The organism is Ruegeria sp. CDSA089 (genome assembly GCF_059612205.1).
The window spans coordinates 167,617-224,672 of record NZ_JBXWQD010000007.1; the positions used below are offsets into that span (position 1 = coordinate 167,617).

Below are 57,056 nucleotides of genomic sequence, written 5' to 3' on the forward strand. Positions count from 1 at the left end.
CGGATCCGGTTGTTCGAGCTGCGCTTATAAGGCGCGCCTGGCCATTCGTTGAACGGGATCAGGTTGATCTTGGCCGGGATGTTGTGGCGCTTGATATGGTCAATCAACCTATGCGCGTCGGCGTCGCTGTCATTGACGCCATCCAGCATCACGTATTCGAACGTGATCCGCTCCGAATTAGACGCCTTGGGATAGCTGGCCAGTGCGTGTAGCAGCTCTTCGATATTCCAGCGCTTGTTGATCGGCACCAGCACGTCGCGGGTCTCATCCGTAGTGGCGTGGAACGAGATCGCCAGCAGGCAGCCGATTTCTTCCGCCGTGCGGGCAATCTCGGGCACCACACCGCTGGTCGAAAGCGTAATCCGACGGCGGGACAGGGAAATTCCCTCTGGGTCCATGGCGATCTTCATCGCGTCGCGCACGTTGTCGAAATTGTAAAGCGGCTCGCCCATGCCCATCAAAACGATGTTCGACAGCAGGCGTGTTTCGTCTTTGGGCGCACCGGGGGTGGGCCATTCGTCCAGATCATCGCGAGCCATCATCACCTGACCCACGATCTCGGCCGCAGTCAGATTGCGCACCAGTTTCTGTGTGCCTGTATGGCAGAAAGAACAGGTCAGCGTGCAGCCCACTTGCGAGGAAATACACAGCGTGCCGCGATCGTCCTCGGGGATATAGACTACCTCAACCTCGTGCCCGCCGGCGATGCGGCACAGGTATTTTCGGGTGCCATCCTCGGACACCTGCCGTGTTACGACCTCGGGAATTTCGATCACAAAGCTCTCGGCCAGTTGGGCCCGATAGGCTTTGGCGAGGTTCGTCATCTGCGCAAAATCGCGAACACCCCATTGATAGATCCACTGCCAGATCTGCCCGGTGCGCATCTTGGCCTGTTTCTCGGGCGTGCCATGTGCGACCAGCGTCGTGCGCAATTGGTCGCGAGTCAGACCGACAAGGTTAACCTTTCCCTCGGGCAGTTTGCGAGGGAGGGTCAGGACGTCTTGAGTGATCGGCGCTTTGGGCGACATGGGGCTATCTCGGCAGATTCTGGCTTGGGATGCGCCTCTATATAGGACCTAGCGCAAAGATCAAAAGAAATCGTCGCGTTTAATTCGCGTAGCGCAGCAATTCGTCCACACGTGCCCGGCCCAACTCTACCCGACAGGCGGTAATGCCAATGCCGGTACCTGACCCACCGCCGAACGACGCGCCAACAGCCTCGCATTGGGCATCGCGGTAAGCCAGCCACGCGGTCTGCGCGCTGTCCAACGCGGGCACTGCCACAACACGTCCGGTAACATCATCCAGTTCTTTGGCCGATTGCATGGCAATGTTGTAACTTGCATCTATCGCCTGATCGACGCGGTCCTCCATCGCGCCCACGCATGCGCCAATCTCTATCTGAGAACCAGCATCCAGACATTCTAGAGTTGGATCAGCACTGGCAGCGGAAGACAGAAACAAAATCAAAAATGCAAAGCGCATCGGGCAGCCCCCTATTGGTTGCCCAATACTAGCACAGGCCCGGTTTTACCCCAAAGCGTCGAAGCCCCAGACACGACGACATGGCCGTGCCACGATGGGACCCGCATGCGTCAAATGCCCGGTGGCACGATATTGCAATCCGTTGCGTCCAGCGTTTGAACTGGATCATCCGGCCCGCATTGCTCGCCCGTGACCGGATATGTGTCGGCCTCTTTCTCGCAAGCACTCAGGATAAGGGCGACCATCATCAAGAGAGCGGTGAGTGATTTCGTTTGCATGTCGGGCTCCTTTCCTAGTTCAGAGCCTTATACATGCAGATATTTGCATTCATTTCTTTGACTGGAATCAAATTTCGAATACGAATGCCGCCTCCAGAACGCTGCACAATGCCCTGCCACAACGCAAAAACCCCGCCAGACTGGCGGGGCAGCGATCAGGCAAATGCCCAGTCTAGTTGGTGCAGCGCGTCTCGGCGTCTTCAATCGCAGCGGTGAACCCCAGCAGCGAGAACGTGTCCTTGGTCTGCGTCCCACGCTCCGAGCGCGCCGTCAGGACGGCCTCGGTCCCGCGCTTCATGGCTGCGACCACCTTCAGGTCTTCACCTTCGGTTGCGGGCCACGCCCATTCACCTTCGGTGATCAGCTCGAACTTGGTGCCGTCGATATCAAGATTGACAGTCGATCCCGGTGCAAATGGATAGCCGCCCGTGAACGTCACCTGCCCTTTGACCTCGGCGTTGGGGCGGTAGAACACGAACAGCAGAATGTCGCTGCGCCGTACCGACACGACCCGCCCACCGCGGGTGTTCACGGTTTCCTTGGGGGCGGAAACGCTCCAGCATTCAGTCGGGTCATCCTCGACGAAGACGCTCCAGTCCGTTTTGGCTGCAACCCTGTTCGTGCTCGTCGCCTGTTGTGCAGTTGCCGTTGTTGCCAATCCTGCTATGCACAGGCCCGCGATCACGCGGACAAGCTTTGATCCCATCGTCCAGCCTCCTAGCTCGACCCATTACCTCATACCCACCGGAAATGCGTGCGGACCCTGCCTGATCCGTCTGTACGTTGCGTCTTCCGATGATTGCCGACATACACACTGTAACGCAGGTTTCGCCACAGGCGAAAGAGCGATTGGCAGAATTTTGCGCATGTTAAGGAATGTTCTAATGACACAAGCCGTACCAATGACAGAACTGTGGCGCGGACCGCTGTTGGAAAGCCTACATCTTGGGCATGCGGTGATCTGCGACGATACCGGCCAGATCGTTAAAAGTTGGGGGAATCCGAACGCTGTGATCTATCCGCGATCCTCGGCCAAGATGATTCAGGGGCTGCCGCTGATCACTTCGGGTGCAGCGGCGAAGTACGGGCTGACCTCGGAACATCTTGCACTGGCCTGTGCCTCGCACAGCGGTGCACATATCCACACGGATCGCGTCTCGGCCTGGTTGGACCATCTGGGTCTGGCGGAACCCGATCTTCGCTGCGGCCCGCAAGAGCCACAGGACATGGCTGCGCGCGACGGGTTAATTTTAGCCGATGACACGCCATGTCAGATTCACAATAACTGTTCGGGCAAGCATTGCGGGTTTCTGACCGTTGCTCAGCATATGGGCGCCGGACCGGAATATCTGGAAATCGACCACCCCGTACAACAGGCCTGCCTGTCCGCGCTTGAGGAAACAACGGGCGAGACCAGTCCCGCCTACGGCATCGACGGCTGCTCGGCCCCGAACTTTGCGACCTCGCTGGTCGGGTTGGCGCGTTCGATGGCGTGGTTTGCCAGCGCCGCGGATCGGTCGGACCGGGCCAGCGACGCGGCGCAACAGCTGACGGCCGCAATGATGAAACACCCCGAGCTGGTCGCCGGTGAAACTCGCGCCTGCACCGAACTGATGCGCGCCATGGGTGGTCGCGTTGCCATCAAAACCGGTGCCGAGGCTGTGTTCATCGCAATCCTACCCGAAAAACGCATGGGCGTGGCATTGAAGATCACCGACGGCACCACCCGCGCCAGCGAATGCGCCATTGCCGCGATTCTGGTCAGCTTGGGCGTGCTGGAGGCCGACCACCCGGCCACCCGCGAATTTCTGAACGCCACGCAATACAGCCGTCGAGGGCTGGAATGCGGCGTGATCAAACCCGCGCCGGGGTTCCCCAGCTAAAGGCTACATCTCAATCTCGTGAATCTCGGCCACTTCGACCGAGCCGGACCCGTTGATAACCATCGGGCAACCCTTGGCTATCTCGGTCGCAGCATCCATGCTTTCGGCTTTGACAACTGTAAAGCCCGAGGCCGGATTGGCGCCGCCATTGTCAACAACACCGCTGCTGCTGACGGTGTAAGACTGGCCAACCGGGTTTCCGGGGATGTCCAGTGCCTCGCCCATTCCGCCGAACCAAGCGCCCCAGGCGGCCATGGTCGCTTCGATTTCAGCGGGGTCGGTCGGGGTATGACCACCGTGATAGACAAATAGAAACTGTGGCATTTATTTCCTCCCTTATGCCTTCGTGATGAAAAACTAGGCCAGCTGTGCGGCCAGCTTGTTCAGCGTCGACGTCCAGCCTTTGGTGTGGTTCGCTGCGATTTCGTCATCGCCCAACTCGCGGTGGTCGATGATCAACTTTGCACCCTCTTCTGCTGCCTCGACCACCAACATCACATGGCTTTCGGCTCCGCGCTGGTCCTGATCGTCATGCCAGCCCCATGTGAACCCAACCGATTTGGGCGGATCGACATGCGTCACATGACCCGAAACCTTAAACCGCTGCCCTTCGCCATTTTGCATCACCGAATACCACGGACCCGTGCGAGAGAAATCCAGGTTGTGCTCGGGCACATGCATCCCTTCGGGTCCCCACCATTGCAGAAGCTTGTCGGGGGTGCTGATCCACGCATACAGATCGTCCGGTGCAAGCGGGTAAGCGCGCTCCAGTTTCAAATCGGCCATGAGGTCTCCTTTTCGATTGCATCACCCAGACGGTTCAGGCTGCTTTCCCAGAATTGACGTTTCGAGATGGTCCACTCCGCAATCGCGCGCAGCCCCTCGGGGCGGATCGAATACATCCGCTGGCTGCCCTGCACGCGCTGATTTATCAGCCCCGCCTCGCGCAGCAGTTTCAAATGGCGCGAGATCGCGGCGCCGGACATGCCGCGTCCTTCGATCAGGTCTCCGGCAGGTAATTCTCCATCCTGCATAAGCTGCTCGACGATGGAAAATCGCGTTGCGTCAGACAACGCGGAAAATGTGGTCAGAAGGGTGTTCATGACCATTGTTTAACATTTTTGTTAAATAAAAGAAAGCCGCGCCGTGCTAACGGGCCGCAAACTCAGATCGTGCATAGCCTTGCAGGAACAACAAAGCCGTGAGATCTCCGTGGTTTACCCGCACCTCACACTGTTCCGCGACCGAAGGTTTCGCGTGCAGCGCCACCCCGGTTCCGGCCCGTCCCAGCATACCCAGATCATTCGCGCCATCGCCCACGGCGATCACATCCGATTCGGACAGACCCAACCGCACGGTAATCTGCTCCAGAGCATCCACCTTGGCCTGACGTCCCAGAATGGGGCGCCCGACATCGCCGGTCAGCTTACCGCCCTCGGCCAGCAGCGTGTTGGCGCGGTTCTCATCAAAGCCCAACTCGGCCCCGACCTTGGCTGTAAACGCCGTGAACCCGCCCGAGACCAATGCGGAATACCCGCCATTCGCCCGCATGGTCCCAACAAGTTCCTTGCCGCCGGGCATCAGGGTAATACGCTCGGCTAGCACCTTGTCGATCACGGCCTCATCCAAACCTTTCAGCAACCCGACACGCTCGGTCAGAGCGCCCTCGAAGCCCAGCTCACCGTTCATGGCCCGCGCGGTGATGTCCTTGACGCGCTCGCCTACGCCGGCCTCATCGGCCAGTTCGTCGATGCATTCCTGCTGGATCATGGTGCTGTCCATATCGGCCAGCAGCATCTTTTTGCGGCGACCGTTGGCGGGTTGAACCACCAGATCGACGCCCATGTTCTGCAAATCAGCCCAAACGTCCCACTGATTATCCGGCAAGCCCGACAGCGAAAACTCTGCGGCTTCATCCGGGCTCAACCACTGCACATCGCCACCGCCCCAGGCGTTACGCAGGGAGTCGACCAGAGTCTGTTCCAGCGCATTTTTGTCAGGGTTAGTCAAAAGGGTGGCAACGTACATCTTCAATCTCCGGAAAGCTCACCTGCGGGATATCGCAGGTGCAGCATTTTCGCCAGAGGACAGATGCGCCCTAGCCCAGAATACCCGGCAATCGCAGCCCATGCGCACGGGCGCAATCCTTCGCTGCCTCATACCCCGCATCCGCATGACGCCACACGCCCGAGGCCGGATCGTTCCACAACACCCGCTCTAGCCGCCGCGCGGCGTCCTCGGTCCCGTCAGCGCAGATCACCACACCCGCGTGCTGACTGAAGCCCATGCCAACGCCGCCTCCATGGTGCAGCGACACCCATGTCGCCCCGCTGGCCGTATTGATCAACGCATTCAGCAAAGGCCAGTCGCTGACGGCATCCGAGCCATCCAACATCGCCTCGGTCTCGCGGTTCGGGCTGGCAACAGAACCGCTGTCCAAGTGATCCCGCCCGATCACCACGGGGGCCTTTAGTTCACCATTAGCCACCATCTCATTGAAGGCGAGCCCAGCGCGATGCCGATCCCCAAGCCCGATCCAGCAGATGCGCGCGGGCAGACCCTGAAATGCGATGCGGTCCTGCGCCATATCGAGCCAGCGGTGCAGGTGCTCGTTTTCTGGGAACAGTTCCTTCATCTTGGCGTCGGTTTTGTAGATATCTTCGGGGTCGCCGGATAGGGCGCACCAGCGGAACGGGCCGATCCCTTTGCAGAACAGCGGGCGTATGTAAGCAGGTACAAAACCGGGGAAGGCAAAGGCGTTCTCCAGCCCTTCATCCTGCGCGACCTGCCGGATGTTGTTGCCGTAATCCAGTGTCGGCACGCCTGCATTCCAGAAATCAACCATGGCCGCGACATGCTGTTTCATAGACGCACGTGCGGCTTTTTCCACTGACTTAGGCTCTGTTTCGCGCTTTTCCCTCCACTGTGCCATGGACCAGCCGATAGGTAGGTATCCATTGATCGGGTCATGGGCGCTGGTCTGATCGGTGACGATATCGGGGCGCATGCCCCCCTCGGCCATGCGACGGTAGATCTCGGGGAAAACCTCGGCGGCATTGCCCAGCAGACCGACGGATTTCGCCTCACCAGCTTTGGTCCAGCGGTCGATCATCTCAAGCGCTTCGTCCAGCGTCTCGGCCTTTTCATCCAGGTATTTGGTGCGAAGGCGGAAGTCGATGCTGTCGGGGTTGCATTCCACCGCCAGACAGCAGGCCCCGGCAAAGACGGCCGCCAGAGGCTGCGCGCCGCCCATACCACCCAAGCCGCCGGTCAGAATCCACTTGCCGGTCAGGTCGCCGCCATAGTGCTGACGCCCGGCCTCGGCAAAGGTCTCATAGGTTCCCTGAACGATGCCCTGCGTGCCGATATAGATCCACGAGCCGGCCGTCATCTGGCCGTACATCATCAGGCCCTTCTTATCGAGTTCGTTGAAGTGATCCCAGTTGGCCCAATGTGGCACGATGTTTGAATTGGCGATCAGAACGCGCGGTGCATCCTTGTGGGTGCGGATGATGGCCACGGGCTTGCCGGACTGGACAATCAGAGTCTCATCCTCTTCCAGATCCTTCAAACCCTCAACAATAGTGTCGAAATCCTGCCATGTACGTGCGGCGCGCCCGATCCCGCCATAAACCACCAGCTCATGCGGGTTCTCGGCCACGTCCGGATGCAGGTTGTTCATCAGCATCCGTAAAGGCGCCTCGGTCACCCAGCTTTTGGCGTTCAGCTCGGGACCAGTGGGCGGATAGATATCACGTGTGTTTTTGCGTGGATCGCTCATGTCTGGGCTCCTTGATTGGTCAGTGCTCCCGATCGGGCGAGGTCATTGAGGCGGGTGAGCATGTCGGTGAGATAAGGCCGCAAGGCCACAGCCCGGTCCGCGCGCCACGTCCATGGCGGCGCTTCGTCCATGTAAGAGCGCTGCGCCAACTCCATCTGGATCGCGTGGATATTCTGATCTGGTTGCCCATAGTGGCGGGTTGTCCAACCACCGCGAAAGCGTCCGTTCAGCACCGCGGGCATCCTTTCGGCACCCTCAGCCACCCCTTGCACGGCCTGTTCGATGACGCGTGCGCAACTTTGACCGTCATTCGTGCCGGTGTTGAAAACGGGTAATTCCCCTTCGAACAGAAACGGAATTCGGGACCGGATAGAGTGGCAATCGAACAGGATCGCCACCCCATGACGCTCGCGTACGCGGTGCAGTTCTTGCAGCAGCGCGGCGTGATACGGCGCATGATAGGCGTGACGCCGGGATTCGATTTCATCCGCTGAGGGCTCTTGCCCATCGGCCCAGATCGGTTGGCCGTCGAAATCGGTCAGCGGAACCAGCGTCGTCGTGTTCTGACCGGGATAGAGCGAAACACCGCCCGGGTCGCGATTTGCGTCGATGACATAGCGATGGATATGGGACTGCACCACCGTCGCATCGGTAAATGCCCCGTCATAGAGTCTGTTTATGTGCCAATCTGTGTCCGCAATCCCCCGGCCAATGTCGTTTAACCGCGCTGCGATGTCATCGGGCACATGGGTTCCACCATGAGGCTGACCCAGCACAATCGGGCTGTCACCGGACCGGACAGAGACCACCTGCATCAGAACAACTCCGGCATGGGCAGTTTGACCGCATCCAACACGCACCCATCGGCAATCAGCACCTTCGCCTGTTCAAGCTCTGGCGCCAGATAGCGATCCTCGGACAGCGCCGGGATATCGGATCGCAGCCGGGCTACGGCCTGCTGCAACGGGGCGCTTGTTGTCAGGGGGGCGCGGAATTCCACGCCTTGGGCTGCACACAGCATCTCGACCCCAAGAATATAATTCAGGTTTTCGACCATCCGCGTCAGCCGTCGCGCGCCATGGGCCGCCATCGAGACGTGATCCTCCTGATTGGCCGAGGTCGGCGTGCTATCCGTCACGCAAGGGTTGGCCAGATGCTTGTTCTCGCTCATCAGCGCCGCCGTTGTCACTTCGGCGATCATCAGGCCCGAGTTCAGCCCCGGTTTGGGCGTCAGGAAGGGCGGTAGATCAAAGCTCAGCGCCGGGTCCACCATCAGGGCGATGCGTCGTTGCGCGATGGCTCCGATCTCGGACAGGGCTAATGCAATCATGTCGGCGGCAAAGCCCACGGGCTCGGCGTGAAAATTCCCGCCCGAGACAATCGCGTCCTCCAGAACCAGCGGGTTGTCGGTGGCGGCGTTGGCTTCGACTTCAAGCGTGGCCGCCGCTTGGCGCATCACATCCATGGCCGCGCCCGTGACTTGCGGCTGGCAACGGATGCAATAAGGGTCCTGAACCCGCGTATCGCCATCACGGTGACTTTCGCGAATTTCCGACCCGTCCAGAACCGCACGCATGGCGCTGGCCGCCTCAGTCTGGCCGCGATGGCCACGCAAAGTGTGGATTTCGGGGCGCAACGGCGCGGTCGAACCCATGATCGCGTCGGTCGACAGGGCAGACACCACCAAAGCGTTTTGCGCTGCACACCAGGCCTGAAACAGCCCTGTCAGCGCAAATGCTGTCGAGAACTGGGTCCCATTAATAAATGCCAGCCCCTCTTTCGGACCGAGTTGAATCGGCTCTAACCCGACTTTTTTGAGCGCATCAAGCCCCGGCAGGACCGTCCCGTCCACTTCGGCCTCACCTGCACCGATCAGCACGGCGGTCATATGGGCCAAAGGGGCCAGATCGCCCGATGCCCCGACCGATCCCTGCGCCGGGATGACAGGTGTCACACCACGTGCCAGCATTTGCTGGAGCAGCTCGATCAAGTCCCACCGCACGCCCGAGGCCCCACGGCCAAAGGACAACAGCTTGAGCGTCATCATCAACCGGGTCACGCGGCGCGAGATTGCGGGGCCAACCCCGCAGCAATGGCTGAGGATCAGGTTGCGTTGCAAGGTAGACGTATCCTGCGCCACGATTTTGTGGCTGGCCAGTTTGCCGAAGCCGGTATTGACGCCATAGACAGGGTCTGCGCCTTGCGCGGCGGCCTGCACGCGGTGGGCTGCGGCCTCGACCGCAGGCTTGCATGCGGGGTCCAACGTCACGGTGGCATCCTGCCAATACACGTGCGCCAAATCGGTCAGAGTGACCGCGCCGGGGGTCAGGGTCAGCTCGGTCATTCCGATCCTCCGAACAGGCGCGCGTGCAAGGGGTTGAAGCCAATGCGATAAGCCAGTTCCGCCGGATGAGAAACATCCCAGACCGCAAGATCAGCCCGCAGGTCCGGCGCAATTTGCCCGGTATCCGCCAGCCCCAAAGCGCGCGCAGCGTTTCGGGTTACACCGGCCAACGCCTCTTCCGGTGTCAAGCGGAACAGGGTGCAGGCCATGTTCATAGTCAGCAAAAGCGAGGCCAAAGGTGACGAGCCCGGATTGCAATCCGTCGCCAGCGCAATCGGAACATCTCGGTCACGCAGCAGTTGGACCGGAGGCTTCTGGGTCTCCCGCAAGGTATAGAACGCGCCGGGCAGAAGAACCGCAACCGTACCCGCTTCCGCCATGGCCAAGACGCCATCGCCATCCAGATATTCCACATGATCCGCCGACAGCGCCCCATAGGCTGCGGCCAATTTGGCGCCGCCCAGATTGGAGAGTTGCTCGGCGTGCAGTTTGACGGGCAAACCAAGTTCCCGCGCCACATCGAACACCCTGGCGATCTGGGTCGGGTTGAAAGCAATGCCCTCACAGAACCCGTCCACCGCGTCGACCAGACCTTCGGCATGGGCCTTGCGCAGGGCGGGAATGCAAACCTCAGTCAAGTAGGCGTCGGGATCAGCGCGGTAATCCGGCGGCGCGGCATGTGCGCCCAGAAAGCTGGTCTTGACCCGCACGGGCCGGGCCTGCCCGATCCGCCGTGCAACGCTTAGCATCTTAAGCTCGGTCGCGACATCCAAGCCATAGCCGGACTTGACCTCGATACAACTGACCCCCTCGGCCAGCAGTGCATCCACGCGCGTCAGGGCATCTGCCAGCAGCGCCTCTTGGCTGGCTGAACGCGTGGCGGTCACGGTGGACAGAATCCCTCCTCCGGCGCGGGCGATCTCCTCATAGCTGGCCCCGTTCAGGCGCATCTCGAACTCGGCGGCGCGGTTGCCACCGAACACCACATGCGTGTGCGCATCAATCAGGGCTGGCGTGATCAGCCGGTCGCCAAAATCCTGAATCGGCCAATCCGCATAATCCGAGGGCATATCCGCCCGAGCACCCACCCAGACGATCCGCCCCCCGTCGACAGCAATTGCTGCGTTCTGACACAGGCCATACGGCGCCGCGCCCGCGACCATGGTTGCCATATGCGCACTTAGAAGAACCGATTTTTTTGCCATGAGGATTCTTTTGGGCTCCCTTTCTTGTTGCTTTTTAAGTATACGTATAAAATATTAAAGTCTACACAAAATGGAATCCCAATGACTGTGCACGCCAAAAGCGCTCTGATCGGCTCTGACTGGGTCTCGGACCTGCGGGTCGAGGTGAAAGAAGGCCGGATCAGTCGGGTCGAAACCGGCGCGCGGCCTCAGCCGCAGGACGATCAGGTGGACGTTCTGTTGCCCGCTTTGGCCAACCTGCACAGCCACAGCTTTCAACGGGCCATGGCCGGAATGACCGAAACCCGCGCCGACGGGCGGGAAAGCTTTTGGACATGGCGCAACCTGATGTACCGCTTTCTGGATCGGTTGACGCCCGACCAGATCGAAGCCATCGCAGCTTTGGTTTTCATAGAGATGCAAGAGGCAGGCTATGCCTCGGTCGGTGAATTTCACTATGTTCACCACCAACCCGGCGGGCAGCCCTACGAGACCCGCTCGGAACTGAGCCAACGTATATTTGCCGCTGCGCAACAGACCGGAATAGGCCTAACCCATCTCCCGGTGCTTTACACCTATGGCGGCGTTCAGCAAGAGCCGCTTGCGGGCGGGCAGTTGCGGTTCGGTCAAAGCGTGGACGCCTATCTGCGCCTGGTCGAAGATTGCCGCAAAGGGGCGCCGCATCTCGACAGTCTTGTGGGCATTGCGCCCCATTCCCTGCGTGCGACCTCTGCGTCCGACTTGCAGACCCTGTTGCAAGCAGCACCGCAAGGCCCGGTACATATCCACATTGCCGAACAAACGCAGGAGGTGCGAGATGTGCAGACCGCATTGGGCGCGACGCCCGTGTCTTGGCTGTTGGACAATGCCGATGTGAATGACCGCTGGTGCCTGATCCATGCGACCCATATGACCGATGCGGAAACGCAGGCCATGGCGCGCTCGGGCGCTGTTGCCGGGCTCTGCCCGATCACCGAGGCCAATCTGGGTGATGGGATCTTCAACGGCGCGGTTTATATGCAGGCGGGCGGACGGCTTGGGGTCGGGTCGGATTCGAACGTCCGGATTTCCCTGTCCGAGGAATTGCGGATGCTGGAATATTCCCAACGTCTTCGCGACCGGGAACGCACGGTTCTGGTTCAGCAGGCCGGATCGGTGGGCCACGCACTTTATACCGGGGCAGCTGAAGGCGGCGCGCAGGCCCTATCGCGGGATGCAGGGCAGATTGCGGTGGGCAAGCTGGCTGATATGGTCGCCATCGACCGCACCCACCCGACCCTTTGCGCATTGACCGACGATCAGTTGTTGGACGGGTTGTGCTTTGCCGCCCATGACGGGGTCGTGACCGATCTGTGGTCTGCCGGGCGGCATATGGTGCGGCAAGGCCGCCACGTGAACCGCGACCAGATCATTTCTGCCTACAGGGTAGGAATTGCCGATCTTTTGTCCGCGGTCTAGAACGCATCCGAAAGCCGAGGGTACATGCCGCAATCAACCGAGACCACCAGCTACAAAGACATCAAGAAAACTGTTTTGGCACGCATCCGCTCGGGCGAATGGCAGCCCGACTCGTTGTTGCCCAACGAACAGGATTTGGCAGCTGAATTCTCCTGTACCCGCACAACCGTCAACCGCGCCTTGCGGGAACTGGCGGATGAAGGCTATCTGGAACGCCGCCGCAAGGCTGGCACCCGTGTACTCAGCGCGCCTCAGCGGCAGGCACGTTTCAGCATACCCATGGTCCGGGACGAGGTCGAAGCGACCGGTGGCACCTATCGCTACGCGCTGGTCTCAGCCGAGACGACCGTCGCCCCGGATTGGCTGACCGCGCGTCTTGCTTTGCGGCCCGACCAAAGCACCGTGCATGTGCGATGCATGCATTTTTCGGGCAATACCCCGTTTCAATACGAAGACCGATGGATTGTAGTGGACAGCGTGCCCCAAGTGGCGCAGGCGGATTTCTCGGCCATCGGCCCGAATGAGTGGCTGATCCAAACTGTACCTTTCACCAATGTGGAACTCAGCTTTCTGGCCAGCCGGGCGGACGCGACCGTCGCCCGTTTTCTGGACCTGCCCGAAGGTGAGCCCGTGTTTACCGGTGAACGCATCACATGGTTGGAGGGGCAACCCGTCACCTACGCCAAAATGTATTTCGGCGCCGGATACCGGATGACCACCCAGTTCTGAACGCGTCAGATTGGGCTTTACCACTGTGCCAATCCACGCCAGATTCCCCAGCGATTGATCCGCTAAAAAAGGGCCAAGGATATGGGCAACCCGCTTTACGACCGTTTGTTTGGCATTCACGCGGGCAAGGACACGCCGTTTCTGCATCTGCCGGATGGCGAGGTTATCACACATGCCGCATTCCTTGATATGGCGGCGCGGCTCGCAAACACGCTGGTTGGTTACGAGTTGGAACCGGGCGACCGGGTTGCCGTTCAGATCGAAAAATCGCCCGAGGCCTTGGCACTCTATGCCGCCTGCGCGCAGGTCGGGTTGGTCTTTTTGCCCCTGAACACCGCCTACACCGTCAACGAGCTGACCTATTTCTTCGAAAACAGCGGCGCATCGCTGGTTGTGTGCGACGACGCGAACCAAACCGCCCTGACACCACTGGCTAAGATGCACGAAGCTCGGCTCGAGACGCTGAACACCGATGGCTCGGGCAGTTTGATGCGGCGTGCCTTGGGGATGTTGCCCGCGTTCGAACCTGCGCACCGGACCGAGGACGATCTGGCCGCCTTCCTTTACACCTCCGGCACCACCGGGCGGTCGAAAGGCGCGATGCTGTCGCAGGCCAACCTGCTATCGAATGCGGAAACATTGGTGCAGGAGTGGCGGTTCACAGCCGATGACGTGCTGCTGCATGCCTTGCCCATTTTCCATACACATGGGCTGTTTGTGGCGACGAATGTGGTGCTGGCCTCGGGCGGGTCGATGATCTTTCTGCCGAAGTTCGATCTGGATGACATGCTGCGCCTGATGCCACAAGCGACCTCAATGATGGGGGTGCCGACCTTCTACACCCGCCTGTTGGGGGATGATCGGTTCACCGGTGATCTGGCTCAGCATATGCGACTGTTCATCTCGGGCTCGGCCCCCTTGCTGGCGGAAACCCATGAGCGGTTCGAAACACGCACCGGCCACCGCATCCTTGAACGATACGGCATGACCGAGACCAACATGAACACCTCAAACCCCTATGACGGCGAGCGTCGCGCGGGCACGGTTGGCTTCCCCCTGCCCGACGTCGAATTGAAAGTGACCGACCCCGACAGCGGCGAGACCCTGCCGCAGGGCGAGATCGGCATGATCGAAGTCCGCGGCCCGAACGTCTTCCAAGGCTATTGGCAAATGCCCGAGAAAACCGCCGCCGAGCTGCGCGAGGATGGGTTTTTCATCACCGGCGATCTGGGTCGAGTGGACGCCGATGGCTATGTCCATATCGTCGGACGCGGAAAGGATCTGATCATCTCGGGCGGGTTCAACATCTATCCCAAGGAACTTGAGATGCTGCTGGACGACCAGCCCGGCGTGTTGGAAAGCGCGGTGATCGGCGTACCGCATCCGGATTTCGGCGAAACCCCCGTGGGCCTGTTGGTGGCGGAACCCGGCGCGACCCCTGATCTGGACGCGATCATGGCCCGTGCGCAGGCCGAACTGGCGCGTTTCAAACATCCCCGCAAACTGATCGTTCTGGACGAGCTGCCGCGTAACACGATGGGCAAGGTGCAGAAAAACGCCCTGCGCGCGCGTTTCGCCGAGCTGTTTACCTAAGCGGCACGCGTCCAGTCGGGGTCAAAAGCCAGCACTTACGCCCCTCAAACACCGCCGTGGCCAATGGACGGCCATAACCTGCGCCCGCATCCAGATTGACACGGTTGCCGCAATGTTCGGCCTGATCGACAGGCGTGTGGCCATGGACAATCAGCCACGGATGCGGCGCGGCTTCGATCAGAAACTCGTTGCGGATCCAGATCAGGTCATTTTCGGATTGCTGCTCCAGCGGCAGACCCGGTCTGATACCCGCGTGAACGAACAGCAATTCGCCCTCTTGGTGATAGTTCGGCAGGGCATTGAGGAAATCCAGATGCTGCGGTGGAACAGCCTCGACCGCGCGTTGATGAACATAGATGATACGGTCATTGTCGGTGACATCCACACCGTAAGAGGCCAACGTCTCGCGCCCGCCCAAACGCGGATGCAACCAACTGAGCGTGACCGGCAGGTGGCTGTCGGCGACCTCGCAGTCCTGTACAAACCGCGCCATCATCCGGTCGTGATTGCCTCGCACCATGACCCAGTTGCGCCCCGCACGTTGACCTTCGATCAACAGGTCAATCACGCCCCGACTGTTCGGCCCGCGATCTACGTAATCCCCCAGAAACACGACCCGTGCGTCCGGGCCGCCATCCTGTTCGATCCGGCGCAGGGCGGTTTGCAACATCTCAAGCTGGCCGTGAATATCGCCAATGGCGTAAATGGCAGACGTCATGAAAAACCTCGGGTCGAAAATCACTTTGCTTGTGACGCGAAAACCGCCCCTGACAAAGAAAATACCCGCGCCTTAGGTGGCGCGGGTTGGGATAGTCTCAGAAATTCAACACTGCCTACTAGGCCACGTCAAATTCCAAAGGTTTGATCTGGGTAAACAGCCCCGTTTCGGCCAACTTTGCGCGGGCCTCGGCCGGGACAGGTTCATCCACATACAGCAGCGCGATCGCTTCGCCGCCCGCTTCGGACCGGCCAAGGGTAAAGTTCGCGATGTTCACGTCGTTCTCGCCCATGGTCTGACCCAGCGTACCGATGATGCCCGGCACGTCTTCGTTGGTGGTATAGAGCATATGCGCCCCGACCTCGGCATCAATATTGATGCCTTTGATCTGAATGAACCGCGGCTTGCCATCGCTGAATACAGTCCCAGCGATCGAACGCTCACGCTTGCTGGTGACAACAGTGACCTTCACATAGCCATCGAAAACGCCGGTCTTGTCCTGATTGGTGGTCGAGATTTTGACCCCGCGCTCTTTCGCAATCACCGGAGCGGACACCATGTTCACATCTGGATTGACCTTTTTCATGATCCCCGCGACGACAGAACAATTCAACGCGGCCAGGTTCATCTCAGCGGCGACACCGTCATAGAGGATGTTGATCGCCTTGATCGGCTCATCCGTCATCTGCCCAATGAAGCTGCCCAGATGCCCGGCCAGCTTGATCCACGGCCCCATGACCTTGGCCTCTTCGGCGGTCACGGACGGCATGTTCAGCGCGTTTTCAACCGCCCCGGTCAGCAGGTAGTTCGAGATTTGCTCGGCCACCTGCAGCGCCACGTTTTCCTGCGCCTCGGTCGTGGCTGCCCCCAGATGCGGTGTGCAGACGACGTTGGGCAGGTTGAACAGAGCGTTTTCCTTGGCCGGTTCCTCGCTGAACACGTCAAAGGCAGCACCGGCCACATGGCCCGATTGCAGCATCTCGGCCAGCGCGTCCTCATCGACCAAACCACCACGGGCACAGTTGACGATGCGCACGCCTTTCTTGGTCTTGGCCAGATTCTCGCGGCTCAGGATGTTGCGGGTCTGATCGGTCAACGGCACGTGCAGGGTGATGAAATCGGCGCGGGCCAGCAAGTCATCCAGCTCGACCTTTTCAACGCCCATCTTCGCGGCTTTCTCTTCGCTGAGATAGGGATCAAAAGCGACGACCTTCATCTTCAGGCCCAGCGCGCGCTCACAAACGATGCCGCCAATGTTGCCTGCACCAATGACGCCGAGGGTCTTGTTGGTCAGCTCAATCCCCATGAATTTGGACTTTTCCCACTTGCCCGCATGGGTCGAGGTGCTGGCCTCGGGGATTTGCCGCGCCACGGCGAACATCATCGCAATGGCGTGTTCGGCCGTTGTGATCATGTTGCCGAAGGGCGTGTTCATCACGATAACACCCTTTTTGCTGGCTGCTTCCTTATCGACATTGTCGGTGCCAATCCCAGCGCGGCCGATAACTTTCAGATTGTCGGCTTTTTCCAGCAGGGTGGGCGTGACCTTTGTGGCGGAACGGATAGCGAGGCCGTCATACTGACCGATCACCTCGGCCAGTTTATCCTTGTCCTTGCCCAGATCGGGCATGAAATCCACGTCGATGCCGCGATCGCGGAAAATCTGCACGGCGGTTTCGCTGAGCTTGTCAGATACGAGTACTTTGGGGGCCATATTTCTGGTCCTTAAACTTTGGGAAAGTATCCGGGCCACAGACGGGCCCAGATTTTTCGTCGAAAAATCTTGTCAGGCGGCTGCCGATTGCGCAGCGATCTCGGCCTCAAAGGCCCAGGCCAGCCACGGCAGCATGGCCTGAATGTCCGAGGTCTCGACCGTGCCGCCACACCAGATGCGCAGGCCCGCGGGGGCATCGCGATATGCACCGATATCCAGCGCGATATTCTCGACCTCCAGCCGTTTGGCTACGGCCTTGGCGAATGTCGTCCCATCCTGAATGCGCGGATCGGTGAATTTCAGGCAGACCGACGTATTAGATTGCGTCGCCGCATCCTCGGCCAGATTGGCGATCCAGTCGTTTTGATCGCAAAAGGCATGAACCGCTCCAGCATTGGCATCTGCGCGGGCAATCAGGCCCTGCAACCCACCGACCGAGCGCGCCCAGTCCAGCGCAAACAGGTAGTCCTCGACCGCCAGCATCGAAGGCGTGTTGATCGTGGCCCCGGTAAAGATACCGTCGATCAGCTTGCCGCCTTTGGTCAGGCGGAAAATCTTGGGCAGCGGCCATGCGGGGGTGTAGCTTTCCAGCCGCTCAACCGCGCGCGGGCTGAGGATCAGCATCCCGTGCGCTGCTTCACCACCCAGCACTTTTTGCCAGCTGAACGTGGTCACATCCAGCTTGTCCCACGGCAGGTCCATCGCAAATGCAGCCGAAGTCGCATCACAGATCGTCAGACCCTGACGGTCATCCGCGATCCAGTCGCCATTGGGAACCCGCACGCCCGAGGTCGTGCCGTTCCACGTAAACACCACATCATTGGCGAAATCGACCGAGGCCAGATCAACGATCTGCCCATACTCGGCGGTTTTCACCTCGGCGTCGATCTTCAATTGCTTGACCACGTCCGTGACCCAACCGGCACCAAAGCTTTCCCAGGCCAGCATCTCGACCTTGCGTTCGCCCAACAGCGACCACAGCGCCATCTCAACCGCGCCGGTGTCCGAGGCGGGAACGATGCCGATCTTGTAATCCGCCGGAATGCCCAGCACCTCACGCGTGCCTTCGATGGCCGCCTTCAGCTTGTCCTTGCCCACCGCAGCACGGTGCGACCGGCCCAATGCAGCGTCGGCCAGCTTGTTCAGCTCGAATGTGGGGGGTTTGGCGCAGGGGCCAGAGGAAAAACGCGGATTCGCCGGCCGCGTTGCCGGTGTATTTGTGCTCATCTGTATTACCCTTCCAGATACACGCCCCTCGTTGGGGAGGGGTGTCCCGCCGCCACACCTAGAAAGCCTGCCGCGTCGCAGCAAGCAGAAAAGACTCTTCGAAGTCGAAAAACGACATTCAATTTCACCCCATCCGCGGTCATGAGTTTCCGATAGGCGAAAGATTTGCAGTCCGTTAACGCGACTCGGTGAGCAGTTGATTGTTTTTTGGGCAGTCACGCGCGGATCGTGACGGAATAGGCCGGCAACCCTTGTGATCAGACATCGGCGCGGTGAAAAGGTGCCATGCCTGACACCCTGACCATTGTCGTTGTAGAAGAAGACCGCGAGCGCGCGATTGCCATCGTCGATGCGCTCAAGGCGTCTGGGGCTTATGATGTGCATGTGATCGGCAATGTCTCGAGCCTTGCGCGCAAGATCGCCGCGCTGGTGCCCGATGTGGTGCTGATCGACATCGACAACCCGACCCGCGACATGCTTGAGGAACTGACCCTTGCATCCGGGCCACTGGAACGGCCAGTAGCCATGTTTGTCTCGGGCGCGGCGGGCGATTTGACCTCGACCGCGATTGAGGCGGGGCTGTCGGCCTACGTCGTCGACGGCATGCAACCGGATCGGCTGAAGCCCGTACTGGACGCGGCCATCGCCCGGTTCCAGATCGTCCGGCAGATGCGCCGTGAACTGGCCGAGACCAAACGTGCGCTGGAAGAACGCAAGGTGATCGACCGCGCCAAGGGTCTGCTGATGAAGGCGCGCGGGGTCGAGGAAGAAGAGGCCTATGCCCTGCTACGCAAAGCCGCGATGGATCAGGGCCGCCGCGTCGCCGACGTGGCCGAAGCGCTGGTCACGGCCTCGGGGCTGTTGTCATGAACGCTGTGACCCTGCCCGTTGCTTATGTTCCGCTGGTGGACGCCGCCCCCTTGATCGTGGCGCATGAGATGGGTCTGGCCCGCGCCGAAGGAGTCGAGTTGGACCTGATCGCAGCGCCCTCATGGTCGTCGGTGCGCGATATGTTGGCCTTTGGGCGGGTGGACGCGGCGCAGCTGTTGTCGCCGGTCCCTGTTGCAATGGCTTTGGGGCTGGGTGGGGTGACACAGCCCTTGTCTGCCGTCTCGGTCCTGTCGGTGAATGGCGACGTGATCGGCGTTAGCCGCGCTTTGGAAACCCGCCTACGCGACTCGGGCTATGAGTTCGACTTTCGCGACCCCTTCAAGGCCGCCGCCGCGCTGGCCTCGGTCGCGGATGGGCCATTGGTCTTCGGCGTGCCCTTCCCGTTCTCGCTGCATGTGGAACTGCTGCATTGCTGGCTTGAGGCTACCGAACTGTCCAAAATCGGGGTCGAGGTGCGCACCATCCCGCCACCCCTGATGGCACAGGCTTTGGCCGAGGGCGATGTGGATGCGTTCTGTGTGGGAGAGCCCTGGGGCTCGGTCGCCGTGGAATCGCAGGCGGGGGCGTTACTGCTGCCCGGTCAGGCGATCTGGGCCTTTGCGCCGGAAAAGGTGCTGGCCGTGCGCACCGACTGGGCGGATACCGAGCCGCACCTGCTGGGCAAGCTGATGCGAGCCGTCTGGCGCGCCGGGCGCTGGCTGGGCCAGCCGGGCAGCCACACCGCCGCCGCTGAAATCCTTGCCCGAGACACCTATCTGAACCTGCCTTCGGAACTGATCGACCGGGCGCTTTCGGGGCGCTTTACCATCACAGGCCACGCCGAACAGCGCGAGGTGCCGGGATTTATCGAGTTCCACGACGGGGCCGCAAACTTCCCATGGCGCAGTCAGGCCAAGTGGATCGCCCACCGTCTGGCGCAACGATACGGTCTGGACCCGCATCTGGCGCTGGCCCAAGCGGGCAGCGTGTTTCGCAGCGATATCTACCGCAATCAACTGGCAGGGTTGGGGGCGGATCTGCCCGGAGCCTCGGAAAAACTTGAGGGCGCGATTCGTGAAACCACACCGGTTGCGTCCCATAACGGGCAGCTGTCGCTGAAGCGGGATGCGTTCTTGGATGGGCGCATTTTTGACCCTCAGGATATCTGACGCCCAAGAATTAGGCAGACGCGCGCGCCGCACCGCGCGATTGCAGCATTTAACGCCGCGTCGCAGCAAAATCGCTTGATCGGCAACGGTGCATTTACCACTCTGAACTCATCGGCACGCAAAGGCGTGTGCCGCAAGAATTCCTCCCAAAGTTTGGGAACGACTGAGCAAAGCCGCTCACTCTCTGGCCAATCCTCCCGGTCAGAGCGTGCAGCGGCTTTTTGTTTTTCACCCACCCGGCTGACCGGGACCAAAAAAGGGACAGACCCACATGAAGAAATTGCTCGCAGGCCTTGTCGCCACCACCGCCCTGATCAGCCCCGCGCTGGCCGAAACGCTGGAGCTGGAGAAGGACGAGCTGACCTTTGGCTTTATCAAACTGACAGACATGGCCCCGCTGGCTGTGGCCTATGAGAATGGGTACTTCCTGGATGAGGGCCTGTTCGTCACGCTCGAAGCGCAGGCCAACTGGAAAGTACTGCTGGACGGTGTAATCGACGGGCAGCTGGACGGTGCGCACATGCTGGCCGGTCAGCCGCTGGCCGCAACTATCGGGTATGGCACCGAGGCGCATATCATCACCCCCTTCTCGATGGACCTGAACGGCAACGGCATCACCGTGTCGAACGAGGTCTGGGAAGAGATGAAGCCGAACATCCCGAAAATGGATGACGGCCGCCCGCAGCACCCGATTTCGGCTGAGGCGCTGGCCCCAGTGGTCGAGAAATACAAATCCGAAGGCAAACCCTTCAATATGGGCATGGTCTTCCCCGTTTCGACCCACAACTATGAACTGCGTTACTGGCTGGCGGCGGGTGGCCTGCACCCGGGCTATTACAGCCCCGAGAACGTGACCGGCCAGATCGGTGCGGATGTGTTCCTGTCGGTGACGCCTCCGCCGCAGATGCCGGCCACGTTAGAAGCGGGCACCATCTATGGCTATTGCGTAGGTGAGCCGTGGAACCAGCAGGCCGTGTTCAAAGGCATCGGCGTGCCGGTGATCACCGATTATGAACTGTGGAAGAACAACCCCGAAAAGGTCTTTGGCATCAATGCCGAGTTCGCCGAGCAGTATCCCAACACCACCCGCGCCGTCACCAAAGCCCTGATCCGCGCTGCGATGTGGCTGGATGAAAACGACAACGCCAACCGCCCCGCCGCGGTCGAGATGCTGAGCCAGCCGGAATATGTGGGTGCGGACTACGAGGTGATCGCGAACTCGATGACGGGCACGTTCGAATATGAAAAGGGCGACAAGCGCGAGGTGCCCGATTTCAACGTCTTCTTCCGCTACAACGCGACCTACCCGTTCTATTCGGACGCCATCTGGTACCTGACCCAGATGCGCCGCTGGGGCCAGATCGCCGAGCCGCAGACAGATGCCTGGTATGACGAGGTCGCCAAGTCCGTCTACCGCCCCGACATCTATCTGGATGCCGCGAAAATGCTGGTGAACGAGGGTCTAGCGAATGAGGCCGACTTCCCCTGGGACAGCGACGGCTACAAAGCCCCCACGCCCGCCGAAGATATCATCGACGGCATTCCCTATGACGCCCGTCAGCCGAACGCTTATCTGCAAAGCCTGCCGATCGGCTTGAAAGGCGAGCAGGTCGTCATCGGCACAGAAGTTCAGGGTTAACTCCCCTGCCTCTCGGCCCTTGGTGGCTGGGGGGCTTTCCCATTCATACAGAATTCCACCCCGCCCGGCGCTGAACGACCGGGCCAGGAGACCGCAAGATGACAGCCATCGACCACGATACGCTATCCCCTGATGCTGAACGCGAGGCCCGACGCGCCCGCCTGTTCACCCGGATCAACGCCGCCGACAAATGGTTTCAGGTTTTGGGCTTGGCCTGGATCACCCCCATCCTGAAGGCCAGCGCAGGCGACAACCCGCGCGCTCAGATGGGCGAGATCTGGCGCCTGCTGGTCGTGCCGCTGCTGGCCATCTTCGCCTTCCTTCTGATGTGGGGCACGCTGGCCCCAAAGGTGCAAACCTCGCTGGGCGCTGTCCCCGGACCGGCGCAGGTCTGGTCCGAAGCCATTAGCCTACATCAGGACGCACAGGCCAAGGCCGCCAAAAAGGCAAAGTTCGAGGCCATGGTTGAAAAGCGCAACCAGAAGTTCATCGATGCGGGCCAGCCCGAAAAGGTCAAAGAGGTCGCCTATACCGGCGCTCCGAGTTACTACAACCAGATATGGACCTCGATCAAAACCGTGTTCTTCGGCTTTCTGATTGCCACCATCGTCGCTGTTCCGCTGGGCATCGCTGCGGGTCTGTCACCCACCGCAAATGCGGCGCTGAACCCGCTGATCCAGATTTTCAAACCGGTCTCGCCGCTGGCCTGGCTGCCGATTGTGACGATGATTGTCTCGGCCGTCTACGTCACCAATGACGGCTGGTTCGCGAAGTCCTTCCTGATCTCGGCCATCACCGTGACGCTGTGTTCGCTGTGGCCGACGCTGATCAACACCTCGCTGGGTGTGGCGTCGATCGACAAGGATCTGGTGAACGTCTCAAAAGTTCTGAAAATGAACACCTACACCAAAATCACCAAGCTGGTGCTGCCCTCGGCCCTGCCGCTGATCTTCACCGGATTGCGTCTATCTCTGGGTGTTGGCTGGATGGTCCTGATCGCGGCCGAGATGCTGGCGCAGAACCCCGGTCTGGGCAAGTTTGTCTGGGATGAGTTCCAGAACGGCTCCTCCAGTTCTCTCGCCAAGATCATGGTGGCTGTCTTTACCATCGGCATCATCGGCTTCCTGCTGGATCGCGTGATGTATGCGCTGCAGTCGCTGTTTACCTTCTCGAACAACCGGTGAGCGATATGGCTGTGATCGACTTCAAGAATGTCTGCAAATCATTCGGTACCGGCACTGCTGCGACGGATGTGCTGAAAGACATCAACCTCTCGGTTGAAGAAGGGGAATTCGTGGTGCTGCTGGGCTTTTCCGGCACTGGCAAAACCACGCTGATCAACCTGATGGCGGGGATCGAGTTTCCCTCCAAGGGCAGCGTCACCTTTCGCGACATGGCCATCACCGGCCCGGCGCCGGAGCGGGGAGTGATCTTCCAGAACTACTCGCTGATGCCGTGGCTGACGGTGACGGGCAATGTGCGGTTGGCCGTGGACGCGGTGTTCCCCAAGATGCCCAAGGCTGAGAAAGAGGAAAAGGTAGCCCATTACATTCGCATGGTGGGCCTCAGCCACGCGGCGACCCGTCGCCCCGCCGAGCTGTCGGGTGGGATGCGTCAGCGGGTGAACGTGGCCCGCGCACTGGCGATGGACCCCGAGGTTCTGCTGCTGGACGAGCCCCTGTCGGCGCTGGATGCATTGACCCGTGGCAATCTGGCGGAAGAGATCGAAAAGATCTGGGAGACCGACCGCAAGACCTGTGTCCTGATCACCAATGACGTGGACGAAGCGATCCTACTGGCCGACCGCATCATCCCGCTGAACCCCGATGGCACGTTGGGGACCGAGTTCAAGGTCTCGATCCCCCGCCCACGCGACCGGTCCGCCATGAACCATGACGAGACGTTCAAGTCTCTGCGTGGCGAGGTCACGAAATACCTGATGGATGTGGGTATCGAGGCCAAGGTCGAAGGCACCAAGACCTTGCCCGACGTGACCCCGATCCACGGTGTCCCCGCAGCGGTGAAAGAAGCGCAGTCGGGTCTGATCGACGAGCGCTATCTGGATTTCAGCCAGTTGCACAAGGTCTACCCCACGCCCAAAGGCCCGCTGACCGTGGTCGAGGATTTCAACCTGAAACTCAACCGAGGCGAATTCATCTCGTTGATCGGTCACTCGGGCTGCGGCAAGTCCACGGTGCTGACCATGGCCGCCGGTCTGAACGAAATTTCGAAAGGCGCAATCAAGCTGGATGGCCGCCATGTCGAAGGCGCCGACCCCGAACGCGCCGTGGTGTTCCAGTCGCCCTCGCTGTTCCCATGGCTGACCGCCAAGGAAAACGTCTCGGTCGGGGTGGACCGCGTCTATCCGCGCGCCAGCCAGGCCGAGCGGCAGGATGTCGTGGAATATTACCTCGAACGGGTCGGTCTGGCCGACGCGATGGACAAATCCGCCGCCGATATGTCGAACGGGATGCGCCAGCGTGTTGGCATCGCCCGTGCCTTTGCCCTTTCGCCAAAACTGCTGCTGCTGGACGAGCCCTTTGGGATGCTAGACAGCCTGACCCGATGGGAGCTGCAAGAGGTTCTGATGGAGGTTTGGTCGCGGACCAAAGTCACCACCATCTGCGTCACCCATGATGTGGACGAGGCGATCCTGCTGGCCGACCGCGTGGTGATGATGACGAACGGTCCGCAGGCCACGATCGGCAAGATCACCAATGTCGACCTGCCACGCCCGCGCACCCGCAAGGCGCTGCTGGCTCATCCTGATTACTACGAATACCGGCAAGAGGTGTTGGATTTCCTCGAGGAATATGAGCATGGGGCGAAACCCAAGCCCAAATCCCCTGCCCCCAATGCCATTGCTGCGGAGTGACTGACATGAAACAGAAACTGGTTGTCATCGGTGCCGGCATGGCCTCGGGCCGGGTGCTGGAGCACCTGACCGACGCTGCCCCCGATGCGTTCGACATCACCCTGTTCAACGCCGAACCACGCGGGAATTATAACCGCATCATGCTGAGCCCTGTGCTGGCCGGTGATCAGACCTATGAAGAGATCGTCACCCATGACGACACTTGGTACGCGGAGCGCGGCATCGCCTGTCGATTCGGCGAGAAAGTGGTCAAAATTGACCGTGATCTGAAGGTGGTCGAAGGCGAGTACGGCCATGTGCCTTACGACAAGCTGATCTTCGGCACCGGATCAAACCCCTTCATGATCCCGATGCCGGGGCATGATCTGGATGGTGTGATCGCATATCGCGATCTGGAAGACACCGAACAGATGATGGGAATGGGCGCGGGCAACAAGGTCGTCGTGATCGGCGGCGGCTTGCTGGGGCTTGAGGCCGCCGCAGGCATGGCCGCGCGCGGGGCTGATGTGACCGTGGTGCATATCATGGGGCACCTGATGGAACGTCAGTTGGACCCTGCCGCAGGGTATCTGCTGAAGAAATCGCTGGAAGAAAAAGGCATCACCGTTCTGCTGAATGCCAAATCGACCGAAATCGCGGGCAAGGATGGTAAGGCCCGGGCGCTGCTGTTGGAGGACGGCACGGAATTGCCCTGTGACCTGCTGGTGATGGCTGTGGGCATCCGCCCCAACACCGCGCTGGCGCAGGAGACGGGCCTTGCCGTAGGTCGGGGTATTCATGTGGACGATCAGATGATCACCTCGGATGCCGATATCTACGCCGTCGGCGAATGCGTCGAACATCAGGGCGAGGTCTTTGGCCTTGTCGCGCCGCTCTACGATCAGGCCAAGGTGCTGGCGCAGACCCTGTTGGGCGAAGAGGCCGCGTTCAAACAACGTTCGCTCTCGACCAAGCTGAAAGTCACCGGCTGCGACCTGTTCAGCGCCGGGGACTTTGCCGAGGGCGAGACCCGCGAGGACATCGTTTTCCGCGACCCCGCGCGCGGCGTCTATAAACGGCTGGTGCTGGAAGGCGACACGCTGGTCGGTGCGGTTATGTATGGCGACACTGGCGACAGCAACTGGTTCTTCGGCCTGATCCGCGATGGTGAGGACGTGTCCGAGATGCGTGAAACTCTGATCTTTGGCCCGGCCTATCAGGGGGGTGGCTCTGCGGACCCTCTCTCAGCCGTTGCAGCATTGCCGCCTGAGGCGGAAATCTGTGGCTGCAACGGCGTTTGCAAATCCGACATCACCGCGGCCATTGCAGATGGCGCAACCGATCTGGGCGCGATCCGCGCGACCACCAAGGCCAGCGCCTCCTGCGGGACGTGCACCGGACTGGTCGAACAACTGCTGCAGGTCACGCTAGGCGATGACTTCCAGATGCCAACCGCCCAGCCCGTCTGCGGTTGCTGTGACCTGACCCACGAAGACGTTCGCCGCCTGATCAAATCGCAGGAGTTGAAAAGTCAGGAGGCCGTCTGGCAGGAGCTGGGTTGGAAAACGCGCAACGGCTGTCATGTCTGCCGCCCGGCGATCAACTACTACCTGCTGGCTGACTGGCCGGTGGAATATCAGGACGACCCGCAAAGCCGTTTCGTCAACGAACGCAAACACGCCAACATTCAAAAGGACGGCACGTTCAGCGTGGTGCCCCGCATGTGGGGTGGCATCACCAACCCTGCGGAACTGCGCGCCATCGCCGACGCGGCCGAGAAATACGATGTGCCGACCGTCAAAGTCACCGGCGGGCAGCGCATCGACCTGCTGGGCGTGAAAGGCGCGGACCTGCCCTATATCTGGTCCGATTTGAACAAAGCCGGCCTGGTCTCGGGCCACGCTTATTCCAAAGGCTTGCGCACGGTGAAGACCTGTGTCGGCACGGATCACTGTCGGTTCGGTACGCAAGATAGCACCGGTCTGGGTATCAAGCTTGAGAAAATCCTGTGGGGGTCGTGGACGCCGCACAAGCTGAAGCTGGCGGTCTCGGGCTGCCCGCGCAACTGTGCCGAAGCGACCTGCAAGGATATCGGCGTTGTTTGTGTCGACAGCGGCTATCAGATCAGCATCGGCGGTGCGGCCGGCATGGACGTTAAGGAAACCGAACTGCTGGTACAAGTCCCAACCGAGGACGAGGCGATCGAGGTCGTGATGGCCGTCACCCAGGCCTATCGCGAGGGCGGCAAGTATCTGGACCGCTTGTACAAATGGATGGCGAAAGTGGGCCTCGACTGGATCAAGGAAACTGTGGTGGACGACCTGGACAACCGCCGCGCGCTGGTTGAGCGGTTTGAACTCAGCCAGTCCATCTACCGCAAAGACCCATGGGCCGAGCAGGCCAAAGAGGCCCCGCGCTTTGCGCCCATGGCCGATCTGACATTGGAGGCCGCAGAATGAGCTGGATCGACATCGGACATATCGACGATATCCCCCTGCGCGGCGCACGCGTGGTGAAAACGCCTGTGGGCTGCGTCGCCCTGTTCCGCACTGCCAAGGATGAGGTCTTTGCGGCCTCGGACACCTGCCCCCACAAGGGCGGGCCGCTCTCCGAAGGCATCGTGCATGGCCAATCCGTCACCTGCCCGCTGCACAATTGGGTGTTCGACCTGAACTCGGGTCAAGCACAAGGCGCGGACGAAGGCCAGATCGCCACCTACCCGGTGCAGTTGGACGGCGATCGCATCCTGCTGGACAGCACCTCGCTGGGGCAAAGGAGCGCCGCGTGAAAGACCTGAGTGCCTGCACCACACGCTCAACCTGCCCTTATTGTGGGGTGGGCTGCGGTGTTCTGCTGCAACCGGATGGCGCAGGTGGCCTGACCGTCACCGGCGACCCAGATCACCCGGCCAATCAGGGGCGGCTGTGTTCCAAAGGCTCGGCTTTGGCAGAAACAGTGGGTCTATCGCAACGGCTGCTAGCGCCCGTGGTTGCGGGCGAAGAGACTGGCTGGGACGACGCGCTGCAACTGGTCGCCGACCGTTTCCGCGACACGATCGCCGAACACGGGCCGGATTCAGTGGCCTTTTATGTCTCGGGTCAGTTGCTGACCGAGGACTACTATGTCGCCAACAAGCTGATGAAGGGCTTCATCGGCTCGGCCAATATCGACACGAATTCGCGGCTGTGCATGGCCTCGACCGTAGCGGGCCACAAACGCGCTTTTGGCACTGACACCGTGCCCGGAACCTATGAGGATTTAGACGAGGCCGATCTGGTCGTGCTGGTCGGCTCCAATCTGGCCTGGTGCCACCCGGTTTTGTATCAGCGCCTGATGGCGGCGCGGCAGGCGCGCGGCACCAGGATCATCGTGATCGACCCGCGCCGGACGGCATCGTGTGACAGTGCCGATCTGCACCTGCCTCTGGCAGCGGGCAGCGATGTGGCGCTGTTCAACCATCTGCTGACGCAGATCGATGCTGGCGGTTTGGTGGATGCGGATTTCCTGACCCACACCACCGGTATTCATGAGGCGCTGGACAGTGCGCTGGCCGATGATGTCTCGGTCACCGGTCTCGACACCGACGATATCGCGCAGTTCTGCCAGATGTGGATGGAGACTGAAAAGGTCGTGACGATCTTCAGTCAGGGTGTGAACCAATCCAGCGCGGGCAGTGACAAGGTCAACGCGATCCTGAACTGCCATCTCGCCACGGGGCGGATCGGCAAGCCCGGCTGCGGGCCTCTGTCGGTCACCGGTCAGCCCAACGCGATGGGTGGGCGCGAGGTCGGCGGTCTGGCCAATATGCTCGCCTGTCATCTGGATATCGAAAACGCCGATCACCGGGCCGCCGTGCGCGATTTCTGGTCGGCCCCGGCCATGCCCGAGGCCCCGGGCCTCAAGGCCGTGGACCTGTTCCGCGCCGTGGGCGACGGGCGCGTCAAGGCGCTGTGGGTGATCCACACGAACCCCGTGGTTTCAATGCCCGAGGCCGACGCGGTGCGCGATGCCATCGCGGCCTGCCCGTTCACCGTGGTCTCTGACATCACCGCCCTCACCGATACGGCGCGGCTGGCCGATGTGCTGCTGCCCGCCGCTGCGTGGGCCGAAAAAGACGGCACAGTCACCAATTCCGACCGTACGATCAGCCGACAACGTTCGGTCCTGCCCGCACCGGGACAAGCGCGCGCGGATTGGGACATTCTGGCCGAGGTCGGACGACGGATGGGATGGGCCTCGGCCTTCGATTATCAAACTCCCGGAGAGATTTTTCGTGAGTATGCAACCTTGTCCGGCATTGCCGCCAAGTTTGGACGCGATTTCGATATCTCGGGCCTCAGCGACTTGGATGCTGTGGGTTATGACGCTCTTCAGCCAACGCGCTGGCCTGTCACCGCCACGCGGCAGGGCGGGCGGTTCTTTGCGGATGGGCAATTCTATCACCCCGACGGCAAGGCGCGGCTTTTACCAGTTACATGGCGCGCGCCTGCGGCCAAAACAGAACCGCGTTATCCATTCTGGCTGAATACCGGGCGGCTGCGCGATCAGTGGCACACGATGACCCGTACCGGTCTGTCGGCGCGGCTGTCGGCCCACCTGCCCGAGCCGTTTTTGGACATTCACCCCGATGATGCGCGCGCCACGGGGATAAACCCCGCCGATCTGGTGCAGGTCGCAAGCCCGCATGGCACATCTGTCCTGCGGGCCCGGATTACCAGCGATGTCACACAAGGACAGGTCTTTGCGCCGATCCACTGGACCGGAGAAACCGCCCCTGCGGCCCGAATCGACGCCGTGGTCGCTGCGGCGACGGACCCGGTTTCGGGACAGCCCGAAAGCAAAGCGTCCGTGGTGAGCGTCACCCGCTTTGACGCCAAATGGTATGGGTTTGCGGTGTCAGATCGCGAAATGCGACCTTCGTGCGAATATTGGGCGCAGACCCCCACAAAACTCGGCTATCGCGCGGAGTTGGCCGGGATGGACACAATAGATGACTGGCAAACCGCCGCGCGTGATCTTTTCGGATTGCCCGAGGCGCAGATAACGATCGTCGAAGACCCAGCGCGCGGCATGGCGCGGCTGGCGTTTTACGAAGACGGACGATTGGTCGCTGCCTTGTTCATCTCTCCCGAGCCCGTGGCGGTGATGCGCGACTATCTGGCGACTCTGCCACAGGTGCCCGACCTGCTGTCAGGCTGGGCCCCTGCGGACCGGCCCGATCCCGGCCCTGTTCTGTGTTCCTGTTTCGACGTCGGTGTGAATACCATCCTGACCGCTATTGAGACCAAAGGACTGATGACCGTCGAAGCCATTGGCGAGGCCTTGCAGGCCGGAACCAATTGCGGTTCTTGCCGTCCGGAACTGGCGAGCCTGCTGGCGTCAGCACATCAGAAAGAGGCCGCACAGTAACCCTAGAACCGAACCGCCTCTCCGGTCTCCAGCGCCTGTTGCGCAGCCAGACCCATGCGCACAGCCCACATCCCGTCCTGCAGAGTCACTTCGGGGGCGGGTTTGTCGCCCCGCAGGACGGCTAGGAACTCTTGATGCTGATAGAAAGTAGACCCATTATGGTCACCCGCAGCCAATAGCGTTGGATCGACCGGAATATCCTTGGCAACCGGCCCTTTGGGATGGCGCGGGCTGACAATCAGTTGCGGCACCGGTGCATCGCCAAGATGCTCGGGCCAGAAACGGCCCGGTCCGGGCACCAGCGCCTCGATCTTCGCGTCCGGCCCGACGGCCGAGATCTCCTCCTGATACCGCGCGCCTTCGGCGAACATACACAGCTCCAGCATTGCTCGCGCGCCCGAGGCGAAGTCGACCATGACATAGCCATGGTCCAGAATGTCGGGTGTTTCTCCGTTATATGCCTCGTCCAAATGATTGACTGACTGCCCCCCGCTGGCTGTCACGCGCACAGGGTCTGATTGCAGGATCAGGCGCATGAGGTCGAAGAAGTGACAGCATTTCTCGACAAAGGTTCCGCCCGTATTACGGTTGAAGCGATTCCAGTTGCCGACCTTTTCCAGAAAAGGAAAGCGGTGCTCTTTGATGGTCAGCATTTTAACGCCGCCAGTCACCTGCGCCCCTTCAATTAAGGCCGCGATGGGCGGCATATAGCGATACTCCATCGCCACCCAGATCGGATGAGGGTAGTCGCGCTGGATGGCGTCAAGCCGCGCCGCATCTGCCGGGTCGGTGAACAGAGGCTTTTCGACCAGCAAAGGCAAAGGTCGCACCCGCGCGATCTGCTCGATCTGGTCCACGTGCAAATGATTAGGGCTGGCAATCACGATGCAGTCCAGATCATCTACGGCCAGCAGATCTTCGACCGAACCCACCATCTGCGCATCCGGTACAATCGTCTGCGCCGCCTTGGCCATCGCGGCGTCGGGCTCAAAGATCGCTGAGACGCGCGTACCTTCCAGCAACGCGATATTATGCAGGTGTTCCTGCCCCATCATGCCGCATCCGATCAGCCCGTAGTGGATGGTCCGGGTCATGCGCGTTTCCTTCTACTTCAGACGTTGGACATAGGTGGCCCGATCCGGGTCGAACCACGTTTTTGAAAACTCGACCGGTTCTGGCCCCTCGGACCAGCTGAACCGCTCAATATAACCGGCCGTTTCGCCAGCGGGTTTGGTGAAGGTCTCAGGCGTCCACTGGGGCAGCGCACGGACCGAAACCCGATCCTCAGCCCGCGTGATCCAGAACCCAAGCTGCTGTTGGTAATAGCGATAAAGCGAATCCGAAAGCAGCGTCTGATCGACCTTTCCGGCGGACTCATCCAGCCAGATTTCCTCGACCGCGATGATTGTGTCATTCAAATAGCGCATCCGGCGCACTCGCGAGCCTGTGGTCGAGGTGCCAAACTCCGGCAGATCGGAGGGTTTTTCCAGATGATCCACCGACAGGATATCCGCGCGCGGCAGCCCCCCGCCCTCGGGCAGCTCCAGCCGGAACATCGCATAAACGCTGTTCTGCGTCCCGGTCTCGCGGATGTAATTGCCCGAGCCTTGGATACGCTCCAACATCCCTTTTTTCTCAAGCTCCGCCAGCGATTTTCGCAGCGTCCCGACCGAGACATTGAGATTCGCAGCCATGTCCCGTTCGGGCGGCAAACGCTCGCCGTCGATCAGCCGACCCGCGGCAATGTCGCGGATAAGAAGCTCGGCGATCTGCACATAGATCGGCAGCGCGTTGGGGTTGCGGCTGTTGGCAGTCATTTTCGGAGTGCTTCACCGAGTCGCAGAAAAAATTGATACACTATTGATCTACATCAAAGTGATTGCTACGCAAGAGGAAAGTCAAAAGATGCACGGAGAACGAATCAAATGACCATCGTCCCCATCACATCCCCCGATCTGGATGCGGCCGAGGTTTCGTGGTTCGCCGCGTTGTGCTCAGACGATTATCAGTTTCTGGGTGTCCCGGATGGTGACCTCCGGTCGAGTTGGGAGCATTGTTCCGGCATCGTCCGCGAGGCCGAGGCGCAAGGGTTCCGAAACATCCTGTGCCCGTCTTCTTATCAGGTCGGTCAGGATACGCTGAGTTTCGTGGCAGGCTGCGCGCCGATCACGGACCGGATAAACCTGCTGGCTGCTGTGCGTTGTGGCGAGATGCAGCCGATCATGCTGGCCCGCACCATTGCGACGCTGGATCACATGCTGCAAGGGCGGCTGACGGTGAATATCATCTCGTCCGATTTCCCCGGCGAAAAGGCCGACAGCGCGTTCCGCTATCAGCGGTCCCGCGAGGTGGTCGAGATCCTCAAGCAAGCCTGGACACAGGATGAGATCAACCATGCGGGTGAGGTCTATAACTTCTCGGGCCTGACCACCGATCCGGCCAAGCCTTATCAGACCGGCGGTCCACTACTGTATTTTGGAGGCTATTCTCCGTCCGCTTTGGACCTTTGTGGCGAGCATTGCGACGTCTACCTGATGTGGCCCGAAACCAAGGATCAACTGGCCGAGCGGATGAAGGCCGTTCACGCCGTGGCTGAAAACTACAACCGCACGTTGGACTACGGCCTGCGCGTTCACATGATCGTCCGCGATACCGAGGCTGAAGCGCAGGAATATGCGGACTACATCGTTTCGAAGCTGGATGACGAATATGGCCGTGCGATCCGGGAACGGGCGCTGGATTCGACCTCTCTGGGCGTGGCGCATCAGGCAAAGAACCGCGATCTGGCGGATGAGTATGGCTATGTAGAACCGGGCCTGTGGACAGGTGTTGGCCGCGCGCGCTCGGGCTGTGGGGCAGCTTTGGTCGGATCGACCGATCAGGTGATGTCCAAGATCGAAGAATATCGAAAGATGGGTATCCGCGCTTTCATCTTCTCAGGCTATCCGCACATGGATGAGGCCAAGCATTTCGGGGCCCGCGTCCTGCCTAATCTGAAAACCTGCTCGCTGCCCGAAAAATACGGGCGCGTGCCTGCAAAAACCCCGGCCACCCCGCTGGGCGCCGGAGTTCGCCGCTGATGCACCGTGTGAAACTATCCAACACGCTGGAACTGAGCCGCATCGTTTATGGCATGTGGCGTATCGGGGATGACGATGACACCTCGGCCGCGCATGTCGAGGCCAAGATACAGGCTTGTCTGGATCAGGGGATCACCAGTTTCGATCAGGCGGATATCTACGGCGACTACACGGCCGAAGGCATTCTGGGTGCCGCCCTGCGCGCCAACCCGGCCCTGCGGTCAAAGATGGAGATCGTCACCAAATGCGATATCGTCGCGCCCTGCGGACGGTATTCGGACGCGAAGGTCAAGTACTACGACACCTCGCGCGCGCATATCCTGAAATCGGTCGAAACCTCTTTGGCCGAGATGGCCATCGACCACATAGACCTGTTGCTGATCCACCGTCCTGATCCGTTCATGGACCACGTTGAGACCGGCGCCGCGCTGGATGAGGTGGTCGCCAGCGGCAAGGTGCGCGCTGTCGGCGTGTCGAATTTCCGCCCGTGGGACTGGAGCCTGCTGCAATCGGCCATGAACACGCGTCTGGTCACGAACCAGATCGAGCTGTCTCTGGGCCGGATCGACCCATTCAGCAATGGCGATCTGGCTTTTCATCAACAGCATAACCAACGCGTAATGGCGTGGTCGCCTTTGGGGGGCGGGTTGCTGATGGCAGGAAACCCTCCGGTCGGAGTAGTGGCCGATGAGATAGCTGCCGAATTCGGTGTGGATCGAGCGGCAGTCGCCATCGCTTTCCTATTGGCGCACCCCGCAGGAATTCTGCCGGTTATGGGCACGAACAGTCTGGACCGGATCAAAAGCATCTCGGACGCATTGAAAGTAAATCTGGATCGCGAAAGTTGGTTCCGCCTTTACGAGGCGGCGCTGGGGCATGAGGTACCATGATGAACGCAATCTCAAAGGACATCACTCACACATTCGTCCCGCATAAAGATGACACCCGCACCTTGCGGGACGCTTTTGGCAAGTTTGCGACCGGCGTGACTATCGTCACCTGTGACAGCGACGATGGTCCGGTCTGCATCACCGCCAACAGCTTTTCATCGCTGTCGCTGGACCCCCCGCTGGTGATGTGGGCCGGAGACCGAAATTCGCGCCGGTTCCCCTATTTCCACAAGGCGCGCCATTTCAGCGTGCACGTGCTATCGTCGGAGCAGGCCGATCTGTGTTTTGGCTGCTCTAAAGACGCGTTCGCCCTGCGGGATATCGACCACGACCGCTGCGGGAACGGAACACCTCTGCTGCCGGATTGTCTGGCGCGGTTTGAGTGTGAACAGCACGCCTATCACGATGCAGGCGATCACGTGATCGTGGTGGGCAAAGTCCTGAAAGTCAGCATGGCGGACGGAGACGCGCTGACATTCTACGCCGGGAAACTCGGCCAATTTGCGCAGCACTAAGCGCGATTTGACGACCGCGGGACAAACCTGCGGCTGAACAAGGGAGGATCCGCATGGGCGGACTGGCAACGGCGCTTGCGCCGATTGCATTCGTGAACGAAACCGTGCTGCGTTTGGGCCGCGCGGTTGGTGTCGTTGCGATTGCATTGATGGTGATCGCAATCCTGATTCAGGTGTTCTTCCGATACGTTTTAGGCAACGCCCTACCCTGGCCGGACGAAGCCGCGCGCTTCTGCATGTTGTGGATGACCGGATTGATGGCCCCTACCGCGTTTCGGCGCGGCGGGTTTGTCGCCATTGATATGCTGCCCATGATGCTGCCGCGCGTTATTGGCCAGCTTCTGATGCTGTTTCTACTCTTCGTCTCGCTGGTGGTGTTGGCCGTCGCAGTGAATATCGGCTGGTCCGAGGTTACGGGCTTTGGCGGACGCTTCGCCACGGCGGCGCTCTATGTTCCGACCTCGCTGGGCTTTGACGAGTGGTACCGCGTTCCGCGCAGCTGGATGATGGCATCGTTGCTGGTGGGGGTATTCCTGCTGCTGGTCGTCAATATCGAGCTTATCCTGCGGTCGATCGTCAAGATGATGGGCGGCGGAGACCTGCTACCCGAAATCGCAGATGCACCGGTGGGGGCTGAATAGATGCTGATCTGGTTCCTGCCCACCTTCTTGATTTTCCTGATGATCGGCCTGCCGGTCTTTTTCGCACTTCTGGCCGCGCCCGGCATTTTGCTTTGGCTGAACGGCCAAACCAACGACATCACGCTGCTGTACCGGAACGTCTATAACGGTATGGACAGCTTCCCGTTGATGGCGATCCCCTTCTTCATGCTGGCCGGAGAGTTGATGAACCGTGGTGGCATCACCATTCGTCTGGTCGAGTTCTCTCAGGCCCTGATGGGGCACCTGCGCGGCGGTCTGGCCCATGTGAATGTCCTGAGTTCGATCCTGTTTGCCGGCCTGTCGGGCTCGGCGGTCGCCGATACCTCGGCACTGGGCTCGATGCTGATCCCAGCGATGGAGAAACAGGGCTATACCCGCCGCTTCGCCGCTGCGATCACAGCGGCCAGTTCGGTGATCGGGCCAATCATTCCGCCCTCGGGCATCATGATCATCTATGCCTACGTGATGGGTGAAAGCGTGGCCGCCCTGTTTTTGGCAGGCATTGTTCCAGGCGTGATGGTTGGCGTCGGCCTGATGCTGATGATCAAAGTCATGGCCGACAAATACGACTTCCCCGTCGCCAGCCGCAAATACACATGGGGCGAGCGTCGTCAGGCCAGTCTCAAGGCGTTCTTCCCGCTGCTGACCCCCGTTATCATTCTGGGCGGGATCCTCGGCGGCATCTTTACTCCGACCGAGGCTGCTGCGGTCGCTGTGGGGTACGCCTTCATCATCGGCTTCTTCGTCCTGCGCACGCTGACCCTGAAAGAAGTGCCCGAGATCCTCAGCAATGCGGGTCTGACCTCCGCGGTGGTTTTGCTGCTGGTGGGCGCTGCGATGGCATTCAAGACCGTGGTCAGCCTTAGCCACGCGCCTGAACAATTGGCGGCACTGATCCTTGGCCTGTCGGAAAATCCGCTGATCCTGCTGTTCCTGATCAACCTGCTGCTGTTCGTCGTCGGCATGTTTCTGGATGCAGGCCCCGCGATCATCATCCTTGGCCCCATCCTTGCGCCCATTTTCACAAGCCTCGGCGTAGACCCGATCCATTTTGCTATTATCATGAGTGTCAACCTGACCGTCGGCCTAGCCACTCCGCCCATGGGGTTGGTCCTGTTCGTGGCCGCCGCTGTATCGCGCGAAAAGGTCGAAACCATTGCCAAGGCGATCCTGCCGTTTCTGGCTGTCGAAATCATAGTGATCTTCCTGATCACCTATGTCCCCGCACTATCCATGACGATCCCGAGGATAACGGGATTTGCAAACTGAACTGAGTATCACAGGGAGGAAACGAATGCTCAGAGACTTCATCAAAACCGCTGCGGTGGCCACCTCGCTGGTGGCCGCATCCGCACTAGCTGCAACGGCTGCTGATTACACCCTGCGCGCCACAGCGAACTCAAACGAAAACGACGAAGACTATGATGGTCTGATCGTCTTCAAGAACTACGTCGAGGCTGCCTCGAACGGTGCCATCGAGGTCGAATTGTTCATCGGCACCCAATTGTGCTCGAACGGGGCCGAGTGCCTGCAAGGCGTGGCCGACGGTACGATCGACATCTATATCTCCACTTCGGGCGGCGCGTCAGGCATCTTCCCCTACGTGCAGGTTCTGGACCTGCCCTATCTGATGGCCGATGACCGCGTGGCCGAGCATGTTCTGTCAGGCGATTTCACCCGCAAGGTCCGCGACATGGCGCTTGAGGATTCCGGTGGCGCGATCCGTCTAATGACCATCGGCAACACCGGCGGCTGGCGCAACTTCGCCAACACCCAGCGTCGCATCGCTGAGCCAGCCGATATGGAAGGTCTGAAAATCCGCACCGTGGTCGCAGACCTGCCTCAAGAGCTGGTCAAGGCACTTGGTGCATCGCCCACCCCGATCCCATGGCCGGAACTGTTCACCAGTTTCCAGACCGGCGTGGTTGAAGGGTCCAAGAACGGGATCACTGACATCATGGGGATGAAATTCCCCGATGCCGGCCTGCAATACGTGACGCTGGACGGCCACGCCTATATGGGCGCGCTGTGGTGGATGAATAACGCCAAGTTCCAGGAGATGCCCGAGGACATGCGCCGCGTGGTGGTCGATGGGTTCTATGCTCTGCAGCAGGCCACCTTTGCCTCGCCCAAGCGCAAGTCGATCCAGGCCTATGAAGATTTCGTCGCCGGTGGCGGGGATCTCTATGTGCCGACACCCGACCAGAAAGCTGCGTTCAAAGAGGCCGCAACGCCGGTTTATGACTGGTTCCAGTCCAACGTGGCCCGCGGGGACGAGGTGTTCAACGCCCTGACCGAAGCGGTTGCAGCAGCCGAGGCCGATATCAACGCCTCTCGCGATGCGGATCTGAACTAAGCGAAAGGGGCCGGGCGCTGCGTCCGGCCCTTACCGAAACGGGTACATCCACCCTTTGTAGTCGTTGACCAGAACATGCGCTCTTTCAATCTGCTCCGGCGACATTTTCTTGACCACTTCCTCAAGGCTGATCGCCGCATCGGGATCACCGCCAATCGCGCTGAGCGTGTACCACATATACGCCCGCACCAGATCGGGCGCGGGCATGCCCAGACCCAGCTCATAATACCAGCCGACACCCGACTGCGCCCCCGGATGCCCCTTCATCGACGCACGCAGATACCAGTCAAAGGCCCGCTCGTAATCCTGCTCGACCCCCAGCCCAAGGCCGTACATGACGCCGATCAGTTCTTCGGCCTCGGCATTGCCGGACCGGGCCGCTGGCAGCAGTTCCTCACGCGCGGCCGCAAATTCACCCGCTTCCATCATGTCGCGCGCTTGCTCCAACTCGGCCAGCGTCGGGGTCGCAAGAAAGCAAAGGGCAAATACAAGCTGGCGCATGGGGTTTTTTTCCTTTTCGTCGGAGCGGCTGCGGCTCAGGACTTGCCGCGCCCGCTGACCGATGATGACTTTATCCTCTTTGATATGGAACAGGCTGCCATCGGTCATCAACTGTTTTACGACCCCATTCTGTCGGGCAACCAGAACATTTCCTGTGCCCATTGCCATCATCCTGATTTCGGCACCTCGGACGGGTTATCGCTGGGTATTGGCGAAGGCGGGCAAGGCTTGGGACCAGATCGGACACCGGGCGTAGGCGCCGATAAGATTCGCAAACGCATCCCCCGTAATTCACCGGGGCTGTGGAACCTTGGTGCGAAAGAGATTCACACCGTATTCCACGATGGCCGCCTGAGTATCTCAGATGTCTACGGCAACGGGTTTAACTCTCCGGCGCAGGAATGGTTGCCTGAGGGGCTGAACTCGCTGCTCGCCGCACAGGCGCTGTTCCCGCTGACCTCGCAATTCGAAATGGCGGGGAATGTCGGCGAAAATCAAGTGACCGGAGCGGTTGCGGACCGGATTGATCTGGGCTGGCCGATCCTTGCCAAGCGCGTGCGCACCGATCCGCGCTATGGCCCGGCCATGGTCGCCGCTTTTGATGAGGTCAACATGACCGAGGACATCACAATCACCCAGATCGCCAACGCCTTAGCCGCGTTCATGGCGGTTGAATGGCGCAGCACCGACAGCGCGTTCGATCAATACCTCGCGGGTGACTCCTCGGCGCTGACGGCAGAGCAGAAAGTCGGGATGGACCTGTTCTACGGCAAAGCCCAGTGTTCGACCTGTCATTCAGGGCCACTAATGTCAGATCAGGAATTTCACGCCTTAGCCCTGCCCCCTTTTGGGCCAGGTCGCACGCGGCAATGGGACCCCTACGTGCGTGACGTTGGCCGCATGGGGGAAAGCGACCGGCTGGAGGATGCTTATCGCTTTCGCACCCCGATGTTGCGAAACGTCGCTCTGACCACGCCTTATGGTCATAACGGTGCGTTTCCGGACCTCGACAGTATGATCCGCCACCACCTGAATCCGGAACGCAGCCTGTCACAATGGAGCCGTGATATGGCTAACCTGCCGAACGTTCCTTGGTTGCAAAAAGCCGATTTCGTCGTCTGGGACGACCGGTTGGAAATGGCGCGTGTGCGCGGCAAGATGGACATCACGCCATTGGAATTGTCCGAAGCTGACATCGCAAGTCTCGTGGCATTCCTCAACGCACTGACGGGATCCAGCGTGGACTCTCCACCATTCGGGGTACCGAAAGGCTTCGTTCCCTAAGAAAAACCCCCGCTGGGCGGGGGATTTATCTGAGTATTATTCCGCCGCTTCCGCGTATGCGTCCATTGGAGGGCATGTGCAGACGAGGTTTCGGTCTCCGTATGCGTTGTCGACGCGGTTGACGGGGGACCAGTATTTGTCGACGCCCATGGAGCCCGGAGGGAAACAGGCCTGTTCGCGGCTATAGGGCCGGTCCCAGTCACCGACCAGATCGCGCACCGTGTGGGGGGCGTTTTTCAGCGGGTTGTTTTCCGCATCGATCTTGCCGTCGATGATGTCCTGCGCCTCGGAGCGGATCGAGAGCATGGCGTCGCAGAAGCGGTCCAACTCGTCCTTGGGTTCCGATTCCGTGGGCTCCACCATCAGGGTTCCGGCCACCGGCCAGCTCATCGTCGGGGCGTGGAAGCCGCTGTCGACCAGACGCTTGGCGATGTCGTCGACGCTGACATGCGCCGCCTCGTCCAAGGGTCGGGTGTCGAGGATGCATTCATGCGCCACACGACCGCTCTCGGAGGTGTAGAGGATCGGATAGGCATCCTGCAGACGCGCCGCGATATAGTTGGCGTTCAGGATCGCCACCTTGGTCGCCTGCGTCAGACCCGCGCCGCCCATCAGCAGCACATAGGCCCAGCTGACCGGCAGGATGGACGGAGACCCGAAGGGCGCGGCCGAGACCGGCCCCACGGCGGTGCCGTATTCAGGATGGCCGGGCAAGTGCTCTTCCAGATGCGCCTTAACGCCGATCGGGCCCATGCCGGGGCCACCACCGCCATGCGGGATGCAGAAGGTCTTGTGCAGGTTCAGGTGGCTGACGTCACCGCCGATGTCACCGGGGCGCGACAGGCCGACCATGGCGTTCATGTTGGCGCCGTCGATATAGACCTGACCGCCGTGGTCATGGGTGATCTGGCAGACCTCCTGCACGGTGGTCTCGAACACACCATGGGTCGAGGGGTAGGTGATCATGCAGCCGGCCAGATGATCCGAATGCTTCTCGGCCTTGGCGCGGAAGTCATTCAGGTCGATATTGCCGTTCTCATCCGATTGCACCGGCACCACCTGCCAGCCCACCATCTGCGCCGAGGCCGGGTTGGTCCCGTGCGCCGAGGTTGGGATCAGGCAGACATTGCGGTGCCCTTCGCCGCGGGCGAAGTGATAGTTGCGGATGGTCAGCAGGCCTGCATACTCGCCCTGCGCGCCCGAGTTGGGCTGCTGGGAGATCGCGTCATAGCCGGTGATCTGGCACAGCTTGTCGTTCAGATCGGCGATCATCTCGTGATAGCCCTGCGCCTGATCTTCGGGGCAGAACGGGTGCAGATTGCCGAACTCGGGCCATGTGACCGGGATCATCTCGATCGTGGCGTTCAGCTTCATGGTGCAGGACCCCAGCGGGATCATCGCCCGGTCCAGCGCCAGGTCGCGGTCGGCCAGACGGCGCATATAGCGGGTCATCTCGGCCTCGGCCCGGTTCTTGTGGAAGATCGGGTGAGTCAGATAGGGCGTCTCGCGCAGGGCGTAATCCGGCAGGCGGTACGCCACGTTCGAGCTGTCATCCTGACGGTCGATGCCGAAGGCGCCCCAAACCGCCTCAATCGTCTCGGCGCGGGTCTGTTCATCCAGGCTGATGCCCACTTTCGTCTCGCCGACCTTGCGCAGGTTGATGCCACGGGCCACGGCGGCCTCCATAACGGTGGTCTGCAAGTGGCCGACCTCGACCGTGATGGTGTCAAAGAACACCTCGGGTTCGACCGAGAAGCCCGCCTCTTCCAGACCGGCGGCCATGCGCGAGGTTTTGCGGTGCACCGATTGCGCAATCGCCTTGATGCCGTCGGGGCCGTGATAGACCGCGTACATCGAGGCCATCACCGCCAGCAGCGCCTGCGCAGTACAGACGTTCGAGTTGGCTTTTTCGCGGCGGATATGCTGCTCGCGGGTCTGCAGCGCCAGGCGGTAGGCCTTGTTGCCCCGGCTGTCGATGCTGACACCGATGATCCGGCCCGGCATCGCGCGCTTCAGCTTGTCGGTGGTCGCCATATAGGCGGCATGGGGCCCGCCATAGCCCATCGGCACGCCAAAGCGCTGGGTCGATCCGATGGCGATATCCGCGCCCATCTCACCCGGTGACTTCAGCAGCGCCAGCGACAGGATATCGGCGGCGACGATGGCAATCGCTTTGTGTTCATGCAGCGCCGCGATCTCGGCGGTGAAGTCGCGCACATGGCCGTGGGTGCCGGGGTATTGGAAGATCGCGCCAAAGACGGCGCCTGCTTCCAGTTGGTCGGGATCGCCCACCTGTACGTCGATGCCCAAGGGCTCGGCGCGGGTTTTGATCACAGCGATGGTCTGCGGGTGGCAGTTGCGGTCGACAAAGAAGGCGGCGTTATTGGCCTTGGACCGACCACCGCGCTTGGCCATCGCCATGGCCTCAGCCGCGGCGGTGGCTTCGTCCAGCAGCGAGGCATTGGCCACATCCAGCCCGGTCAGGTCGCTGACCATGGTCTGGAAGTTCAACAGCGCCTCAAGCCGGCCCTGGCTGATCTCGGGCTGATAGGGCGTATAGGCGGTGTACCAGGCCGGGTTTTCCAGGATGTTGCGCAGGATCGGCGCGGGCGTGGTGGTGCCATAATACCCCTGACCGATCAGCGAGGTCAGAACCTTGTTCTTGCTCGCCACCTCTTTCATATGGAACAGCGCATCGCGTTCCGTCATCGCCGGACCCCAGTCCAACGGCTCTTTCTGGCGGATCGCGGGCGGGACGGTGGCGTCGATCAGCGCGTCCAGCGTCTTGAAGCCGATTACCTTGAGCATGTCGCGCATCTCGGTCGGGCTGGGCCCGATATGGCGGCGATTGGCAAAGTCATAGGCTTCGTAGTCGGTCAGTTTGAAAGCCATTGCAGCGCTCCTATGAATAAGTCAGGTCGGGCGGAGACCACGCAGGCCTCCGATACATCATCACGAGCCGGTTCGGCCCGAACGGGCGGAGCCCTATACAGGGCCCCGGTCTGGATCAGCCGATGAAGGCCTTGTAGCCAGCTTCGTCCATCAGATCTTCGAGTTGCGACGCGTCCGCGATCTTGATCTTGTAGATCCACGCCTCACCCTCGGGGTCTTCGTTCAGCGCGCCGGGATTGTCGGCCAGTGCTTCGTTGACCTCGGTGATCTCGCCATCCACCGGCGCATAGAGTTCCGAGGCCGCCTTGACGGATTCGATCACGCCGATCTCGCCGTCTTTCTCGAACTCGTCACCCACTTCCTGCTGTTCCACGAAGACCACATCGCCCAGCTGCTCGGCGGCGTGCTTGGTGATGCCCAGCGTGGCCGTGTCGCCGTCCACATCCAGCCATTCATGTTCTTCGGAATAATAGGTTGCCATGGTCTTTCTCTCCTGACTTCAACGCTTGTAATTCTGGGTGACGAAGGGCAGCGCCACAACCTCGGCCGGTTGCGGCTTGCCCCGGATGATCAGGTTGACCACCTCGCCCGGCGCGCCATGGCCCGCCGCCACATAGCCCATCGCCACCGGTCCACCCACCGTGGGGCCAAACCCGCCCGAGGTGATCTGGCCAATGCTATTGCCCTCGGCGCATTGGATTTCCACGCCCTGACGTGCAGGCGCTCGACCTGTCGGCTTGATGCCCACCAGCTTGCGTGCAGGCCCCTCGGCCAGTTCCTTTTGGATACGCGCAGCGCCGGGAAAGCCGCCCTCCTCCTTGCGGCGCTTCTGGATTGCCCAAGCCAACGAAGCTTCGATCGGAGAGGTGCTCTGGTCGATGTCATTGCCGTAAAGGCACAGCCCCGCCTCCAGCCGCAGGCTGTCGCGCGCGCCCAGACCGGCGGCTTCACAATCCTCATGCGCCAGGAACGCGCGGGTCACTTCTATGGCCTTGTCCTCGGGGATCGAGATCTCGTACCCGTCCTCACCGGTGTAACCCAGGCGTGAGATACGGCATTCAACGCCGTTGATATCCGCCACCGTGGTTTCCATGAACTTCAGATCCCGCGCCGCAGGGCAGAGATCGCCCACCACATCCTCGGCCTTGGGTCCCTGCACCGCAACCAGCGCACGGTCGAAGATCTCGATCACCTCGACGCCGTCCAGGTTGGCCTGCATATGCGGAATGTCCTGATGCCGCAGCGCCGCGTTCACCACCACAAAGTAATGGTCCCCCGCATTCGACACGATCAGGTCATCCATGATCCCGCCGTCTTCGTTCGTAAAAAAACCGTAGCGCGCTTTGCCCTCTTTCAGCGTCGCAAAAGCCTGCGGGCACAAAGCTTCCAGCTTTTCCCCCACATTCTCACCGCGCAGAATCACCTGACCCATATGGCTGACGTCAAACACCGCAGCCCTCTCGCGACACTGCGAATGCTCACCCATAATCCCCAAAGAATACTGAACAGGCATCTCCCACCCAGCAAAATCAACCATCTTCCCGCCCAACTCAACATGCAAGTCATACAAAGGCGTGCGCCGCGGTAATGTCATATCTATAACCTTTCAAAACCTGGCATCCCGTACCGCCGCGTTATTTGCGCTGGTCGCTCAACATGATCCCACCACAAGCTTCCGAGGTCTCGGCCGCAAGTCAACAACCTTAAACACAAGACCCAACTCGGCAGGTGAAACCAGAGGTGTATACGGGCGCATACAGCAGCTTTGTAGCGTATAGGAAACTTTTTTCCGTTACGCAACACTTGAAATTGCCGATGCAACCCAAGTCATTTCTGCTTTCCCGCGAAGCGCGCGCCAAAGGGTGAAATTCCCTGGTTCAAGTCCGAAGCCTCTGGTCCCTCGGTTCAAGCTGTCATAAGACTTCGCCCCGGAAGGGACGGACATGTCACATATAACTCTGATACGCCACGGTCAGGCCAACACCGCCGCGCGGGACGAAGCTGATTACGACAAGCTGAGCGAACTGGGACATCAGCAAGCGCGTTGGCTGGGGGCGCATCTGCGCGACACACAAGCCAACTTTCCTCGGGTCTATTCAGGAACGCTGAAACGCCATTTGGAAACAGCGGCCAGCATGGGTTTTCCGAACCCCGTGCAAGATCCGCGTTTGAACGAGATCGAGTATTTCAACATCGCCAAGCTTTATGAAGCACAACACAACGTGGCCGTGCCCACCGACCGCGAAGGGTTTGTGGAACACCTGCCCCGCACATTCGCCGCGTGGGCGAGTGGTGAAATCGCCAACGCACCAGAAACGTTTGAGACCTTCGAAACCCGCGTGCGCGACGCTCTGCACGATATCGGAACCGCAGGGGGCCCTGCGATTGTGGTGACATCAGGCGGGCTGATCTCGATGGTCGTGCGGCAGGCGATGGGGCTGGATATCCCTGCGATGGCGCGTGTGGCGCTTGCCATCATGAATACGTCGATGCATCGTCTGCACCCAATTGGTGCGCAGCTGAGCCCGGTGCTGTTCAATGCAGTGCCACATCTGGAAGCACCCGATCGGCAATACGCCCAGACCCACCTGTAAGGAGGCCCTTCGTGCAGCTTTACTATGCCCCCCGTACGATTTCAGTCGCCGTGGCCATCGCCTTGGAAGAGGCCGGGCTGGAATACGAGGCGATCAAGCTGGATTTCGCAGGCGGTGAGCAGACCAAACCCGCCTACAAGCAAATCAACCCTAAGGGTCGTGTGCCAGCGCTGGTAGTAGACGGAGGTATCCTGACTGAAACGGGTGCACTGTTGGACTATATCGCAACCATAGCGCCCGAGGCCGGGCTTGTGCCCTCTGATCCGATCATGGCCGCGCGGATGCGCGAGGTGATGTACTACCTTGCCTCGACCATGCATGTGAACCACGCCCACAAGATGCGCGGGGCGCGGTGGGCTGACAAGCAATCCAGCTGGAAAGACATGCAGGGTAAGGTAGCGCAGACGATGACCGCGTCCTGCGACTATATCTCCTCGAACGGGCTGCGTGGGCCTTTTGTACTGGGGGATGAGTTCTCGCTGGCGGACGCTTATCTGTATGTGGTCTGCAGTTGGCTCGAGGGCGACGGCGTTGACGTTACAGCCTTTCCCAAGATTATCGCGTTCCGAGACGCGATGGAGGCGCGGGCATCGGTGCAGACCGTACGCGCTGCCGGAATGCTCTGAAAAAGGAACGACGATGACACATCTCTGGGTCCGGGCAGAACAGCGCCCGAACGAAGAACGGGTTGGGCTGACCCCCGAAGGCGCCGCAGCTTTGATCGCCGCAGGCATCCGCGTGACGGTCGAGGAAAGCTCGGTCCGCGCCATCCCGCTGGACGGATATAAGGCGGCCGGGTGTGAGGTCGCAGCCGAGAACTCCTGGCCCCAAGCCCCGCTGGACGCGATAATCTTTGGCCTTAAAGAACTGCCAGAGGACGGCACGCCCCTGCCCCATCGCCATATCATGTTCGGCCATGCTTATAAGGGCCAGCATTCCGGACGCGCCCTATTAGAGCGCTTCAAGACCGGGGGCGGCACGCTTTATGATCTGGAGTATCTGGTGGACGAAGACGGCCGCCGGGTCGCCGCCTTTGGCTATTGGGCGGGCTATGCGGGCGCGGCGGTGACGCTGAAAACATGGGCTGCGCAGCAGCGGGGGCAGGAATGCCCTCCGGTCGGGGTGTACCCTAACAAAGACGCGCTGAACGCCGAGTTGCTGGCCGAGCTGGACGCCACTGGCACCCGCCCCCGTGCTATCGTCATCGGCGCCTTGGGCCGCGTGGGCACGGGTGCTGCGGATTTGTGCGAGGCGATGGGAGTCACTGCTACAAAGTGGGACATGGCCGAGACCGCCAGCGGTGGACCCTTCCCCGAGATCCTCGACCATGATCTGTTCCTGAACTGCATCTTCGCTCGCCCCGGCACGCCGATCTTTGTCCCGCGCGAGGCGCTCAGCGCACAGCGCAACCTGACCGCCATCGGAGACGTGGCCTGCGATCCGGACAGCGACTATAACCCAGTGCCAGTCTATGACCGGGCGACCACATGGGACGCCCCCGCGCTGCGCGTGGCCACCGACCCGGTGATGGACGTGATGGCCATCGACAACCTGCCCTCGATGCTGCCGGTCGAAAGCTCGGAAGACTATGCCACGCAACTGCTGCCCTCCCTGCTGACCCTGACCGATCTGGACAGCGGCGTCTGGGGCCGCGCACGGGCCGAATTCGTCAAACATTGTTAGGCAAGGCGAACCATGGAACACCTGATCGGGGCAACAGCGGCAATTTTGGGAACAGTATGCTGGTTGCCTCAAACTCTCAAAACTTGGCGCACCCGCGAAACAAAAGACCTGTCCCTTCCCGCCAACTTGCTGATTCTGACCACGCTGACACTGTGGCTGATCTATGGGCTGATGATCGCTGCGTGGCCGTTGATCCTTGGCAATGTGATATCGATCCTGCTTGTCGGTGCGATTGTAACTGCGAAACTTAAATTCGGCTGAAAGCCAAAAAGGAGCATACGAATGACCATCCATTGGTGTGGCACCGGCCTGTCGGCCATCCCCGGCCTGCGCCGCCTTATCGAGGGCGGTCACAAAGTCACCGTCTGGAACCGGACCATCGACAAGGCCAAGGCTGAGGTCGGCGACCTGACGGATGAAATTCGCGCATTTAACATAGACGCTTTGGGCGCGGTGTTGGAAAAGGGCGATGTGATCGTATCCATGCTACCCGGCGACTGGCATGTACCGCTGGCCGAATTGGCGATCTCCAAAGGCGCGAACTTTGTGTCGTCATCCTATATCGCCCCCGAAATGCGCGCGCTGGATGACAAGGCGCGCGAAGCGGGTGTTACCATTGTCAACGAGGTCGGGCTGGATCCGGGCATCGATCACCTGATGGCGCACGCATTGGTCGCTGACTACCGCGCCTCGGATGCTTTTGACGCGCAAAACCACCTGAGCTTCATCTCCTATTGCGGCGGCATCCCCAAAAACCCCAACCCGTTCCGCTATAAATTCAGCTGGTCGCCTCTGGGCGTTCTGAAAGCCCTGCGGTCGCCGTCAAAATCTATCCGCGACTACGCGCCGCTGGACGTTGCCCGCCCGTGGGATGCCATCACCAGCTATATTGCACCGCTACCCGCTCCCGAAAGCTTTGAGGTCTATCCCAACCGGGATTCTCTGCCGTTCATGGCCGAGTACCAATTCGAGGATCACTGGACCGTCAAGGAATTCGTCCGCGGCACTCTGCGCCTGAACGGCTGGGCCGATGCCTGGGCGGACGTATTTACCGAGATCGAGACCCTCTCGGGCCCCGAAGGTGACGCGCGTTTGAAAGAGATGTCGGATCAGTTCTGGGCAGAGAACGCCTATGACGCGGGCGAGCCTGACCGCGTGGTCCTGTGCGTGGGCCTGAAGGCCGAGAAGGACGGCATTCCTGTCTGGCACAAAACCTATGTCATGGACGCGTGGGGCGACGCGCGGGGCACGGCGATGGCGCGCCTCGTCTCAGTGCCGGTGTCACTAGCCGTCGAAGCGGTTCTAAACCGGGCCATTCCAGCCGGGGTTCACGCAGCACCCAGTGACCCGAAACTCGTGGAAACATGGATGGCCGAGATCGACAGGCTGGCACAGCACCTACAGATAGAGACCCACTGCAACTGACCGTTCAGCTTGAAAAGCCATTCCAAGGACCCCGGAATGGCTTTTTCGATAAGACGCTATCCAACCCTGCGTGATGCGGTCAGATATACCTGTCGATTGTTGTTTCGATATCGCTGCGATTGATCCCTAGCTCTGAGAGTTTGCGATCACTGAACCCGTCCAGATATTGTGCGGCACGAACGATATCGGCTCTGATTGCCTGGATCCTCATCGCTCTGTCGAACAGCAACAATGCGCTTTCGGCCGGGGTCAGCCTGCCATTCAATGAAACGTCATCAAACATATTCAGGATCCTTCCTTCTTTGCTACTTTGAGCTGGGCGAGGGCCATGTCAGTTGTGGTAAGAAACGCCGCGATAGACACTTTGGTAAGCGCGCTGTTTGATCTCGGCGCGCGGGACGCCGATATCCGCCAACTGTGCATCATTCAGGCTTTCCAACTCCCGCACGGTCTTTGCGAAAATCCGCCGCCGAAAGAGCTCGGTCCGTGCCTCTGCATAGTCTGCTATCATCCCGGCAAAAACGTTTTTCGGCGCTGGGGCGGCATGAGTATTGGCCATGGTAATTCCTCCAATTCCTAGTATCCTGTTGATGTCGTACAACAGATAAAGGAGGCGGAAGTTAAGGCTGCTATTCTGAACGATTAAGGAAAGTTTAGGCGAAACTGAAAGCGTGTTTTCGCTTTGTCTGACGGTGTCAATCTAAGCAGAACGAGATGCATTCAGAAATTCTCTATCCCTTTTTTGGGACTATGAATTGATGTCGTTGCGCTGTGCTTTTTGCAGTTTTTCTGAAATCTCTTCCTCGGTCGCCTCAGTCTTTGGGATTATGTTCGAGGGAAGATTGATGCGATCACGTGAGCCAGAAAACGTGGACTTTGGTTGTTTTCCGAACAGGTTACCCTAAGCTCGTTGGAAGCCTCGCAAATGGACCATTTGCTGTGTGGGGATCTCTATCACCATGGAAACAAGTCATTTTTTTCTCTCCAAAATTTAGTCGGAAGTTCTTCATTCTCTGAGTACGCGAAACCCAGCAAATCTTACCCGACCCGCGCCTATGACTCGTCCTCGAGAGCCCACACGCGCATAGTCCATCGTAAGGCCGTAAGCTCCACCTCGAGCGACGTTGGAGTCGCACAAAGTCGAAACAGCATGTTGCAAATAACGGCTAGATGTCGACCACCCTTCGTATCTCTTGGACCAACATGACATCGTCAATTCCGCAGCATTTCCTGACGTATGCCTCAGACCCCAAGCGTTCGCGGCATTGAGTAGATCAACTTGAACAGGTAGTCGACGTGAGACCAGATCAGGGCGATCTACTCCCAATATCTTCTCGGTCGCGGAACCGCTAAAGTTTGCTTGATCAGCAGAAACCTCTTCGCCTTGAGCAAACTGCGTCTGAGTTCCTGCCCGCGCGGCGTATTCCCATTCGGCTTCGGTGGGCAGCCGATAGACCTCGGCCCCAACCTTCTGATTAAGCCAATTCGTATAACTAATCGCATCTTCAAACGAGACGTAGATAACCGGGAAATTTCCAGTCAATGACACACAGGAACCGTCGAGTTGCGGAATACAGTTTTTCGGAACGAACCCACCACATCCCCTGTCTTGGACGCACGCCATCCATTGATCGTAGGTCACTTCGTTGCGCTCCATTGCAATCGGAATGTCGATTTCCACACGGTGAACCGGGCCCTCATGCTTTGCTATGTAAGGAGCTTCCGGTGTACCTGTTCGCGTTTTTCCATCAGCAATATACTTGGTTCTCCGAGATTCCCCTGGAGCCCACCCATCATGAACTCACCCACGGGAAGCGCGATCATCTCGGGGCAGACATCGCATTCCTGGAACATCTTAAGCGGCGCGATGGTCGTGCCGTCCTCTAATTGATGTTCCGCAGAAAACACCGTTGCCGGAACAGTCAGAAGCTTAGCTATGAGGAGTGCTTGTTCCACTGCCCTAGAGCGTGTTCAGCCCTTTGGCCAAAGTCAAACGGAAGAGATGCCCAAATAGAAAACAATGGGGAATACATACTCGCCACCCAACACAATCAGTCTCTGTTGAAAATACTAATTCTGATTCAACTAGTTGATTAGCTAGTCATGAACCGATGAGCCTCACAAAACCGTTACTCATAGTGAAATTGTTAGTGAGGAGAAAACCGGACCTTAAGCGCCGGGATCCGTGTCTGCCATCCAACCGGCTTTTCGGACGTTCAAGGGGATGCAAAATAGCAACCCGTTTGAAGGTCGGGACCGAATTTGTTGTGACCCGCGTGCTTTCCAATTCGGGTTTGAAATTTGCAATGCAATTGATGCGCCGAGCGTGCCAAACTCGTGAAAGTTCTCGGCTAAAAAAGACAGATTGGGCATGGGCGAGTTCAGATGACCAGTGGAACCCGGTAAGCGGCAAAAAGTTAAAACCGGCATCGTTAGGTTTTGGTTTGGTGCCTAAAGTTTGATATCTGTTCCCTTCAGTCGGTTCAGAAAATCACATTGAGCATCACCAAGGAAACCAACAAAAACAGGACGGTCATGATGCCCCCGGAACGCACAAAGTCCATTACCTTGTAACCCGCGGGCCCCATAATCAGTGCGTTTACCTGATGGGTCGGAATGATGAAGCTGTTCGAGGTCGAGATTGCAACTGTTAGCGCAAAGGCCGCTGCGTTTCCGCCGGCAGCTACGGCAATTGAAACAGCAAGGGGCACGAGCAGCACGGTTGCCCCGACATTCGACATAACCAGGGAAAACGCGGTGGCCAATATTGCGACACCCGCTTGAAGCGCCCAAATCGGCCAACCATTCAAAATGATCATGATTTGCTGGGCGATCCAAGCTGCGGTGCCGGTATTTTGCACCGCCTGCCCCAGCGGTATCAGGCATGCCAGCAGGAAAACCGTGTTCCATCCGACTGCCCTGTATGCCTCATCGACACTGAGTACCCGCGTGAGCATCATTCCAGCGGCGCCCGTCAGAAGGCAAAGGGACAAGCGAACGTCGGTGAACAGTATCAGCGACAGCGATATTGCAAAGAAGGCCAAAGCCCAACCGACCTTCTGAGGCCGTAGCTCATCTTGCGGAAAATCTGTTGTCACAACCACAAAGTCTGGATCCTTTTTGACCCGCATCAGGTTGTCCCACCTCGTATGCGCGACTAGCATGTCGCCTGCGTGAAACTCTTCAAGTCCGATCTGAGTGGACGCGTGCGTATCAGTCTCGACGTGACTGAGAGTTTCTTCTCCTCGATGAATAGCAAGCAATGACATGCCGTACGTCTTTCGGAACAAAAGCTCGCGGGGGCATTTCCCGATCAGCTTGCTATCAGGTGTCACGACGACTTCGGCTATTCCGGCATTGGTTGGCGCAAACTCTTCTACGAAGATATCCAGTTCAGGAAGAACAGTCAGACCAAATTTCTCTGCAAACTGTTCGACAACCGAGCGGTTTCCTATGATGGCAAGCCGGCACGGAGCGGCAATCTCGGCTGTAAGAACCTGAACCATGGAAGTCTTACCGCGATAAAATGTGGATATTATGTAGAGATGATTTTCATGGTTGATGTCAGCCAGTATCTGCCCGACCAACGGGCTTTTTTCTGGCACGATCACTTCGAAAATATCCGCCTGCAAGCCGTAAACCCGTTGCAGGTATTCCTGCGTACCCTGTCCTGTGCCGGTGTTGTCGGACCCGGTGTCTTCAGGCAGCACCCAACGCCCAAACAGAAGAAAATAACCGATCCCGGTCAGGATTAAGGCCGCGCCAATTGGCGCTACCGAGAACAGCCCGAAGGGTTGGATTTTTTGGCCTTCAGGTAGCCCCTCGTTTGCAGTCTGGACCAGGTCGTTCAGCAAAATCAGCGGAGAAGACCCGACCATAGTCATCGTGCCGCCAAGAATGGCGCAAAACCCCATGGGCATCAGCAGGCGGGACAGGGGTATTCCCGACCTCGTAGAAATGCGGCTGACGACCGGCAAAAACAACGCAGCCGCTCCGACATTCTGCATGAATGAGGATATGATGCCGACCGTTCCTGACACAATCGACAGGACCCGGCTTTCAGCCGTGCCGCCATATTTTAGAATGACCGCCGCAACCTTGTTCATGATACCAGTTTTATCCAATCCGGCACCGACGATCATGACCGCGATAATAGAAATCACAGCGTTCGACGCAAACCCATCGAACAGATGCGAAACATCCGCCAGGTTCTCAAGCCCGGGTACGTAGCTGAGAAGTCCGACGAGAACCAGAACCAGTATGGCGGAGAGGTCAATTCTGACAATTTCTGACACGAACAAGAAGACGGTGAAGGCCAACAAAACGCAAACCACACCCATCTCAAACGTAAAGGTAACTTGTTCCAAGGAGCCCACCGAGACTTGGATATTCTATTTAAAGTAAAAACCTAAACCATCGCGCCTACGCTGTCATGAAATTTCGCTTTTTGGCCAAGCTACGAAACAAAATTTCAGGGCAAAGTAAAAGGGTTTCGCTTCATGGTGAATGCGGGGAACCACGTTCCACCGTCGCCTGTAACAGAATACAGCCCGAACCGGACATTCAAAAACAGACTGTGCAGTCCCTGTTAGCGGACCCTACTGACATTGGGAAAGTGGATTTCGCCGATGCAGTATGAACTTGAAATTTCCGTTAGCCTTTCGTTGCAGGTATCGCATTTCACCATTGCCGAAACTGCCAATAGAGTAAAAACAGAACCGAGTAGTCCCAAAGCGGTTGGGCGAACAGTCGGTTACAATTTCCGCACGATACGCGCGGTGAGAGCGCACAAGATTTTCGGGCTAGTACGAAAAAATTCAAAAAATAGTATATATTTGTTTTTACCTTGATATTGTCGCTTTATGAATTCGATAGCCAGAATTACGCGAGGAATAGGCGTCGCCTTTAAAGATGGCAGGGTCAAAGGCCTTCTGGCCTTCACAACCGGTATGATCCTGTGGGCGTCTGTATTCTATCGCTATGTCGAAGGTTGGAGTTGGCTCGACTCCATCTACTTTTCTGTTGTGACAATATCGACTGTAGGGTTTGGCGACTTTTCTCCTGAAACCGCAGCAGGCAAAATCTTTACAATGTTCTACATCATCGTGGGGCTCGGCATTTTCGTGACTGCAGCGACCACGGTGGCGGATACAATCCTGTCCCAAGATGACACCAAAGGGGACGACTAATTTTTGCTCCAATGAGCCAACCCAATTTCATACGCAGGCTATACATCTACAGACCAGCCCTCTGAAATACGAATTTACAAGAGAATTCAGGTTGCTGCAGGTCCCTCCAATTTAAAAATATACATATTTCGTTTTTTGAGTGTAACATTCAGAAAACAAATATTGGAGGGATGGTATGGAAAAGACCCAGGACGCGAAGATTGTCGATCTCGCGATAAGACTGCTGTTTCTCGGACTATTCCTTTACAGCGCTTTGGTAATGGTGGCACCGCTGGCAAGCGTGGTGATCTGGGCGACGATCCTATGCGTCGCACTCTATCCAGTTTTCGATTGGCTACAGTCCAAGTTGGGCGGTCGGAAGAAACTTGCTACGACGATTTTGGTTTTGTTAGGTCTTCTTCTGACTTTGGGGCCGGTCGCAACAGCGGTATCGGGGGCGGCCGAGCTTGGATCTGAGTTTGCAGAGCAAGCTGACAGCGGCGAGCTAAAAGTCCCACCGGCACCAGAAGGGCTAAAAGAGCTGCCCCTGGTCGGCAACAAGATTTCTGAAGTTTGGGGCTTATTTGAACGAAACCTTGATGGCGCGCTTGCCAAATACGGCGCGCAGATTCTTGAGATCACCAAATCGCTGTTCGGACGGGTGCTAAGCATCGGACTTGGCCTCTTGGCACTGGCTTTGTCCGTCTTGATTATGGGTGCCTTGTTCAGCCCTGGCCCAAGTCTTGTGCAAGGCCTTCAGCGTTTTGCCAACCGAGTCTTTGCGCCCCGGGGCGGCGAATTCGTTACACTGGCAGGCGCGACGATCCGCAATGTGACAAAGGGTGTGATCGGCGTGGCTGCGATTCAGGCGGTCGTAGTTTGGGTATTGTTGGCGCTGTTCGGGATTGGCTCGGCCGCGACGCTGGCGTTTATTTGCCTGATCCTTTCGATTATCCAGATTGGACCCGGTTTGGTTCTTCTGCCAGTGGTCATCTACGCCTGGAGCACCATGTCCGGTGGCACAGCGTTGGTCTTCACCGTACTGGCCGTTCCCGTAGCGATAATGGACAGCTTCCTAAGGCCAGTATTTATCTCAAAAGGCCTTGAGACACCTATGCTAGTCATCCTCATCGGTGTTCTCGGCGGCATGATGGCGTATGGCTTGATCGGAATTTTTATGGGGCCTGTTCTGTTCGCTGTATTCTATGAACTGTTCAAGGTCTGGATTGATGCGCCTGCAGAAGCCGAAAGTGAAGCTGAAGGAGCGGCGAAATGAGAAAGACGATTTGGACCACTTTGGCCGTCATTCTCATTTTCCTCGTCTGGTACCTTGTCGCGGACCGCAAAACCCCGTTTACCGGGAATGCCAGAGTAAAGGCCGTCGCGACCCAAATTGTTCCACAGGTCACCGGTACAGTGACCGAAGTTCTTGTCGAAAATGGACAGGTTGTCTCGGCAGGTGATGTTCTGGTTCGGATTGACCCCAGGCCCTACGAAATTCAACGCGACAAGGCCGAAGCTGATCTGGAAGCCGCTACGCAGGAAGTGGGCGCATCCTCGGCAGAGGTGAGGGCTGCGCAAGCCAAATTGGCCCGGGCCCAGAGCGATCTGGATACGATGCGGATTCAAACAGAGCGCGTGTTTGCGCTGGAAAGAAAGGGATTGATCGCCGTCTCAAAAGCCGATGATGCCCGAGGTCAATTGGCAGAGTCTGAGGCAAGTTATGAGAACGCTAAAGCGGATTTGGAAAAAGCAAAGCAGAGGTTGGGTGACGACGGGATCGAAAATCCAAAAATACAACGCGCATTGGCAGCCTTGGCAGATGCAGAGCTAAACCTCGAGTGGACGGAACTTCGCGCTCCGGCGACGGGTGTCATATCCAATTTGTTGATAGCCCCTGGTACATACGCACGATCTGGTCAGGACCTTTTGACATTCCTAGATGCAACCGACGTTTGGATTGAGGCGTATTTTACTGAAAATAACTTAGGCCGAGCTGCAATAGGTTCTCCTGTCGATGTCGTGTTGGATATGCACCCCGGTAAAATCGTCCCGGGTGTTATTGAGAGCTTCAGCGCGGCCGTATCTTTGAGCGGAGGCGATGAACCCGGCCAGTTGGCGAGCCCGCCAAGTACCAAAGGGTTTCTACGCGAACCAGAACGGTTCCCTGTTCGGATCGTGCTGCCGGGGTATGAGGCCGGAAGCGCCGAAGACGACCTACGCTTCCAACTTAACGGGCAGGCCGACGTGATCATGTATCTGAGCGACAATTCCCTGCTGAACATGGTCGGGCAGACCTATATCCGTTTGGTTTCGATTCTTTCCTATGCCTATTGAGGGCCGGAAATCCATTTTCAGGCTCGCCTTGGGTGTGACCGGCGTCTTTACCTTGGGCCTGTTTTTAGGATGGCCCTTGGCGGTTGTAGGGGCAGTTTTCACTGCGCTCTTCCTGCAAGCACCCGCTGCGCTGCCGTTAGCAGCATTCACCAAATTGTTTGTTTTCTCGATAGGATTGATGTTCATCTCATTTCTGTTGTCGTCGATCTTCGCACCCTACCCAGTGGTATTCCTTATTCTGGTGGCCATCGGGATCATCTTGTCCTTCATGTGGTCAGTTTCAGGGGCTGGTGTTCTACCTGGTGTCATCGCGCTTATGGGGGCATTGATGATCCCGAACCTCGCCCTGCAATCGCAGGACCTGGCGCTTGTGCTCGTGTTCTGGATACCGATAAACCTGCTATTTGCAGGTTTCGTATCGACGCTGATGTTTGTGCTGATCCCAGCAGATCTTCAATCAGCCGCCGAGAAGAAAGCTGACGCGCCACCCGTATTTGATCCGCACCGGCGGATCGTCAGAATGTCACTTGTGACTGTGCCATTTGCCATGGTGTTTTTTCTATCTGGCGCATCTGCCCTATTGGTTCTGTTCTTCGTCGCCCTTTTGAGTCAGCAACTGGCAGCCATGCCTTCAATGGGTAAGACCGTCGCTAAAGCGATGTTGACAGCAAACCTGCTTGGAGCTGCGGTGTCGATCATCTGTTATGAAGTAAACGTGATCGCACCGGTTATTCTGACGCCAATTTTGTTATGTCTGTTCTTCTGCTTCACCCTCGGAGCGCTTGGAAAGTCTCAGGCCGCTCTCGCCGCGGCAGCCGGCTCGGCGTTGACGACTGTCCTGATCGTTTATGGTGGGTCGATTGCGCCATTTTCGGATGAGGCCGACGTCAAAAGTATTACGCGCGTTTTGCAAGTCGCAGGGGCCGCATTCTTCGTAATTGTCGCCTATGTCATAGTGGACGAGTTCTGGCCGGAGAGAGAAGTGCAGGTCGCTTGAGCTTAACTAGGTAAAGTGTTCAACCATCCAATAAAGCTACCAACTAGATAGCCCTTGGACATCAATGTCGCTTTTCAAGCGCGCATTGACAACTCGGGCAAATTTCTTTCGGATTCGAATTTACTATCAAGTTTTTGAACACAGCGACTTTCACGCTTTGCACTCTTGCGGCTCAAACGGACACTTTCTATTCTAGGCTCGTGTAGTTTGCATCTCTGGCCTTCATTGCAATGCGCACCAATGAGGGGTTTTTCCGCTGCCGCTCCAATGTTGCTAGTCTTGCACATGCGTTATCGGACCCGTCGATCCTCACAGGAGCTTTGGAGATCATCCGGGT

53 protein-coding genes (1 of these 53 running past the window's edge) are annotated in these 57,056 nt (G+C 59.2%); 28 read left to right on the top strand and 25 right to left on the bottom strand.

Annotation, left to right across the window (positions count from 1 at the left end):
* From rlmN to AC2FJ6_RS17070, 4 genes are all read right to left on the bottom strand, one after another.
* Positions 1-1,028 carry the 5' portion of a dual-specificity RNA methyltransferase RlmN gene (rlmN, locus tag AC2FJ6_RS17055; RefSeq protein WP_170774918.1) on the bottom strand. It extends 160 nt beyond the left edge of the window, so the window shows 1,028 of its 1,188 coding nt (coding positions 1-1,028); its start codon is at positions 1,026-1,028; the stop codon falls past the left edge of the window.
* 79 nt (positions 1,029-1,107) lie between these two features.
* Complete coding sequence (locus AC2FJ6_RS17060) at positions 1,108-1,485, bottom strand: lysozyme inhibitor LprI family protein (RefSeq protein ID WP_170774920.1); 378 nt, start codon at positions 1,483-1,485, stop codon at positions 1,108-1,110.
* 110 nt (positions 1,486-1,595) lie between these two features.
* Positions 1,596-1,763: a hypothetical protein gene (locus tag AC2FJ6_RS17065; protein WP_170774922.1), complete on the bottom strand. Its 168-nt coding sequence runs from the start codon at positions 1,761-1,763 to the stop codon at positions 1,596-1,598.
* A gap of 172 nt (positions 1,764-1,935) precedes the next feature.
* On the bottom strand, positions 1,936-2,469 hold the full coding sequence (locus tag AC2FJ6_RS17070) for an invasion associated locus B family protein (RefSeq protein ID WP_170774923.1): 534 nt from the start codon (positions 2,467-2,469) through the stop codon (positions 1,936-1,938).
* 178 nt (positions 2,470-2,647) lie between these two features.
* Between AC2FJ6_RS17070 and AC2FJ6_RS17075 the strand changes: the two genes are divergently transcribed.
* The gene (locus AC2FJ6_RS17075; RefSeq protein WP_170783121.1) at positions 2,648-3,646 is read left to right on the top strand and encodes an asparaginase; all 999 of its coding nucleotides are present in this window, start codon (positions 2,648-2,650) and stop codon (positions 3,644-3,646) included.
* A gap of 3 nt (positions 3,647-3,649) precedes the next feature.
* Here AC2FJ6_RS17075 and AC2FJ6_RS17080 read toward each other — a convergent pair whose 3' ends face one another.
* The 8 genes from AC2FJ6_RS17080 to hutI form a co-directional block, all read right to left on the bottom strand.
* Positions 3,650-3,970, bottom strand: coding sequence for a YciI family protein (locus AC2FJ6_RS17080; RefSeq protein ID WP_170774927.1), 321 nt, complete (start codon positions 3,968-3,970; stop codon positions 3,650-3,652).
* 33 nt (positions 3,971-4,003) lie between these two features.
* Positions 4,004-4,432, bottom strand: coding sequence for an SRPBCC family protein (locus tag AC2FJ6_RS17085; protein WP_170774929.1), 429 nt, complete (start codon positions 4,430-4,432; stop codon positions 4,004-4,006).
* Positions 4,420-4,749, bottom strand: a complete 330-nt coding sequence (locus AC2FJ6_RS17090; protein WP_170774931.1) for an ArsR/SmtB family transcription factor — start codon at positions 4,747-4,749, stop codon at positions 4,420-4,422. Before AC2FJ6_RS17090 ends, AC2FJ6_RS17085 begins: the two co-directional genes overlap by 13 nt.
* A gap of 46 nt (positions 4,750-4,795) precedes the next feature.
* On the bottom strand, positions 4,796-5,674 hold the full coding sequence (gene serB / locus AC2FJ6_RS17095; RefSeq protein ID WP_170774933.1) for a phosphoserine phosphatase SerB: 879 nt from the start codon (positions 5,672-5,674) through the stop codon (positions 4,796-4,798).
* A 70-nt stretch (positions 5,675-5,744) separates the two neighbouring features.
* Positions 5,745-7,427 carry a urocanate hydratase gene (hutU, locus tag AC2FJ6_RS17100; RefSeq protein WP_170774935.1) on the bottom strand — a complete coding sequence of 561 codons (1,683 nt, stop codon included), beginning with the start codon at positions 7,425-7,427 and terminating at the stop codon, positions 5,745-5,747.
* The gene (gene hutG / locus AC2FJ6_RS17105; protein ID WP_496669568.1) at positions 7,424-8,242 is read right to left on the bottom strand and encodes an N-formylglutamate deformylase; all 819 of its coding nucleotides are present in this window, start codon (positions 8,240-8,242) and stop codon (positions 7,424-7,426) included. The genes hutU and hutG overlap by 4 nt, the downstream gene beginning before the upstream one ends.
* The gene (gene hutH / locus AC2FJ6_RS17110) at positions 8,242-9,771 is read right to left on the bottom strand and encodes a histidine ammonia-lyase (RefSeq protein WP_496669570.1); all 1,530 of its coding nucleotides are present in this window, start codon (positions 9,769-9,771) and stop codon (positions 8,242-8,244) included. Before hutH ends, hutG begins: the two co-directional genes overlap by 1 nt.
* The gene (hutI, locus tag AC2FJ6_RS17115; protein ID WP_170774941.1) at positions 9,768-10,976 is read right to left on the bottom strand and encodes an imidazolonepropionase; all 1,209 of its coding nucleotides are present in this window, start codon (positions 10,974-10,976) and stop codon (positions 9,768-9,770) included. The genes hutH and hutI overlap by 4 nt, the downstream gene beginning before the upstream one ends.
* A gap of 81 nt (positions 10,977-11,057) precedes the next feature.
* On the opposite strand from hutI, the gene AC2FJ6_RS17120 reads away from it, so the two are divergent.
* The 3 genes from AC2FJ6_RS17120 (at position 11,058) to AC2FJ6_RS17130 (ending at position 14,735) form a co-directional block, all read left to right on the top strand.
* The gene (locus AC2FJ6_RS17120) at positions 11,058-12,413 is read left to right on the top strand and encodes a formimidoylglutamate deiminase (protein WP_170774943.1); all 1,356 of its coding nucleotides are present in this window, start codon (positions 11,058-11,060) and stop codon (positions 12,411-12,413) included.
* 24 nt (positions 12,414-12,437) lie between these two features.
* Positions 12,438-13,142 carry a histidine utilization transcriptional repressor HutC gene (gene hutC, locus AC2FJ6_RS17125; protein ID WP_170783130.1) on the top strand — a complete coding sequence of 235 codons (705 nt, stop codon included), beginning with the start codon at positions 12,438-12,440 and terminating at the stop codon, positions 13,140-13,142.
* 81 nt (positions 13,143-13,223) lie between these two features.
* On the top strand, positions 13,224-14,735 hold the full coding sequence (locus AC2FJ6_RS17130) for a malonate--CoA ligase (RefSeq protein ID WP_496669571.1): 1,512 nt from the start codon (positions 13,224-13,226) through the stop codon (positions 14,733-14,735).
* On the opposite strand, the gene AC2FJ6_RS17135 is transcribed toward AC2FJ6_RS17130, so the two are convergent.
* The 3 genes from AC2FJ6_RS17135 to AC2FJ6_RS17145 all read right to left on the bottom strand — a co-directional run bounded on the left by AC2FJ6_RS17135 (position 14,728) and on the right by AC2FJ6_RS17145 (position 18,394).
* Positions 14,728-15,453: a metallophosphoesterase family protein gene (locus tag AC2FJ6_RS17135; RefSeq protein ID WP_496669573.1), complete on the bottom strand. Its 726-nt coding sequence runs from the start codon at positions 15,451-15,453 to the stop codon at positions 14,728-14,730. The two genes, AC2FJ6_RS17130 and AC2FJ6_RS17135, sit on opposite strands and share 8 nt — an antisense overlap.
* A 118-nt stretch (positions 15,454-15,571) precedes the next feature.
* Positions 15,572-17,167 carry a phosphoglycerate dehydrogenase gene (gene serA / locus AC2FJ6_RS17140; RefSeq protein WP_496669575.1) on the bottom strand — a complete coding sequence of 532 codons (1,596 nt, stop codon included), beginning with the start codon at positions 17,165-17,167 and terminating at the stop codon, positions 15,572-15,574.
* Positions 17,168-17,239: 72 nt separating this feature from the next.
* Entirely contained in the window at positions 17,240-18,394 is a 1,155-nt protein-coding gene (locus tag AC2FJ6_RS17145; protein WP_170774954.1) for a phosphoserine transaminase, read from the bottom strand.
* Between the two features lie 285 nt (positions 18,395-18,679).
* On the opposite strand from AC2FJ6_RS17145, the gene AC2FJ6_RS17150 reads away from it, so the two are divergent.
* From AC2FJ6_RS17150 to AC2FJ6_RS17185, 8 genes are all read left to right on the top strand, one after another.
* Entirely contained in the window at positions 18,680-19,264 is a 585-nt protein-coding gene (locus AC2FJ6_RS17150) for an ANTAR domain-containing response regulator (RefSeq protein ID WP_170774956.1), read from the top strand.
* Positions 19,261-20,433, top strand: a complete 1,173-nt coding sequence (locus AC2FJ6_RS17155) for an ABC transporter substrate-binding protein (protein ID WP_170774958.1) — start codon at positions 19,261-19,263, stop codon at positions 20,431-20,433. Before AC2FJ6_RS17150 ends, AC2FJ6_RS17155 begins: the two co-directional genes overlap by 4 nt.
* A gap of 271 nt (positions 20,434-20,704) precedes the next feature.
* Positions 20,705-22,072 (top strand): CmpA/NrtA family ABC transporter substrate-binding protein, encoded by a 1,368-nt coding sequence (locus AC2FJ6_RS17160; protein WP_170774960.1) that lies wholly within the window; start codon positions 20,705-20,707, stop codon positions 22,070-22,072.
* Positions 22,073-22,170: 98 nt separating this feature from the next.
* A complete protein-coding gene (locus AC2FJ6_RS17165) occupies positions 22,171-23,256 on the top strand; it encodes an ABC transporter permease (protein WP_480877341.1) in 1,086 nt (361 codons plus the stop codon).
* 5 nt (positions 23,257-23,261) lie between these two features.
* A complete protein-coding gene (locus AC2FJ6_RS17170) occupies positions 23,262-24,947 on the top strand; it encodes an ABC transporter ATP-binding protein (protein ID WP_496669577.1) in 1,686 nt (561 codons plus the stop codon).
* 5 nt (positions 24,948-24,952) lie between these two features.
* Positions 24,953-27,385, top strand: coding sequence for a nitrite reductase large subunit NirB (gene nirB / locus AC2FJ6_RS17175; protein ID WP_170774980.1), 2,433 nt, complete (start codon positions 24,953-24,955; stop codon positions 27,383-27,385).
* Positions 27,382-27,714, top strand: a complete 333-nt coding sequence (nirD, locus tag AC2FJ6_RS17180) for a nitrite reductase small subunit NirD (protein WP_170774982.1) — start codon at positions 27,382-27,384, stop codon at positions 27,712-27,714. The genes nirB and nirD overlap by 4 nt, the downstream gene beginning before the upstream one ends.
* On the top strand, positions 27,711-30,335 hold the full coding sequence (locus AC2FJ6_RS17185) for a molybdopterin-dependent oxidoreductase (RefSeq protein ID WP_170774984.1): 2,625 nt from the start codon (positions 27,711-27,713) through the stop codon (positions 30,333-30,335). The genes nirD and AC2FJ6_RS17185 overlap by 4 nt, the downstream gene beginning before the upstream one ends.
* A 2-nt stretch (positions 30,336-30,337) precedes the next feature.
* Here the strand turns inward: AC2FJ6_RS17185 and AC2FJ6_RS17190 are convergent, their stop codons facing one another.
* Positions 30,338-31,429, bottom strand: a complete 1,092-nt coding sequence (locus AC2FJ6_RS17190; RefSeq protein WP_170774986.1) for a Gfo/Idh/MocA family protein — start codon at positions 31,427-31,429, stop codon at positions 30,338-30,340.
* 12 nt (positions 31,430-31,441) lie between these two features.
* Positions 31,442-32,152, bottom strand: a complete 711-nt coding sequence (locus tag AC2FJ6_RS17195) for a GntR family transcriptional regulator (RefSeq protein WP_170774988.1) — start codon at positions 32,150-32,152, stop codon at positions 31,442-31,444.
* A 108-nt stretch (positions 32,153-32,260) separates the two neighbouring features.
* Here AC2FJ6_RS17195 and AC2FJ6_RS17200 point away from each other — a divergent pair, with 108 nt between their 5' ends.
* Genes AC2FJ6_RS17200 through AC2FJ6_RS17225 form a run of 6 tightly spaced genes read left to right on the top strand, consistent with a single transcriptional unit; the run spans position 32,261 to position 37,838 of the window.
* On the top strand, positions 32,261-33,415 hold the full coding sequence (locus AC2FJ6_RS17200) for an LLM class flavin-dependent oxidoreductase (protein WP_170774991.1): 1,155 nt from the start codon (positions 32,261-32,263) through the stop codon (positions 33,413-33,415).
* A complete protein-coding gene (locus AC2FJ6_RS17205; RefSeq protein ID WP_170774993.1) occupies positions 33,415-34,305 on the top strand; it encodes an aldo/keto reductase in 891 nt (296 codons plus the stop codon). Before AC2FJ6_RS17200 ends, AC2FJ6_RS17205 begins: the two co-directional genes overlap by 1 nt.
* Positions 34,305-34,820, top strand: a complete 516-nt coding sequence (locus tag AC2FJ6_RS17210; protein WP_170355478.1) for a flavin reductase family protein — start codon at positions 34,305-34,307, stop codon at positions 34,818-34,820. Before AC2FJ6_RS17205 ends, AC2FJ6_RS17210 begins: the two co-directional genes overlap by 1 nt.
* Positions 34,821-34,873: 53 nt before the next feature.
* Positions 34,874-35,461, top strand: a complete 588-nt coding sequence (locus AC2FJ6_RS17215; protein WP_170774995.1) for a TRAP transporter small permease — start codon at positions 34,874-34,876, stop codon at positions 35,459-35,461.
* The gene (locus AC2FJ6_RS17220) at positions 35,462-36,751 is read left to right on the top strand and encodes a TRAP transporter large permease (protein ID WP_170774997.1); all 1,290 of its coding nucleotides are present in this window, start codon (positions 35,462-35,464) and stop codon (positions 36,749-36,751) included.
* 25 nt (positions 36,752-36,776) lie between these two features.
* On the top strand, positions 36,777-37,838 hold the full coding sequence (locus AC2FJ6_RS17225; RefSeq protein ID WP_170355481.1) for a TRAP transporter substrate-binding protein: 1,062 nt from the start codon (positions 36,777-36,779) through the stop codon (positions 37,836-37,838).
* Between the two features lie 30 nt (positions 37,839-37,868).
* On the opposite strand, the gene AC2FJ6_RS17230 is transcribed toward AC2FJ6_RS17225, so the two are convergent.
* The gene (locus AC2FJ6_RS17230) at positions 37,869-38,339 is read right to left on the bottom strand and encodes a tetratricopeptide repeat protein (RefSeq protein WP_170774999.1); all 471 of its coding nucleotides are present in this window, start codon (positions 38,337-38,339) and stop codon (positions 37,869-37,871) included.
* Positions 38,340-38,381: 42 nt separating this feature from the next.
* On the opposite strand from AC2FJ6_RS17230, the gene AC2FJ6_RS17235 reads away from it, so the two are divergent.
* Entirely contained in the window at positions 38,382-39,623 is a 1,242-nt protein-coding gene (locus AC2FJ6_RS17235) for a cytochrome c peroxidase (protein ID WP_214646847.1), read from the top strand.
* Between the two features lie 36 nt (positions 39,624-39,659).
* Here AC2FJ6_RS17235 and gcvP read toward each other — a convergent pair whose 3' ends face one another.
* From gcvP to gcvT, 3 genes are all read right to left on the bottom strand, one after another.
* Positions 39,660-42,515 (bottom strand): aminomethyl-transferring glycine dehydrogenase, encoded by a 2,856-nt coding sequence (gene gcvP / locus AC2FJ6_RS17240; protein ID WP_170775894.1) that lies wholly within the window; start codon positions 42,513-42,515, stop codon positions 39,660-39,662.
* 115 nt (positions 42,516-42,630) lie between these two features.
* Positions 42,631-42,996 (bottom strand): glycine cleavage system protein GcvH, encoded by a 366-nt coding sequence (gene gcvH / locus AC2FJ6_RS17245; protein WP_170775892.1) that lies wholly within the window; start codon positions 42,994-42,996, stop codon positions 42,631-42,633.
* A gap of 18 nt (positions 42,997-43,014) precedes the next feature.
* Positions 43,015-44,109, bottom strand: a complete 1,095-nt coding sequence (gcvT, locus tag AC2FJ6_RS17250; RefSeq protein ID WP_170775890.1) for a glycine cleavage system aminomethyltransferase GcvT — start codon at positions 44,107-44,109, stop codon at positions 43,015-43,017.
* A 349-nt stretch (positions 44,110-44,458) separates the two neighbouring features.
* Here gcvT and AC2FJ6_RS17255 point away from each other — a divergent pair, with 349 nt between their 5' ends.
* The 5 genes from AC2FJ6_RS17255 to AC2FJ6_RS17275 are packed head-to-tail and all read left to right on the top strand — an operon-like array spanning position 44,459 to position 48,217.
* Positions 44,459-45,109, top strand: a complete 651-nt coding sequence (locus AC2FJ6_RS17255; protein WP_170775814.1) for a histidine phosphatase family protein — start codon at positions 44,459-44,461, stop codon at positions 45,107-45,109.
* Between the two features lie 11 nt (positions 45,110-45,120).
* Entirely contained in the window at positions 45,121-45,735 is a 615-nt protein-coding gene (locus AC2FJ6_RS17260) for a glutathione S-transferase family protein (RefSeq protein WP_486532795.1), read from the top strand.
* A 13-nt stretch (positions 45,736-45,748) separates the two neighbouring features.
* Positions 45,749-46,792 (top strand): saccharopine dehydrogenase, encoded by a 1,044-nt coding sequence (locus tag AC2FJ6_RS17265; RefSeq protein WP_170775818.1) that lies wholly within the window; start codon positions 45,749-45,751, stop codon positions 46,790-46,792.
* A gap of 12 nt (positions 46,793-46,804) precedes the next feature.
* Positions 46,805-47,053 (top strand): SemiSWEET family sugar transporter, encoded by a 249-nt coding sequence (locus tag AC2FJ6_RS17270; RefSeq protein WP_170775820.1) that lies wholly within the window; start codon positions 46,805-46,807, stop codon positions 47,051-47,053.
* A gap of 21 nt (positions 47,054-47,074) precedes the next feature.
* Entirely contained in the window at positions 47,075-48,217 is a 1,143-nt protein-coding gene (locus AC2FJ6_RS17275; protein ID WP_480552998.1) for a saccharopine dehydrogenase family protein, read from the top strand.
* A 79-nt stretch (positions 48,218-48,296) separates the two neighbouring features.
* Here the strand turns inward: AC2FJ6_RS17275 and AC2FJ6_RS17280 are convergent, their stop codons facing one another.
* The 4 genes from AC2FJ6_RS17280 to AC2FJ6_RS17295 form a co-directional block, all read right to left on the bottom strand.
* Entirely contained in the window at positions 48,297-48,500 is a 204-nt protein-coding gene (locus AC2FJ6_RS17280) for a hypothetical protein (protein ID WP_170775824.1), read from the bottom strand.
* Positions 48,501-48,548: 48 nt separating this feature from the next.
* Positions 48,549-48,776, bottom strand: coding sequence for a DUF1127 domain-containing protein (locus AC2FJ6_RS17285; RefSeq protein WP_170775826.1), 228 nt, complete (start codon positions 48,774-48,776; stop codon positions 48,549-48,551).
* 447 nt (positions 48,777-49,223) lie between these two features.
* Positions 49,224-49,973, bottom strand: a complete 750-nt coding sequence (locus AC2FJ6_RS17290; RefSeq protein ID WP_496669585.1) for a formylglycine-generating enzyme family protein — start codon at positions 49,971-49,973, stop codon at positions 49,224-49,226.
* Between the two features lie 727 nt (positions 49,974-50,700).
* A complete protein-coding gene (locus tag AC2FJ6_RS17295) occupies positions 50,701-52,584 on the bottom strand; it encodes an SLC13 family permease (RefSeq protein WP_496669579.1) in 1,884 nt (627 codons plus the stop codon).
* A gap of 495 nt (positions 52,585-53,079) precedes the next feature.
* Here AC2FJ6_RS17295 and AC2FJ6_RS17300 point away from each other — a divergent pair, with 495 nt between their 5' ends.
* From AC2FJ6_RS17300 to AC2FJ6_RS17315, 4 genes are all read left to right on the top strand, one after another.
* On the top strand, positions 53,080-53,406 hold the full coding sequence (locus AC2FJ6_RS17300) for a potassium channel family protein (protein ID WP_170775830.1): 327 nt from the start codon (positions 53,080-53,082) through the stop codon (positions 53,404-53,406).
* A gap of 175 nt (positions 53,407-53,581) precedes the next feature.
* Complete coding sequence (locus AC2FJ6_RS17305; protein WP_170775832.1) at positions 53,582-54,661, top strand: AI-2E family transporter; 1,080 nt, start codon at positions 53,582-53,584, stop codon at positions 54,659-54,661.
* Positions 54,658-55,722, top strand: coding sequence for an HlyD family secretion protein (locus tag AC2FJ6_RS17310; protein ID WP_170775834.1), 1,065 nt, complete (start codon positions 54,658-54,660; stop codon positions 55,720-55,722). The genes AC2FJ6_RS17305 and AC2FJ6_RS17310 overlap by 4 nt, the downstream gene beginning before the upstream one ends.
* Positions 55,712-56,719, top strand: a complete 1,008-nt coding sequence (locus AC2FJ6_RS17315) for a DUF2955 domain-containing protein (RefSeq protein WP_480552994.1) — start codon at positions 55,712-55,714, stop codon at positions 56,717-56,719. The genes AC2FJ6_RS17310 and AC2FJ6_RS17315 overlap by 11 nt, the downstream gene beginning before the upstream one ends.
* Positions 56,720-57,056: the final 337 nt, after the last annotated feature.

What these genes read in the sequence shown, in the direction of transcription:
- AC2FJ6_RS17060 (WP_170774920.1), bottom strand. Translation starts at nt 1,485, where the DNA reads ATGCGCTTTGCATTTTTGATTTTGTTTCTGTCTTCCGCTGCCAGTGCT.
- AC2FJ6_RS17065 (WP_170774922.1), bottom strand. Translation starts at nt 1,763, where the DNA reads ATGCAAACGAAATCACTCACCGCTCTCTTGATGATGGTCGCCCTTATC.
- AC2FJ6_RS17070 (WP_170774923.1), bottom strand. Translation starts at nt 2,469, where the DNA reads ATGGGATCAAAGCTTGTCCGCGTGATCGCGGGCCTGTGCATAGCAGGA.
- AC2FJ6_RS17075 (WP_170783121.1), top strand. Translation starts at nt 2,648, where the DNA reads ATGACACAAGCCGTACCAATGACAGAACTGTGGCGCGGACCGCTGTTG.
- AC2FJ6_RS17080 (WP_170774927.1), bottom strand. Translation starts at nt 3,970, where the DNA reads ATGCCACAGTTTCTATTTGTCTATCACGGTGGTCATACCCCGACCGAC.
- AC2FJ6_RS17085 (WP_170774929.1), bottom strand. Translation starts at nt 4,432, where the DNA reads ATGGCCGATTTGAAACTGGAGCGCGCTTACCCGCTTGCACCGGACGAT.
- AC2FJ6_RS17090 (WP_170774931.1), bottom strand. Translation starts at nt 4,749, where the DNA reads ATGAACACCCTTCTGACCACATTTTCCGCGTTGTCTGACGCAACGCGA.
- serB (WP_170774933.1), bottom strand. Translation starts at nt 5,674, where the DNA reads ATGTACGTTGCCACCCTTTTGACTAACCCTGACAAAAATGCGCTGGAA.
- hutU (WP_170774935.1), bottom strand. Translation starts at nt 7,427, where the DNA reads ATGAGCGATCCACGCAAAAACACACGTGATATCTATCCGCCCACTGGT.
- hutG (WP_496669568.1), bottom strand. Translation starts at nt 8,242, where the DNA reads ATGCAGGTGGTCTCTGTCCGGTCCGGTGACAGCCCGATTGTGCTGGGT.
- hutH (WP_496669570.1), bottom strand. Translation starts at nt 9,771, where the DNA reads ATGACCGAGCTGACCCTGACCCCCGGCGCGGTCACTCTGACCGATTTG.
- hutI (WP_170774941.1), bottom strand. Translation starts at nt 10,976, where the DNA reads ATGGCAAAAAAATCGGTTCTTCTAAGTGCGCATATGGCAACCATGGTC.
- AC2FJ6_RS17120 (WP_170774943.1), top strand. Translation starts at nt 11,058, where the DNA reads ATGACTGTGCACGCCAAAAGCGCTCTGATCGGCTCTGACTGGGTCTCG.
- hutC (WP_170783130.1), top strand. Translation starts at nt 12,438, where the DNA reads ATGCCGCAATCAACCGAGACCACCAGCTACAAAGACATCAAGAAAACT.
- AC2FJ6_RS17130 (WP_496669571.1), top strand. Translation starts at nt 13,224, where the DNA reads ATGGGCAACCCGCTTTACGACCGTTTGTTTGGCATTCACGCGGGCAAG.
- AC2FJ6_RS17135 (WP_496669573.1), bottom strand. Translation starts at nt 15,453, where the DNA reads ATGACGTCTGCCATTTACGCCATTGGCGATATTCACGGCCAGCTTGAG.
- serA (WP_496669575.1), bottom strand. Translation starts at nt 17,167, where the DNA reads ATGGCCCCCAAAGTACTCGTATCTGACAAGCTCAGCGAAACCGCCGTG.
- AC2FJ6_RS17145 (WP_170774954.1), bottom strand. Translation starts at nt 18,394, where the DNA reads ATGAGCACAAATACACCGGCAACGCGGCCGGCGAATCCGCGTTTTTCC.
- AC2FJ6_RS17150 (WP_170774956.1), top strand. Translation starts at nt 18,680, where the DNA reads ATGCCTGACACCCTGACCATTGTCGTTGTAGAAGAAGACCGCGAGCGC.
- AC2FJ6_RS17155 (WP_170774958.1), top strand. Translation starts at nt 19,261, where the DNA reads ATGAACGCTGTGACCCTGCCCGTTGCTTATGTTCCGCTGGTGGACGCC.
- AC2FJ6_RS17160 (WP_170774960.1), top strand. Translation starts at nt 20,705, where the DNA reads ATGAAGAAATTGCTCGCAGGCCTTGTCGCCACCACCGCCCTGATCAGC.
- AC2FJ6_RS17165 (WP_480877341.1), top strand. Translation starts at nt 22,171, where the DNA reads ATGACAGCCATCGACCACGATACGCTATCCCCTGATGCTGAACGCGAG.
- AC2FJ6_RS17170 (WP_496669577.1), top strand. Translation starts at nt 23,262, where the DNA reads ATGGCTGTGATCGACTTCAAGAATGTCTGCAAATCATTCGGTACCGGC.
- nirB (WP_170774980.1), top strand. Translation starts at nt 24,953, where the DNA reads ATGAAACAGAAACTGGTTGTCATCGGTGCCGGCATGGCCTCGGGCCGG.
- nirD (WP_170774982.1), top strand. Translation starts at nt 27,382, where the DNA reads ATGAGCTGGATCGACATCGGACATATCGACGATATCCCCCTGCGCGGC.
- AC2FJ6_RS17190 (WP_170774986.1), bottom strand. Translation starts at nt 31,429, where the DNA reads ATGACCCGGACCATCCACTACGGGCTGATCGGATGCGGCATGATGGGG.
- AC2FJ6_RS17195 (WP_170774988.1), bottom strand. Translation starts at nt 32,152, where the DNA reads ATGACTGCCAACAGCCGCAACCCCAACGCGCTGCCGATCTATGTGCAG.
- AC2FJ6_RS17200 (WP_170774991.1), top strand. Translation starts at nt 32,261, where the DNA reads ATGACCATCGTCCCCATCACATCCCCCGATCTGGATGCGGCCGAGGTT.
- AC2FJ6_RS17205 (WP_170774993.1), top strand. Translation starts at nt 33,415, where the DNA reads ATGCACCGTGTGAAACTATCCAACACGCTGGAACTGAGCCGCATCGTT.
- AC2FJ6_RS17210 (WP_170355478.1), top strand. Translation starts at nt 34,305, where the DNA reads ATGAACGCAATCTCAAAGGACATCACTCACACATTCGTCCCGCATAAA.
- AC2FJ6_RS17215 (WP_170774995.1), top strand. Translation starts at nt 34,874, where the DNA reads ATGGGCGGACTGGCAACGGCGCTTGCGCCGATTGCATTCGTGAACGAA.
- AC2FJ6_RS17220 (WP_170774997.1), top strand. Translation starts at nt 35,462, where the DNA reads ATGCTGATCTGGTTCCTGCCCACCTTCTTGATTTTCCTGATGATCGGC.
- AC2FJ6_RS17225 (WP_170355481.1), top strand. Translation starts at nt 36,777, where the DNA reads ATGCTCAGAGACTTCATCAAAACCGCTGCGGTGGCCACCTCGCTGGTG.
- AC2FJ6_RS17230 (WP_170774999.1), bottom strand. Translation starts at nt 38,339, where the DNA reads ATGCGCCAGCTTGTATTTGCCCTTTGCTTTCTTGCGACCCCGACGCTG.
- gcvP (WP_170775894.1), bottom strand. Translation starts at nt 42,515, where the DNA reads ATGGCTTTCAAACTGACCGACTACGAAGCCTATGACTTTGCCAATCGC.
- gcvH (WP_170775892.1), bottom strand. Translation starts at nt 42,996, where the DNA reads ATGGCAACCTATTATTCCGAAGAACATGAATGGCTGGATGTGGACGGC.
- gcvT (WP_170775890.1), bottom strand. Translation starts at nt 44,109, where the DNA reads ATGACATTACCGCGGCGCACGCCTTTGTATGACTTGCATGTTGAGTTG.
- AC2FJ6_RS17255 (WP_170775814.1), top strand. Translation starts at nt 44,459, where the DNA reads ATGTCACATATAACTCTGATACGCCACGGTCAGGCCAACACCGCCGCG.
- AC2FJ6_RS17265 (WP_170775818.1), top strand. Translation starts at nt 45,749, where the DNA reads ATGACACATCTCTGGGTCCGGGCAGAACAGCGCCCGAACGAAGAACGG.
- AC2FJ6_RS17270 (WP_170775820.1), top strand. Translation starts at nt 46,805, where the DNA reads ATGGAACACCTGATCGGGGCAACAGCGGCAATTTTGGGAACAGTATGC.
- AC2FJ6_RS17275 (WP_480552998.1), top strand. Translation starts at nt 47,075, where the DNA reads ATGACCATCCATTGGTGTGGCACCGGCCTGTCGGCCATCCCCGGCCTG.
- AC2FJ6_RS17280 (WP_170775824.1), bottom strand. Translation starts at nt 48,500, where the DNA reads ATGTTTGATGACGTTTCATTGAATGGCAGGCTGACCCCGGCCGAAAGC.
- AC2FJ6_RS17285 (WP_170775826.1), bottom strand. Translation starts at nt 48,776, where the DNA reads ATGGCCAATACTCATGCCGCCCCAGCGCCGAAAAACGTTTTTGCCGGG.
- AC2FJ6_RS17300 (WP_170775830.1), top strand. Translation starts at nt 53,080, where the DNA reads ATGAATTCGATAGCCAGAATTACGCGAGGAATAGGCGTCGCCTTTAAA.
- AC2FJ6_RS17305 (WP_170775832.1), top strand. Translation starts at nt 53,582, where the DNA reads ATGGAAAAGACCCAGGACGCGAAGATTGTCGATCTCGCGATAAGACTG.
- AC2FJ6_RS17310 (WP_170775834.1), top strand. Translation starts at nt 54,658, where the DNA reads ATGAGAAAGACGATTTGGACCACTTTGGCCGTCATTCTCATTTTCCTC.
- AC2FJ6_RS17315 (WP_480552994.1), top strand. Translation starts at nt 55,712, where the DNA reads ATGCCTATTGAGGGCCGGAAATCCATTTTCAGGCTCGCCTTGGGTGTG.